We start from the raw sequence: 55,870 nt of genomic DNA on the forward strand, positions 1-55,870 counted from the left end.
ATCTGGGGACCGGGCGAGACAGGCTTTGATGCCGCCAAGTTGCGCGCCGTGAACAAGGTGCTGGATGTGGCGCCCATGCGCGGGGAAATGGCGGATTTTCTGACCCGTGTGGGCGATTACACCATCACACCGATGAACCACATGCTGCGGCTGGCGACCCGTGCGCCGGGGCTGATGGATCCGCCCTCGATGCGCAAGGTGCTGCGCGCCACCGGGTTTCGCCCCAACCGTCTGACCGATGCGCGTGCCAAGGTGATTGCGGCGATGGATGACAATCCGGGGGCGGCGTTTACGCAAACCGAACTGGCGGGTCTGGCGGATGTGTCTGGCTCTGTGGTGAAGGGCTTGGTCAAACTGGGCGCGTTGCGCGAAGAGGACGCGCCGCGTGACATGCCCTACCCATTTCTGGACCCGCTGAAGCCGGGCAAAACCCTGACCGAAGATCAGGGTGTGGCGGCGCGACAGCTGACGGACGCGGTGAAATCGGGCCGCTACGGGACCACACTTTTGCGCGGCGTCACAGGATCTGGCAAAACCGAAGTCTATATGGAGGCGGTGGCGGCGTGCCTGCGCAAGGGGCGCCAAGCGCTGGTGCTGCTGCCTGAGATTGCGCTGACATCAGAGTTCCTGAAACGGGTCGAAGAACGTTTTGGCGCGCGGCCCGCCGAATGGCATTCCGGCGTGACCATGACGGAACGCCGCCGCTGTTGGCGCATGATCGGCGAGGGAGAGGCGCAGCTTGTGGTCGGCGCGCGCTCCGCCCTTTTTCTGCCATTCCGCGATCTGGGTCTGATCATCGTCGATGAGGAACATGACAATTCCTATAAACAGGAAGACGGCGTGCTCTATTCCGCCCGCGACATGGCCGTTTTGCGTGCCTCAATTGTGGATGCACAAGTGGTGCTGGCCTCTGCCACCCCGTCACTGGAAACATGGGCCAATTGCGAAGCCGGGAAATACAAACGCATCGAATTGACCAGCCGATATGGCCCCGCTGTGCTGCCCGATATGCGTGCAATTGACATGCGCACCGAGGATCTGCCGTCGAATTCCTGGATTTCGCCCACGCTGAAATCCGCCATCACTGCGCGGATTGCGAAGGGCGAACAATCGCTCTTGTTCATCAACCGGCGTGGCTATGCCCCGGTGACGATTTGCCGAGCCTGTGGGCACCAAGTGGGCTGTGATCATTGTGATGCGCGCATGGTGGAGCATCGGTTCCAAAAGCGTCTGGTCTGTCATCAATGCGGTGAAACCAAACCGATGCCAGAGGTCTGCCCAGACTGTGAGGTCGAGGGGAAAATGGCCCCGGTTGGCCCCGGTGTGGAACGTCTGGCCGAAGAGGTCACGACCAGTTTTCCCGACGCGCGCATCGCGGTGCTGTCGTCCGATCTGTTCGGCTCTGCCCGCGCGCTGAAGGCCGAGATTGAACGCATTGCGGCGGGGGAGGCTGACATTATCATCGGCACGCAGTTGGTCGCCAAAGGGCATAATTTTCCGCATCTGACGTTGGTCGGTGTGATCGACGCCGATTTGGGCCTGCAAGGGTCTGATTTGCGCGCGGCCGAACGCTCGTTTCAATTGATCCGCCAAGTGGCGGGACGGGCGGGGCGGTCTGAGGCGCGGGGCACGGCGCTTTTGCAGACCTTCCAGCCAGAACACCCGGTCATTCGCGCGATCCTGTCGGGCGATGAAGAGAAGTTTTGGCGCGCAGAAGCGGGCGAGCGTCACCATGCGGGCGTGCCGCCTTATGGTCGGCTCGCGGGGATCGTGATCTCAAGCCCTGACGTGCAAGCGGCATTTGATCTTGGGTCCGACATGGCGCGGCGCGATGGGCCGCTGCGTGACATTGGCGCGCAGGTCTTTGGGCCGGCCCCCGCCCCGATTGCGCGCGTGCGCGGCCGCCACCGGGTGCGTTTATTGATCAAAGCTGAGAAATCCGCGCCAATTCAGGCCGCCATTCGCAAATGGTTGACGCAATTTCCGGTCAAAGGCGATTTGCGCATTCAGGTCGATATTGATCCGCAGAGTTTTTATTGAGGGTCGATCATCAGGAAAAGGAGGGGCTTTGCCCCTCGCGAAGCAAGTTCGCTCACCCCAGGATATTTGTAGAAAGAGGAAAAAGGCGTGGGGTGTGCGTCTACGTGTGGGGTATTTGCCGGACCATCCGCCTTACTTCAGTCTCAGAGGTTTCAAATCGTCCGCCGGGTGGGTCGAAGTCTGAGAAGGCGTGATCTCCTGCGGCGGGGAGGTTGCAGGCGGCATGCGCCTCGTAAGCGCCGGTTTGGCGCATCACATCGGCGACGTTTTCGGCGGTCAACCCACAGCCGGGCATGACTGACAATGCGCCACCCGCGCGCGTCACCATCCGTTTGATCATCGCGGTGCCTTCGGGGGCAGTGGGCTTTGAGCCTGAGCTCAGCACGCGATCAAAACCCAATGAAACCGCCTGGTCCAGCGCCAACAAAGGGGCGGGCACCACGTCGATCACCCGGTGCAATGTCTTGCCAAGGGGGCCAGCGGCGCGGGTTAGTTTGCAGAGCAGCGGCAGGTTTAACGCGTCATCGTCGGCTTGGGCGCCAAGGACCACCCCTGCCAACCCGGCCGCGCGTGCGGTGGCAATATCGGCGAGCATGATCTCTGCCTCAGCGTCAGAGAAGTGAAACACCCCGCAGCGCGGACGGATCATCGCGTAACAGGGGATGGGCAAGGTGGCGGCGGCGTGCATCAATCCAGCCGAGGGGGTCAGCCCGCCTTCAGACAACGACGAACAGAGTTCTACCCGTCTGGCGCCACCATTCATCGCGGCCATAACCCCGGCCAATGTATCCACGCAAACCTCAAGCATCTTGATCCCCTTTGTGGGGGATGTGAGCGTGGATGGGATGCCAAGGCAAGAAATTCTTTGCGGTTGCTCTGGGGTTACTGCGCCGGTTGCGGGACGCCGCCACCTTTGGGTTGGTCGATCAGGTAATCGGTGGCCATTGCGCCGATCCACATGCACAGCAGGGCCAGCCAAGCGGTGGCAACAAAGATTGACCCGCCTGTCACGCCCGCGCCAATGGCACAGCCGCCCGCGAGCATCCCGCCAAAGCCCATCATAATGGCCCCGGTCATGGAGCGGCGCATGACGGCCTCGCCCTCATATCCCTGGAATTTGAACTCTCCCGCCAGGTAGCTGGCAGAAAAGGCGCCGATGACCACGCCGGGGATCAGGCCCACGTCAAAATCCAGGACGGGATCGGGGATCAGGAAAAACATCAATGTATTGGCTGACGGCCCGGTGAAGGTGGCGGATGTCACGGTGACCGGATCAAAGGCGGATTGCGACAGTTGAAAGGTCAGCACCCAACCCAAAGCCACGGCAAACCCCACGCCCGAGCCAAAGACCAACCGTTTGGCCCCCAGATTGGACCGCTTTGCAAGGTAAAGTGCCAGCACCGCAATCCCCAAACCCATCGCAAAGCCAAACCACTCTGGCAGGCCCAACAGCGTGAGCAGGTTCACATTGGTGCCGCCTTTTGTCATCCAAAGCGAGGCCAGATAGGTGCGGAAATCAGCGAGATACCCATGCAGGCTCATCTGCGCGACAATTGCCATCAACATGCCTGACATGACGGATCGCAGATTGCCGGTGGCGGCGAGCACCAGCAGCCGACCAGAGCAACCGCGGGCCAGCACCATGCCAACACCAAAGATCAACCCGCCAATGATCGCCCCAGACCAGCTTCCGGTTACGGCCATCATCCGTGCGTCTTCTGTGCGCAAAAGCCCCAACAGGGCCGCCCCCTGCACCCAGACAAGCGCGGTTGAGAAGGTCAAGAGCCAGATGGCGACGGAATTTGACATCGTTCGCCGGGCAAATTCCACTGTTGCCGCCCGCAGACAAAACCGCGAGCGCTGGGCGGCGATGCCAAAGACAATCCCGGTGATCAGACCAAAAAGCGCCCCGGTTGGGCTTTCGCCGATGCGTTCAATCAGAGGGACAATATCCATAAGGGCTCCTCGGGCGGGGTTGTGTGGTTTGCGGGGCACTATGGCTGCGTGCGTTAGGGCGCGCCTTGACCTATATCATATAGGTATTGTGTTAAGTGAATGTGTTTTCTGTTGGTGTTAAGTATTAAACAGGCGTAAGGCGAAAGGATGAGACATACGATCCTGACCCTTGATGAGGCGCGCGTGCTGCCGTTTTGGCGACGCCCGGTTTTTTTACTGTTGTTGATGACGGCGGCGATGCCGCTTGCGTTTTCAACCTGGCTTGCGCTGCTGAATAACTTTGTGATCGGCGAGGCGGGGTTTACCGGTGTGGAAATCGGTTGGCTGCATACGGTGCGTGAAATTCCCGGTTTTCTGGCCATTGGGGTAATCGCGCTGATTATGCTGATGCGTGAACAGACGCTGGCGGTCGGGGCCTTGGTGTTGCTGGGCGCCTCCACGGCGGTGACCGCATGGTTTCCATCGTTTTCGGGCATCCTGATTATCACGATGCTAAGTTCGGTTGGCTTTCACTATTATGAAACTGTGAACCAATCGCTGCAGCTGCAGTGGATCAAAAAGGGCCGCGCGCCGCAAATGCTGGGCTGGATCACAGCGGTTGGGTCGGGCGCTTCGCTGCTGGCTTACGGGCTGTTGGTGCTGACGTGGAAGACGTTAGAACTGAGCTATAACAGTGTTTATCTGGTATCCGGTGGGCTAACTGTGGCGATCGCGGTGTTTTGCTGGTTTGCTTACCCAAAGTTTGAAAGCCCGGAACCACAGCTGAAAACCTTTGTGCTGCGAAAACGCTACTGGCTTTACTATGCGCTGCAATTCATGGCCGGTGCCCGACGCCAGATTTTCACAGTCTTTGCCGCCTTTATGATGGTCGAACGCTTTGGGTTTGAGGTGCATGAAGTTACCGCGCTGTTCTTGATCAACTATGTGGCCAATATGATTTTTGCCCCTTTGATGGGCAAAGCGGTGGCGAAATGGGGGGAGCGGCGCGCGCTGACATTTGAATATATCGGGTTGATCGGCGTGTTCCTCGCCTATGGTGGGATCTACTTCTTTGGTTGGGGGGTGGTGCTCGCCGCGGCCCTTTATGTGATTGATCACCTGTTCTTTGCGCTGGCTTTTGCACTGAAAACATATTTTCAGAAAATCGCCGACCCACAAGACATCGCGCCCACAGCGGCGGTGGCCTTTACCATCAACCATATCGCGGCCGTGTTCCTGCCGGTTCTTCTGGGCTATCTTTGGGTGGTGTCACCCGGCGCGGTGTTTGGGTTTGCTGCCGCTATGGCCTGCGTCTCGCTTGCCCTTGCGCTGATGATCCCACGCCACCCGGAAAAAGGTCACGAGACCGTGTTTGCCCGCCCCCTTGCGCAGCTGGCCGAGTAACCCCAAATTCTTCCCAAATGGAGGCTCCGCGATGCTTTTTGGTAAATCGAAGAAATCAACCTTGGTGACACAAGAGGATGCGCTTGCCGGCCGCCAATCCTCTGTGCTGACACCGGCGGTGCACCATGTCTTTGGCAATGATCTGACAATGAACGTACCAGATGGGTTCGAAGTCGCCGTGTTTGGCATGGGCTGTTACTGGGGCGTGGAACGGATTTTCTGGCAACAGCCCGGCGTTTGGCTGACCATGGTCGGTAACGCAGGCGGATATTCCACCCACCCCACCTATGAAGAGGTCTGCACAGGCCAAACCGGCCATACCGAAGCGGTGCGCGTGGTCTATGACCCGTCGAAAACCAGCTTTGATGCGCTGCTGAAGGTATTTTGGGAAAACCATGACCCGACCCAAGGGATGCGTCAGGGCAATGACACGGGCACGCAATATCGCTCGGCCATCTACGCCACCGATCAGGCACAGCTTGACGCCGCCCGCGCCTCGGCCGCCGAATTCGGCCCGCGTCTGGCCGCGCAGGGGTTTGGCCCGATCACAACCGAGATTAAACTGGTGGACGAGTTTTACCCCGCAGAAGCCTATCACCAGCAATACCTGTCGAAAAATCCGACCGGTTATTGCGGGATTGGTGGCACGGGTGTGACCTGTCCGATCGGCACCGGCGCTTGACCCACAGCAAAACGGGCCCCCAAAGACCAACCCACGCGGTGGCTTTGGCCTTTGGGGGCGGTGGCCTCGCTTCGCTCGGCGAACCTCTTGCCTCCGGCGGGGATATTTTTAGAAAGAGGAAGGCAACGCGCGGCTCTTTTCCTCTTTCTATAAATATCCCCGCCGGAGGCACCTGATGATAGCCAAGGCACGCCCAAGTTGGTTGATTGCCAGATGCTCAGGAACGCTTGACCCTTTCCGCGTCGCCCGCTAGGCCCTTTTTAACCTCTGAAAGGACCGATCATGCCCACCTGGACCGCGCTTACCACCCTTAAAGGTCAATCCGCCGCTGAGGCCCTTGGCGAAGCGATGGAGACCCTGATCCCTGAACCAACTGGCGTTGGCGTGTTTGAGATCGAAGAGGATTGCGACCGGTGGGAGGTGAGCGGCTATTTCACCGAAGCGCCAGATCAGGCCGGCCTTGCGCTTTTGTCCGCGATGCATGGCGCAACCACGTTCACCATCGAAGAATTGCCCGAAACCGATTGGGTGGCCCATGTGCGTCGCGAATTGGCGCCGGTCGAGGCGGGGCAGTTTTTTGTCTATGGCTCACATGACGCCGATCAGCTGCCTGACGATAAAATCGGCCTGCTGATTGAGGCGGCGATGGCCTTTGGCACCGGGCATCACGGCACCACGCTGGGCTGTCTGCGCGCGCTTGACCGCTTGGCGAGCGAAGGGTTTGTGGGCGAAAAGGTTGCGGACATCGGCTGTGGCACGGCGGTGCTTGGCATGGCGGCGGCCAAGATTTGGCCCAACCCGGTGATTGTGTCTGACATCGACGACGTGGCGGTGGATGTGGCGCGTACAAATGTGGCGGCCAACGGGCTTGAAAATCGGGTGATCTGTGTGGAAGCGGCTGGTTTTGATGCCCCAACGCTCAGGGATGCGGCCCCGTTTGATCTGGTGTTTGCCAATATCCTTAAGGGGCCATTGATTGGATTGGCACCGGACATGGGGGCATCGATTCGCACTGGTGGCTATGCGATTCTGTCTGGAATCCTGAATCCACAAGCCGATGAGGTCATCGCCACTTATTCCGAAAATGGGTTTAATCTGGTCAATCGGGAAGAGATTGTTGACTGGACCACGCTGATTTTAACGAAATCTGACTAAACTAAGGCGGAAACAGTTCGTTTCCTCGCTGTAATTGCCATATTTTGATATACAGGTTCATAGATTTTGTTGGTGGGGGCCAACATGAGGGTACGAAGATGGCCGATGCCAACTACGTCAAATTCAGCAAGCGCATGCGCTTGATCGAAAAGCGCCACCGCAAAATGTCGCGCGGGTATGTGCAAATGGTGGAACGCGATGGTATTCTCGTCCCCAAGACGCGCCGCGTCGCGCGCCGGCAGTTTCCGCTCAGGGGCCTTGCGATTGTACTTGCGCTTTTTCTTGTCTTCAAAGCCGGCTTGATGATTCAGCTGGGGGCCGCCACCTATGATGACCGTGTGGCCAAGCTGGCCGCGGGATCGTCGGCGGAAAAGGTCGGTGCTTGGGTCATGACCGCAGATCCCATTTCGATCTGGATTTCAAAGCAAGTCAAAACGCTCTTTTAAGCATAGAGAAGAGGTCGTCCTTCTTCTGTTTTCTGAAACCCCGTTGGTCTTATCGGCCAAAGGGGTTTTGGCGTTTCTCAGCCTTGGTTTTCATAGATTGGCGGTGGCGCAAAGGCGACCAATCCAAGTTTTCGGGCGGTTTCTAGCGTCAGAATTTCACTGTTGAATGCAGGCAGCTGAAAGGCGCGAATGGCCGTGCGGGTTTGCCCATCCATCACGCCGGAGACTGGCCCGTCAAACGCCCCGCGGGCGGCAAGCGCGCGCTGGACCGAGGCCACAAATTCGGGCGTCATCGCATCCGGGCAGGGGACTTCGAAATAATAGACCTCTCCGCCCGCGGCGATCACCTGTTTGGTCACGGTTTCATACTGCGGTGGGGTGATGATTGTCGCGCCATCCGGGGCAAAAACCGCCGGGGTCACTTGTTTGCTTTCGGTGACGGTTTCAATCACGGCGGGGGTGACGTCTTTGCCGTAACACGCCCCGTCGCGCCCGCCATCAGGCCGGTCGCCGGGGGCCATCAAGGTCGCCCCTTCGGGCACCTTTGTCACATCGGCCTGCGGGGTGCAGGCCATAAGGCCAAGCCCAACAAGAGACCCAAGGAAGGATGGGATGAATACGCGTTTCATGTCTGCTCGTTTGTTGTCGTTGACCGGATTGCACCCGCAGGCGCCTTATGTGGTGTGTTTTGCGAAAGGTTACCCTGTTTACCCCAGCGGGCCTAGCCCCGGCCGATGGAAACTGGCGATAAGCCGCCAAACCCCGCGATTTCACTGAAATATGAGGTCTTTTGACCATGCCCCCTCGGTAGAAACCCCAGGAGGGGGTCGCAAAATCGCGCGCCACGGTTTATATGCGCCGTGAACCCTAGATCAGCCTATTTTTGTGTATCGGATCGCGGGGAAAACGCATTAGATATGCCTCAAGCAAATGGATGGAGAGAGCCAGATGGCAAAGATTACCTATATCGAGCATAACGGCACCGAGCACACCGTCGATGTGGCCAATGGGCTGACCGTGATGGAAGGCGCGCGCGACAACAACATTCCCGGGATCGAAGCCGATTGCGGCGGGGCCTGTGCCTGTTCCACCTGCCACGTTTATGTGGATGAGGCTTGGGTGGAAAAAATCCCGGCCAAAGATGCGATGGAAACCGACATGCTCGATTTCGCGTTTGAACCCGATGCGGCCCGCTCGCGTCTGACCTGTCAGGTGAAAGTCACCGACGCGCTGGACGGTCTTGTGGTGCATATGCCCGAAAAACAAATCTGATGACGGCGGTGGTGGGGCGTGTGCTGGGCGTGATCTGCGCCTGTGCCTTTGCGCTCTTGGCGCCCCCCGTCTCGGCAACCCCGCCCGATCAGATCACCAAGGCGGAGTTTTCTGAACCCACCACGCGGTACGCCCACGGTGTGTTGGGGGATAACGTGGAATGGGGCGCGCTTGAACTGACCATCGACGCATGCTTTGGCTGCGACAGCGCGGTGGTTGAAACGCGGTTGATCCGACTGCCGCAAACCCGCGTATTCGAAGACCTCGCCCCGCGGATTTTCCGTGATGAAGACGGCATGACGCTTGTTGCAGTGGTCGAAAGCGATGCCAAGCTGGGCGCGCGCCTGTCGGTTTATGACCAGGATGGGCTTTACGTGGCCACGCCCTTTATTGGCAGGGCGAACCGGTGGTTGGCCCCAATCGGCGCCGCAGATTTCGACGGCGATGGCTGGGTCGACCTTGCCTATATCGACCGGCCACATCTGGCGAAAACCCTGCGTGTCTGGCGTTTGGATCGTCACAAGGGCGCACCGCGCCTGTCTGAAATCGCCTCCAAATCTGGCTTGACCAATCACCGCATCGGGGATGGTTTCATCACCAGCGGCCTCCGCGATTGTGGGCAAGGCCCAGAGATCATCACCGTGGACGCAGCATGGCAAAACATCATGGCGACACGCCTGTCGGGAAACACCCTGACCAGCAAAGCAATTGCGCTCTTCAACGGCCCTCCCAGCCTGAACGCACATTTGGCTTGCGACAGCTGACGGCCCTTTTTTCTTGTCATAAATATCCCAGGGTGAGCGCAAAGCGCGAGGGGCAGCGCCCCTTACTTGCGATAAAATCCACCCAGAACGCAGTCGAACACCAGACCAAAACACAAAAAACCCACGCCAAAAGACGCGGGTTTCTGTGATTTAGCGAGCGTGATCTTACAGCGCGCGCCAGCCGATGTCTTTGCGGTAAAATCCGTCCGGCCAATTGATCCCATCCACCATCGCATAGGCACGTTCTTGTGCTTCAGCCAAAGTGTTCCCGCGCGCGGTCACGTTCAAAACCCGCCCGCCGGTTGCGGTGATCTTCCCGTCAACCGCTTTGGTGCCCGCGTGAAAGACCATGTTCTTGCTGTCTTCTTGTGTGCTGTCCAGCCCGCCAATCACGGTGCCCTTCTCATACGCCCCCGGATAGCCTTTCGCGGCGTAAACCACTGTAATTGCGTGATCATCGGCCCAGTTCACCTGTGCCTCGTCCAAACGTTCTTCCGCACAGGCCAACAAAAGATCCAGCGCTTGTGCACCCAGACGCATCATCAAGACCTGACATTCCGGGTCGCCAAAACGGACGTTGTATTCCACCAGACGCGGTTGCCCGTCTTTGATCATCAGACCCACATAAAGCACACCCTGATACGGCGTGCCGCGTTTGGCCATTTCGGCCACGGTTGGGTTCACGATCTCATCCATCGCCTTTTGCGCAATCTCATCGGTCAGAACGGGCGCCGGCGAATAGGCCCCCATGCCGCCCGTATTTGGCCCGGTGTCGCCTTCGCCCACGCGCTTGTGGTCCTGCGCTGTGCCGATCGGCAGAGCGGTTTTCCCGTCACACAGGACGAAATAAGACGCCTCTTCGCCTTCCATGAACTCTTCGATCACCACCTCGGCCCCGGCACCCCCAAAGGCCCCGCCGAACATATCGTCGATGGCGTCGAGCGCTTCGGCTTCTGTCATCGCAACAATCACGCCTTTGCCCGCGGCCAGCCCGTCGGCTTTAACCACAATCGGCGCACCATTTGCGCGGATATGTGCCTTGGCGGCATCCGCATCGGTGAAATGGCCGTAGCCCGCCGTGGGCGCGCCAGAGGCATCGCAAATCTCTTTGGTGAAGGATTTTGACGCTTCCAACCGGGCCGCCGCAGCCGAGGGCCCAAATACCTTGATGCCCGCCTCGCGCAGCCGATCCGCCACGCCATTTGCCAAGGGGGCCTCGGGACCTACGATGACAAAATCCACGCTGTTTTCCTGCGCAAACTCAACCACAGCCCCGCCGTTCTCAATATCAATCGACGCACATTCCGCAATCGCATCCATGCCCGCATTGCCCGGCGCACAGATCAACCGATCGCATTTCGGGTTCTGTTTAACCGCCCAAGCCAACGCATGTTCGCGCCCGCCGCTGCCGAGAATGAGAATGTTCATGTTGGTCCCCTGATATCCGGTCTGATATGGGGTGGGGCATAACGATCAAAGCCGTTGGAAACAAGTCTGTTGGCCGCCGAATGGTCGTAGAAATAATGCGCAATGTCTCGGCAAGGCCTTGGCCTTCTGCACGGCGCCGACTACAGTTTCCGAAACCTTCATAAGCACCGAGCGCCCCATGTCTGACCTGATCGACGACCCCAATCCCGGCCAGAACACGCCTGAATATTCCGTGGCCGAAATCTCGGGCGCGGTGAAGAAAACCATCGAGGGGGCCTTTGGGCGCATCCGGGTGCGCGGCGAGGTGGGGCGCGTGTTCAAAGCCCGCTCGGGTCATTTGTATTACGACGTGAAGGACGACGGAAACGTACTGGGTTGCACCACATGGAAAGGCCAGGCGGCGAAACTTTCCGTGCAACCAGAAGAGGGCATGGAGGTGATTGTCACCGGCAAGCTCACCGCCTTTGGCGCCCAATCAAAATACAACATGAATGTTGACGAGGTTGTGGTTGCCGGCGAAGGCGCGCTGATGGCCATGCTCGAAAAACGCAAGAAAAAACTGGCGGGTGAAGGCCTGTTTGACGAGGCGCGCAAACAGAAAATCCCGTTTTTGCCAGAGATCATCGGCGTGATCACCTCGCCTTCGGGGGCGGTAATCCGCGATATTCTGCACCGTCTGCGCGACCGCTTTCCGCGCAAGGTTTTGATCTGGCCAGTTGCCGTTCAGGGGGCCGCCTGCGCCCCCGAAGTCACCCGCGCGATCCAAGGGTTCAACGCGCTGACCCCCGGTGGGTCGATGCCACGCCCCGATCTGATTATTGTGGCGCGCGGCGGCGGTTCAATCGAAGACCTTTGGGGGTTTAATGAGGAAAACGTGGCCCGTGCGACAGCCGCGTCCCAGATCCCAATCATCTCGGCCGTGGGGCATGAAACCGACACCACGTTGATCGACTTTGTGTCTGATCTGCGCGCACCGACCCCAACCGCCGCCGCTGAACACGCCGTGCCTGTGCGGCTGGAACTGATGGCCTGGGTGGATGAGGCCGGCGCGCGCTTGTCACGCGCTGTGGGCCAAGGGGTCACGCAACGCGGCCAACGTCTGCGTGATCTGTCGCGGGCTTTGCCGCGCCCGGACACGCTGTTGGATGGGCCGCGTCAACGGTTTGATCGCTTGGGGGATCAATTGCCAAACGCGCTGCGCAATGTGACGCAAATTCGAAAAGTTCAATTGTCTCAGGCGTCTGCGGGGCTTCGGCCAAAGGTTTTGACCGGGACGTTGGCGCAGCGAAACAAAGAGCTGGCCACCCTTACGACCCGGCTTGGCCCCGCGTTGGGGCGTGGCACGGCTCAGGTGCGGCGTGATTTTGACAAGCTGGCGGGGCGGCTGTCTGCGGATCGGATCACCGCGGATATGGCCGGGCAAAGCCGTGACGTGGCCGAGCTGACCACGCGTTTGACGCGCGCCTATGAGGGCAATGTGTCCCGGCACCGCGACCGGCTGAGCGGGCTGGAGCGGATGCGCCAAACCTTGGGTTATACCGAGACATTGAAACGCGGTTATGCGGTGGTGCGTGGTGATGGGAACGTGGTGACAGGTCGGGCCGACGCCCGTGCCGCCGCTGTGCTTGAGATCGAGTTTTCGGATGGCCGCATGATGGTGGACGGAGGCCCCGTTGACGCGCGCTCTGCGGATGTGCCCGCTGATAAAAATGCGGAAAAGACCGCGGTCAAATCGCCGAAAAAGCCCGCCCATAAACCCGCCCAAAAACCCGCAAAGAAAAAGGCGCCAAAACCCGGACCTGAACAGGGGTCGCTGTTTTAGAGCGTTTCCTGAAGAATTGAGTTCTTCAGGATCACTTAATGCGTTGAAATATTTGATTTCAGGCAGCGTTAGGTGATTCAGATTTCTCAGGAAACGCGGCCGCGCCTTGATTTCATTCGATCAATGGGTGCTATCGCTTTGGCTTATGTCCACCAGCCGCGCCGCCACCCGAACGGCCACCGCCACCCGAACCACGCCCAGATGGTTTCCCGCGAGAGGGCGGCTTGCCACGAGATGTGGGTTTGCCGCGCCCGGTTGGCGCATCCCATTCGTCGATCAACGGCCCCTTGCGGGCGCGTGGTTTCGATGCGGGTTTCGAGGCCGCTTTTGCGCCAGATTTCCCACCGGGTTTCTGACCCGCTGCGGGATCGGCTTTGCCGCCAGCACGCCCGGAGAGGGGACCACCAAGCTTACCACCCGCTTTGCCGCGCCCTGTAACGGGCCGGGGGGCATCTGCGGTTTTTCCGCCGGGGGTGTCTGGCCCACCGGCCCGCTTGCGCACGGGCATTTTGCGGTCCAGATCCAAACCAAGCTGGTCGCGCAATACGCGCGGGCGCAATTCTTCAACTTCGCCAGCGGCCAAGGTGCCCAATTGGAACGGGCCATAGCTGATGCGCATCAGGCGGTTCACGGACAGGCCCACCGCCTCCATCGCGCGGCGAATTTCGCGGTTCTTGCCCTCTTTCAGCGCCACGGTCAGCCAGGCGTTGGCGCCCTGTTGACGGTCAATGGACACGGACATCGGTTGAAACCGCTCGCCGTCGATGGTGATGCCTTTGCGCACCGGCGCCATCATTTCATCATGGGGTTTGCCGTTCACACGCACGCGGTATTTGCGGGTCCACCCGGTTGAGGGCAGCTCCAGCTTGCGCTTAAGCTCGCCATCATTGGTCAGCAACAGCAGCCCTTCGGAGTTCAGATCCAGGCGCCCCACGCTCATCACCCGCGGAAGATCCTCTGGCAGCGCGTCAAAAACCGTGTCGCGGCCCTTTTCGTCGCGGGCCGATGTCACCAAACCGGTGGGCTTGTGATAAAGCCACAGGCGCGGGGGTTCGGGGTCGGCAAGCGGCACGTCGTCGACCAAAATCTCGTCTTTATTGGTCACATTCAGCGCCGGGCTGGTGATCACCGCGCCATTCACCGCCACGCGGCCCGCCTCGATCATCCGTTCCGCATCCCGACGACTGGCCACACCCGCACGCGCCAGAACCTTGGCGATGCGATCCCCTTTTGCGGGGTCTTTTGTGTTTTCCGTCTGGCTCGGGTTTGGGCGCTGCGATGCGCGCTTGGCAGGTGGCCGAGCAGGGCGGGCGGATTTGCGTGTATCTTTGGTCATACCCCGCCATAGCGCGCGCGGGGCAAAAGGGAAAGGCTTGGCATTCACCCAATTGCAGGTCATCAAGGCGATATGAACACTGCGTCACCCTATATGAAGGCCGCCATGGCCCAAGCACGCGCGGCAGCTTTGCGCGGCGAAGTGCCTGTGGGCGCGGTGGTTGTGGCCCCGGATGGGCAGATCCTGGCCGCGGCGGGCAACCGCACCCGCGAGCTGAATGATCCAACGGCCCATGCCGAGGTATTGGCGATCCGGGCGGCCTGTGCCGCAGTTGGCTCAGAGCGCCTGCGAAACCACGATCTTTATGTGACGTTGGAGCCTTGCCCGATGTGCGCCACGGTGATTTCCGCCGCGCGCATTCGGCGGCTTTATTACGGTGCTGCGGATCCCAAATCTGGCGGTGTGGCCCAGGGGCCGCGTATCTTTGCCCACCCGCAATGCCACCATGTGCCAGAGGTGTATGACGGCATTGGCGAGGATGAGGCGGCGGCGTTGCTCAGTGATTTTTTCAAAGCGATGCGGGGGTAAGGCATGGATTTGGCGCTGGCAATTCTGCCGATCTTACTGACGTTGCTGACCGGCTATGTGCTGGTGGCGGCCAATATGATTCCAAAGGCCGATTGGCCGGCGATTGAAACCCTGTCGTTTCGGTTGCTGATCCCGGTGATCTTGTTGCGCCTGATCTCAAAGGTGGATTTTGCGGGGGCTGGGGTCGGCCCATTTGTGTTGACCTTGGTTGCGACGGTGGCGGGCATTTCGGCGGTTGCTTTTGCGCTGCGCTTGTTGCCAAAACATGTGCTGCCCAACCCGCCGTTCACCACGTTGTTTCAGTCCACCAGCCGGTGGAATGGGTTTGTTGGTTTGGCCGCAGCGGAGCTGTTTTTAGGGCCGGAAGGCACCGCGTTGATCGCCTTGGCGATGGCGGTTTTGGTGGCGCCGTTGAATATCGTAAACGTGTCAATCCTGTCCGCCTTTGGTCCGAGTGAGGCCTCGGTCAAGAAGGTTCTGCTGGGGATTGTGAAAAACCCGCTGGTGCAGGGCGGGGTGCTGGGGCTTGTGATCAATTTCACCGGCAGTGAGATCCCGAAACCCATTGATGACACGCTGGAACTTATTGGCCGTGCGGCGCTTGGCGTGGGCATTCTGGCGATTGGCGCGGGGATTTCCCTGCGGCGTTTGCTTTTGCCACATTGGCGCACCGTGCTGGGGCTGGTTTTGCGCCCCGGTCTTTCGAGCGGGCTTTTGTTGCTGATGGCGCCGATCTTTGGCCTGACGCCCGAACAGACCCTTGCCGGGATCTTTGTCTTTGGCGTGCCCGCCGCCACCAATGGCTATGTGGTGGCGCGGCAAATGGGGGGGGACGCGGATCTTTATGCGGATGTGATGACCTGGCAAACGCTGTTGGCTTTGATCTGGTTGCCCATGGCCGCGATCTGGCTGTTGCCTTAAAGTTCGGTTAGATTTCAATCGCCTCTAACACGTCTGGCTCCACCACATCCACGCCCGGCAACCCATCGCGCAGCACCTCGGCGCTTTGTTCCAGCACGGGGAAGGTGCGATAATGACAGGGGATCACGGTCTTGAAGTTGAAATACCGTTTGGCCGCATAAGCCGCCCGCGCCATGTCCATGGTGAAATGTCCACCCGCACAGAGGATGCCAATGTCGGGCTGATGCACATCGCCCATCCAATCCATATCCGCCATAATGTCGGTGTCGCCGGACAGGTAAATCACATGGCCTTCGCCTGCGATCATAAACCCAACCTCACCGCCCGCATACATTGGGCCGTTTGCCCCGGCGATGGACGAGCTGTGCGCGGCGTTGACCATTGTCACTTTTGCTGCGCCCAAAGACACCGTGCCGCCCTTGTTAAAGCCCGCGGTGGCGATCTCATGTTTGGTTTCCCAATAGCTCATCAGGTCGTAAATCCCGATGCAGGGGATGTCCAATTCACGGCAAACCTCAACCGCGTCGCCCGCGTGATCGCCATGCCCGTGGGTCAACAGCACATGGGTGGCACCCGCGATGGCCTCGGCCCGTTTGTGTTCAGGAAACATCGGATTGCCCGTCAGCCACGGATCCACCAGCAAGATCACATCCTCAATTTCCACCCGAAACCCGGAATGCCCCAGCCAAATGATCTTCATTTTCGCCTCCCTTTGGTTGTCACCGAACCAGAGTATCAGTGAAACCCGCCATGTCACCCCGCGAAACGCCCCCGTCCCCCGGCGAAATGCCCAGAGGTGCTTGCCCCTTGGCCCCCCAAGGGCTAAACGGGTCGGCAAATATTCCGGCGATCCATCGCACAATCCGCATACATCCAATGGGAGCATCCCCCATGTCGATCGACATCGAAACCGCGCGCAAGGTTGCGCATCTGGCCCGCATCAAAGTCGAAGACGACCGTCTTCCGGCGCTGGCCGAAAATTTCAACGCCATCCTCGGCTTTATTGAGCAACTCAATGAAGTGGATGTTGAGGGTGTTGAACCGATGACATCCGTATCGCCCCAGCGGCTTTTCCGTCGCGAAGATGTGGTCACGGATGGCAATATGCCGGAAAAAATCCTGTCCAATGCACCTGATGCGCGCGAAGGGTTTTTCGCCGTGCCAAAAGTTGTCGAATAAGGGGTGGTTGAACAATGACTGAACTGAACAAACTGACCATCGCAGATGCCCGCGACGCCATGCGCAAGGGCGATTTGACCTCGGCTGAGCTGACAGATGCGTGTCTTTCGGAAATCGAAGGCGCCGGTGCGCTGGGCGCATTTGTGCACAACACACCCGATCTGGCCCGCCAGCAGGCCGCAGCAGCAGATGTGCGTATCAAAGCAGGTGACGCGCCTGACATGTGCGGCATTCCGTTGGGCATCAAAGACCTCTTTTGCACCAAAGGTGTGCCATCCCAAGCGGCGTCAAAGATCCTTGAGGGGTTCACGCCGGAATACGAATCGACCGTGTCGCAGAACCTTTTGGACAATGGCACTGTGATGCTCGGCAAGCTGAACATGGATGAATTTGCCATGGGCTCGTCAAATGAAACATCCTGTTATGGCAATGCGGTGAACCCGTGGCGGCGCGGCAATGAAGACACGGCGCTGACACCGGGCGGCTCGTCCGGCGGATCGGCCTCTGCCGTGGCCGCTGACCTGTGCCTTGGCGCGACCGGCACCGACACCGGCGGATCCATTCGCCAACCGGCTGCTTTCACCGGCATCACCGGCATCAAACCCACCTATGGGCGCTGTTCGCGTTGGGGTGTGGTGGCCTTTGCAAGCTCGCTTGACCAGGCCGGCCCAATGACCAAATCGGTGCGCGATGCGGCGATTATGCTTGAGGCAATGTGCGGCTTTGACGCCAAAGACAGCACCTCGGCCAATCTTGCTGTGCCAAACTTTGAGGCGATGCTGACCGGCGACATCAAGGGCAAGAAAATCGGTATTCCCAAGGAATATCATATGGATGGCATCCCGGCAGAGATCGAAGCGCTTTGGACCAAAGGGACAGAGATGTTGCGCGATGCGGGGGCGGAGATTGTGGATATCTCGCTGCCACACACCAAATACGCGCTGCCAGCTTACTACGTGATTGCACCGGCTGAAGCATCAAGCAACCTTGCCCGCTACGACGGTGTGAAATACGGGCACCGCGCCAAATTGGAAGCGGGTGACGGCATTGACGAGATGTACGCCAAGACCCGCGCCGAAGGCTTTGGCGACGAGGTGCAAACCCGCGTGATGGTCGGTACATATGTACTGTCCGCCGGCTTTTACGACGCCTATTACAACCGCGCCCGCCGCGTGCGTGCGTTGATCAAGAAAGACTTTGACGACGTGTTCGCCGCGGGCGTTGACGCGATCCTGACGCCTGCGACGCCCTCTGCGGCCTTTGGGCTGGGGGAAATGGCGGATGCGGACCCGGTGAAAATGTACCTTAATGACGTCTTCACCGTGACGGTGAACTTGGCTGGCTTGCCCGGCATTTCGATCCCTGCGGGTCAGGATGCCAACGGCTTACCGCTGGGGCTTCAGCTCATTGGGCGTCCGTGGGAAGAGGGCGATCTGCTGAATATCGCCCATGAGGTCGAGGCCCGCGCGGGCTTTGTGGCGAAACCCACCAAATGGTGGTAATCCTCATCTGAACAAGACAAAGAGACGGGGCGGAATATGCGTAGATTTGTTGGTTTGATTGCAATTGCGGGCCTTTCGGCCTGTGTCGACACCTCGCTGCCGGACAGTGCGGCCCATCTGCCGACGAAACCGGTGGATCAATCCGCGCCCCTCTCTGCAATGATCGAAGGAAGCGCCGTCAGCGCGCAACCTTTGGACGCCCCCGCGACACCAATTGCCACCGCATCTGGTGGGGTTGGGATTTCTGATGAGCAGGATTTTCAGGCGGTGTCGTCCCGCGAGACAATTGAAAGTGATGCTGCCCGAATCGCCGCAAATAAGGCGCAATATCAACAGGTTGAGCCGACCGCTTTGCCCTCTCGTCCGGGCGGCGCGCACACATCCATCGTGAGCTATGCATTGAACACCAGCAATGTTGTTGGGCAGTCGCAATACAAACGCATAGGGCTTGGCGGCCAAAAACGGTTTGATCGAAATTGCCTGCGCTATGGCTCGCCCGATCTGGCGCAGCAGGCGTTTTTGAACGCCGGCGGGCCGAAGCGTGACAAATATGGCATTGACCCGGATGGGGATGGCTTTGCCTGTGCCTGGAACCCAGCGCCGTTTCGCAATGCGCGTGTCGTTGCTGCCCCGCCGCCTGCGGCAGATGGCGTGACCGCAGCGGATCTTCAGGCGATTGGCATCACCGGTGCTGCACCCGCGACGGATCCGCTTCCGGGTGACGCGTTGAACATCTCGACCGAGTAATATGACGGCATCTGACGTCATTGCCCATCCGTCGCCCAATTTTGGGCCACGGCGGGATGGCCTTTTGCCCTCATTGATTGTGATCCATTACACTGCCATGGCGGATGCGCCCTCGGCGCTCGCGCGGCTCTGTTCTGAGGAATTCGAAGTCTCTGCCCATTATCTGATCTGCAAAAAAGGACAGGTGTATCAGATGGTTGAGGAAAGTGCGCGCGCGTGGCATGCGGGCGCCGGGATGTGGCGCGGGATGGCGGATATCAACTCGCGCTCGATCGGGATTGAGCTTGATAACGACGGGCAAACCCCGTTTTCAGAACCACAAATGACCGCGCTTGAGACGCTGTTGCCGGGCATTATGACCCGCTGGAATATCGCCCCCGAAGGCCTGATTGGCCACAGCGATATGGCCCCGACCCGCAAGGCCGATCCGGGCCGCAAGTTTGATTGGGCGCGGTTGGCGCTTCAGGGTTTGGCGATCTGGCCCGAGGGCACAAAGACGGCTGACCAGACGGAGTTTGCCACGCTGGCCACCCGATTTGGCTATGACATGACCCAGGGCGAGGGGGCGGTGCTGGACGCCCTGCGTCAACGCTTTGCGCCGTGGCGCGATGGCCCGGTCCAAGATGCCGACATGGCGACCCTTGCGGATCTCGCCGCGCGCTTTCCAGTTGAACCCCCACAGAACATCACCTAAGTCATGCGAACGCGGATGGCTGGATGGCCGCGGGTTACTGGGCGAGCATGCTTGCCTATGACGCGAGGAAAGTCCGGACTCCATAAGGCAACGGTGCCGGGTAACGCCCGGCTGGGGAAACCCAAGGGACAGCGCCACAGAGAAGAGACAGCCCCCGCATGTCAGGGGCAATGGTGAAACGGTGGGGTTAAAGCCCACCGCGCGTTTGGCAACAAATGCGGCACGGCAAGCCCCACCGGGAGCAATGCCAAATAGGAATCGCTAGGAACGCAAGTTCCGGGGCTGCCTTGGCCCCTGCAGATTCGGGTTGGCAGCTTGAGGTGTCTGGTAACAGGCATCCTAGAGGAATGGTCATCGAGGGTGGTAACACCCAGACAAAATCCGGCTTATAGGCCGTCCGCGTTATTCTTTTTGATTCTTTTATGCCGTGATTTGTCGCGAAAAGGGCGCTGCCCCTCGCACTTCGTGCTCACCCCGAGATATTTTTGGCAAGAAAAAGAGGGGTGGTGGTGAAAACACGGGCTTTGCGGTTGACTCGGCAGGCAGGACCGCTACAAGGCGGGTTCAAGATTGACCCGGGCCATGTTGTGCCCGATGAGGAGCTAGCAACATGGCGAAACCGACCACAATTAAAATCCGCCTGAACTCGACCGCGGATACCGGCCACTTCTACGTGACCAAGAAAAACGCACGCACCATGACCGAGAAAATGGTTGTGCGTAAGTATGACCCGGTTGTGCGCAAGCACGTCGAATATAAAGAAGGCAAGATCAAGTAAGATCTGCTGACTTTGCGAAAAAAGGCCGTCCCATTTGGGGCGGCTTTTTTTGTTTCGGCGTGGCGGGGCCACGATCAATTGTGCAGGATTTGCTGTGCGATGCGCTGACCCATCAGGTAATAGGTGTTGGGGCCGGGGTGAAAGCCATCAGAAGCCATCATTTCAGGCGACAGGGGCACATCAAAGGGCATGTAATCGACATTCAGCTCTTGCGCTTGTTGATACAGCGCGCGGTCATATCGGTGGGCCTGAAGGCTGAGCACCCAGCGCAGCGGGTTGGGCAGCAGTGGGAATTTTTCAATTGGCGGAATGCCGGTTGCGATCACGCGTTTGACGCCCCATTCGTGGCGCAGATGCGCGTAAAGGGCGGCGCGCAGGCGCAACAGACGCTCTAGCGGGATCTGGCTGGTGATGTCATTCACCCCCAACACCACAAGGGCCACATCCATTTGTGATGGGGTTTGTGCGCGTAGCAAAGGGCAGGCAGAGCGTGTTGTTGCCCCGGTTTTGGCAATTAACCGCCATTCGACACGGTGTGAAGACGCGAGTGCCCCCACCAGCTGGCCGGAGAGGGCTTCGGACTGGCGTTTGGCCCCAACACCTGCCGCAGAGCTGTCACCGACGATAAGCAGGCGCAGGGTGGAGCCATTGCCCGACAGGCCCGACCGGTGGCCAATCGGTTCGGGCAATTCGGTGGCTGTTTTACGTGCGCGCAACGCCTGTGCCGTCAAAAGCGGCATCAGTAAGAGTTTTGCGAGCATTTCAAGAAGCATAGACACGGACCCACATCAGCATAAAAAAAGGCCGGTCGCAATGACCGGCCTTTTGAATTTTTTGTGTCCGTTCAGATCACTCGCGGTTGCCAAGGAACTGAAGCAGGAACATGAACAGGTTGATGAAATCGAGATAGAGGTTCAACGCCCCCATGATGGCCGATTTCGCCAGCCATTCGCTGTCCATAGCATGTGCATGCGCGATGTAATCGTTCTTGATCTTCTGCGTGTCATAGGCGGTGAGGCCGGCAAAAATCAGCACACCCAGCACAGAGATCGCAAAATGGATCATCGAGGACCCGATGAAGATATTCACAATCGACGCAATGATAATGCCGATCAGACCCATGATCAGGAAGGTGCCCAAAGGCCCCAGATCACGCTTGGTGGTGTAGCCATAAAGGCTAAGGCCCGCAAAAGCGATTGCGGTGATCAGGAAGGTCTGCACAATTGAGACGCCGGTGAACACCAGGAAGATCGAGCTGATCGACAGGCCCATCAGAACCGCAAAAGCGTAGAAAAACAGCTGTGCACCAGAGGCGGACAGGCGGCCGATCGCAGCGCCAAAGGCAAAAACCATCGCTAATGGCGCAAACATCACAACCCATTTCAGCGGCGAGGCGTAAAGCGCTTGCCCCAGGCCGGTCAGATATTGACCTTCGCGGATCATTGCGGTGGCGCCCGATGGGTCAGATGTGACCGCAAGGCCAGCAATCGCCCAGCTTGCCAAGGCGGTGATCAAAAGACCGACCGACATGGTGCCATATACTTTATTCATATGGGCGCGAAGACCCTCGTCAATCGCGGCGCGTGTGCCAGCACCTGCGCGGATCGTGTCAAATTGAGCCATATTCAGCCTCCTGCAAACCTGTTGCGGCGGCTTTCATGAAAAAGCCGCCCTTTGCACATATATTGGCAAGGACGGCTGGTTATTCAAGGGTTATACGCGGGATTTTGCGCTGTGCGCTCAGCACACCCAATGAGATGGAACATCCCAAATCGGTTTGGTGGCTTCTTGCTGGGCTTGGGCGTGGCTCAGGCCGATATCGTCAAGCTGTGCATCACTCAGGGCGCTCAGGGCCTTGCGTTCACGGCGGATGTCCAGCGCGTTCACGATCCAGTTGAGCGGCGAGAAGCTCATTTTGTGGGTCGGTGTATTGGTACAAATTACTGCAGTCATCTTCTCTCTCCTTTCTTGAAGCGGATCATTTGACCCGCTAGCATCACAATTCTTGATCTTTATGCAGGAATGCGATCAATAAAAAAAATGAATGTTTTTGAGCTGATTCATCACGGAGGGTGATATGCCAAGAAATTTGGACATGACAGCAATGCGCAGCTTTGCCACTGTCGCGGATGCGGGCGGGGTGACACGGGCCGCCGGTCTTTTGAACCTCACCCAATCGGCCGTGTCGATGCAACTGAAGCGGCTGGAGGAAAGCCTTGGCCGATCCCTGCTTGATCGCTCCGGGCGTGGGGTCAGTCTGACAGCGGATGGCGAGCAATTGCTGGGCTATGCGCGCCGGATGCTGCATCTGAATGACGAAGTGTTCTCGCGGCTGACCGATCATGCCTATGAGGGGGAGATCGTGGTGGGGGTGCCTGCCGATGTCGTGTATCCGGCGATCCCCAAGATCTTAAAAGCCTTCCATGCGGAATATCCGCGGATGAAGGTCCAGCTGATCTCGTCCTATACAAGCCGGTTGAAATCGATGTTCAAGCGCGGCGAATGCGACATCATCCTAACCACCGAGGATTCGGTGGATGGCGACGGCGAAACCCTGACACGTTTGCCCCTGGTCTGGGTCGGTGCGCCGGGCGGACAAGCCTATAAGGTGCGCCCCCTGCGGTTGGCCTTTGAACATGGCTGTATTTTCCGCGCCGGGGTGCAACAGGCCTTGGACGCGGCCAATATCCCGTGGGAAATGGCGGTTGAAAGTGATTCGACCCGCACAATCGAGGCCTCCCTGTCGGCCGACCTCGCCGTCCATGCGGTGATCGATGGCACCACCTCGAGCCAGCTTGAAGTGGTGGACCATGGCGGTAGCTTGCCAGAGCTGAAAACAACCAGCGTGAATCTTTATGTTGCCAAAAGCGTGTCTGATCAGGCGTCCAACGACCTGCTGACCATGATTCGCACCGCCTATGTGGATTTGTAACGGCGCGCGTCTTAGCCCATCGTCACCACAACCTTGCCGGTGGATTTCCGACTGCGCAAAAGATCAAGCGCATCCAGCGCCTGATCCAGCGGCAGGGTGTGGCTGACATGGGGTTTCAGCTTTCCGGCCGCATACCAAGCAAACAATTGACGCATGCTGTCGGTGACCACTTCGGGGCGGAAATTTAAATATGCCCCCCAATAAAGCCCAATCACCGAGATGTTTTTGACCAGCATATGGTTGGGTTTGATTTGTGGCAGCTTGCCGCTGGCGAAGCCAATCAGCAATGCCCGCGCGTCTGGATTGCAGGCGCGAAAGGCCGCCTCAAACTGATCGCCCCCCACGGCGTCATAGACAACATCCGCCCCGCCCAGCGATTTTACAACCTCTCGTATATCTTGCGTTTCGCTGTCGATCACATGGTCGGCGCCGGCCTCTTTGCAAATTGCCAATTTTTCCGCGCCGCGCGCACAGGCAATCACCGTGGCGCCCATCAGTTTGCCGATCTCAACCGCCGTCAGGCCAACCCCCCCGGCGGCCCCCAGAACCAACAGGGTTTCCCCGGGTTGCAGGCGGGCTTTATAGTCCAGCGCGACATGGCTGGTGCCATAAGCGATTTGAAAGGCGGCGGCGTCGATAAAATCCATGTTGTCCGGCAAAGGAACACAGCGATTGGCCGCAAAGACACCGTAATCCGCCAGCCCGTTTTGGCCTGAAAACACGGCGATCCGATCCCCCGGCCTCAGCGATTCGACATCGGCACCAAGCGCCTCAATCCGCCCCGCAGGCTCCATCCCCAAAACCGTCGGCAATGCCGGGCGTTCTTGATATTTTCCCTGTGACATCAAAAGGTCAGCGAAATTCAGCCCGCAGGCCGCAATGTTAACTAACACCTCTCCCGATTGTGGCGTTGGTCTGTCAATCTGTGCCAACTTGGGTGTGCCGGAATGATCGGTGATCTGAACTGCGCGCATAATGCCCCCTATTTTCGAGAGATATTACCGGGATTGGCGCTGTGGTGCGAGGGGGATCGGCGGATCTCTGCCAAATTTGATCACATTTGAGCGTACAACCGCAGGCACGTAAGATTCGCAAAATGCAAAACACGCTTAGATTGCATTCCACAATGGGCATTTATCGCAGAAAAATCCGGTACTTGATGCCGTATTCCTAAGAAAACATAGACAGTCACAACGCCGTGAGTTGTTCTCACTACCCAAAAAGACAGGTTGTGGTTGTGGCGTCGGCCGTGGTTTGTGGGGATCACGCAATCTTAGTAACGAGGAGCACGCTGATGAAACATCCCGTGGATGTACACGTCGGGAAGCGTATCCGCCATCGTCGTTGGATGGTTGGTATGACCCAACAACAGCTGGCTGAAAAAGTTGGTATCAAGTTTCAGCAAATTCAAAAATACGAAACCGGTATGAATCGGGTTTCAGCATCGCGCCTTTGGGACATCTCGTCCGCATTGTCCGTGCCGATCGGGTTCTACTTCGAAGGTTTGGAACATTCGAATTCGGACCAGAACGAACAGAACCTGCCCAGTGACATCCTTGCAGATAAGGAAGCATTGGAACTGGTGCGCAGCTATTACTCAATTCCCGAGAACCAGCGCCGTCGTCTGTTTGAACTTGCCCGCGTCCTTTCTGACGCTGCATGATCTTGACGCCGCTTGTCTGGCCTCTTATCGCGAAGGCACCTTAGCATTTCGCGGAAAGAGCCGGATATGAGCACGCTTGATAAAACGACCGAAGATGAGCTTAAGCGTGTCGCAGAAGCCTTGGCCGATGCGGCGCGACAGGCCATTTTACCCTATTTCCGCACCGACGATCTTGATGCGGACAATAAACTAAAAGCCGGATTTGATCCGGTGACAGAAGGGGACCGCGCGGCAGAAAAAGCCATGCGGTCCCTTCTGGCCAAATGGCGCCCGGATGACGGGATATTTGGCGAAGAATTCGGCCAGTCCGAAGGCACCTCTGGGCTGACTTGGGTGCTTGATCCCATCGACGGCACGCGGGCGTTTATTTCAGGCGCACCAACATGGGGCGTGTTGATTGCCGTTGGTGGCCCCGACGGACCCACGCTTGGCATCATCGACCAACCCTATATTAAAGAACGCTTTTTTGGCGGCTTTGGCGCGGCTTGGGTGGATGGCCCAATGGGGCGCCGCCCCTTGAAAACCCATGCGCCGCGACCTTTGTCAGAGGCGACAATCATGACCACCTTTCCAGAAGTGGGCAGCGAAGCCGAAGGCCGCGCCTTTCATGACCTCGCCGCAAAAACCCGCCTGACGCGGTACGGAATGGATTGTTACGGCTATGCTTTGGTGGCCTCGGGACAGGTCGATTTGGTGGTCGAAGCGGGCCTGCAAGCGTACGATATCCAAGGTCCAATGGCCGTGGTTCAGGCCGCAGGCGGGGTCGTGACCGATTGGCAGGGCGGCCCGGCGCACAACGGCGGACGGGTGGTTGCCGCCGCCAACGCCCAGATCCACCAAGCCGCCCTCGAGGTCCTGTCCAAAGCGTAACCCCTTGCGATCTGCGCTGAAGATGTGGCAATCTCTCACGGCGCGAGTCCTTTGCCCTTTCTGTCGCGCCTTTTCGTTGTCTCCGAAATGGGCTGCAGGAGGCACCGCATGTTAAAAACCCATCTCGACCCCTCATTTCTCATTCGCAATGCGCAGGTGGCGCTGACCATGAATGATGCCGAAGAAGAGCTGCAAGGCGTTGATATTCGGCTGGAAAATGGCGTGATTGCCGAAATTGGAACTGGCTTGGAAACGGGCCGCTCCGAACTGGTGCTTGCGGATCAGGCGGTGGTGACCCCCGGCCTCGTGAACACCCACCACCACCTTTACCAAACCCTCACCCGCGCGGTGCCCGGTGGGCAGGATGCGCTGTTGTTTGGCTGGCTGAAAACGCTCTATCCGATTTGGTCGCGGTTTGGCCCCGAAGAAATGCGCGTCTCGGCGATGGTTGGATTGGCCGAACTTGCGCTGTCGGGCTGCACGCTCAGCTCAGACCACCTGTATCTCTATCCCAACGGCGCGCGTCTTGAGGACACAATTGACGGCGCGAAAGAGGTCGGGCTGCGTTTTCATCCCACACGCGGGGCGATGTCAATTGGCGAAAGCGGCGGTGGGTTGCCGCCAGATCTACTGGTACAAAACGAACCTGCCATTTTAGAAGATTGCATCCGTGTGATTGATGCCTTCCATGACCCCAGCGAAGGGTCGATGTGCCGGGTTGGCGTCGCCCCCTGTTCGCCCTTTTCCGTGACCCGCGATCTAATGCGGGATGCCGCCCTTTTGGCGCGTGATAAGGGCGTGATGATGCACACACATCTGGCGGAAAATGATGAGGACATTGCCTATTCTCAGGCGCAGTTTGGCTGTCGCCCCGGTGAATACGCCGAAGAACTGGGATGGGTTGGTGATGACGTCTGGCACGCCCATTGCGTAAAACTGGACAGCCGTGAAATCAACCTGTTTTCAAATACTTCAACGGGTGTGGCCCATTGCCCTTGTTCAAACTGTCGCCTTGGGTCGGGCATCGCACCTGTGCGTCAAATGCGGGACGCCGGGGTGAAGGTTGGGCTTGGCGTGGACGGATCGGCCTCTAACGATCAGGGCAATCTGATGGATGAGGCGCGCCAGGCGATGTTGTTGCAGCGTGTTGCGCATGGCGCGGACAAAATGTCGGCCCGTGAGGCGTTAAAGATTGCCACGCGCGGCGGGGCTGAGGTGCTGGGTCGGTCTGATCTGGGCCAGCTCGCGGTTGGCAAGCGCGCGGATATTGCAATCTGGGACATTTCGACCATTGAAAGTGCTGGGTCCTGGGATCCTGCAGCACTAGTTTTGGCCGGGCCGCGCCGGGTGCGGGATCTGTTTGTCGAAGGGCGTCAGATTGTGCGTGACGGACAGGTGACAACGGTGGATATGGGCGCGCTTGTGGCCCATCAAAACCGGCTGGCGCTGGGATTGATGGGCTAAAGTCGGGGCTTTAAAACAGCTTTTTGCCGCCCGCCCACACCGATGTAATCGCCCGGTCGTCGCCCATCATGATGGTGGGAAACAGCGCCTGCCACAGATCTTCTGCGCGCGCGGATCGCTGGGCAATCGCGGGGGTCGAGGACAGGTCAATCACCGCAATATCCGCGTCATAGCCCGGCGCCAAGGTTCCGATGGTGTCGCCCAGATGCAGCGCATTTGCCGATCCTGCGGTGGCGAGCCACCAAAGCTGTGCGGGATGTAATGCGGTGCCGGACAGTTGACCAACTTCGTAAGCGGCGGCCATGGTGCGCAGCATCGAAAAGCTCGACCCGCCGCCGGTGTCTGTGGCCAGACCAATGCGGTGGCCCACCTCCATCAACCCGGCCATGTCAAACAGGCCAGAGCCGATGAACATATTTGAGGTGGGGCAGTGGATCAGGCTTGCGTCCATGTCTTTAATCTTATCGCGTTCCCGTTCGGTCAGATGGATTGCATGGCCAAACAGCGCGCCTTTTCCGGCCAAGCCAAAGCGTTCATAAACATCCAGATAATCGCGGCTTTCGGGGAACAGATCCTGCACCCAAGCGATCTCTTCATGCTGTTCAGAGATGTGGGTTTGCATCAACACCTCGGGGTGTTCACGCCACAGGGCGCCAAGGGCCTCTAGCTGTTCAGGGGTGGATGTCGGGGCGAAACGCGGTGTGATCACATAAGAGATCCGGTCCACGCCGTGCCATTTTTCCAACAGGCGTTTGCTGTCGTCATAGGCGGAAGTTGCGGTGTCGATCAATGTGTCGGGTGCGTTGCGATCCATGCAGGTTTTGCCGCCCAAAACACGCAGCCCCCGCGCTTGGGCCGCCCCAAAATAGGCGTCCACGCTTGCGGGGTGAATGGTACAATAGCTGACCGTAGTGGTGGTGCCCGCCGCCGTCACAAGGTCAAAATAGCTGTTTGCGATCTGATCGGCATAAGCCGGATCAACAAAGCGGCTTTCTTCGGGAAACGTATAGGAATTCAACCAATCAATCAGCCGTTTGCCCCAGGATGCGATCATCGCGGTTTGCGGGTAATGTACATGGGCGTCGACAAAGCCCGGTGAAATCAACGCCTTGCCATAATCCGTCACCTCTGCGTCGGGATAAGCGGCGCGAATGTCTTGGGCCGCGCCAACGGCGATGATCGTGCCGCCGTCAATGGCCACGGCCCCCGTGCTGTGATGGGTGGCGGCCTCGGCCGGGGCGGATTTAAACGGATCCGATGTAAAGGACAGGGTCTGACCCAACAGGATGTGCATGACGCTCTCATTGTTAACAATTTCCAAGGGGTAGACTACGCGCGGAAAATTAACGCTGCAATCACTTTGTCCGGTTCACTTGGCGGCAGGCTTGTCCTATGGTCGCGTTGAACCAACAGGAGGGCCGCGCCATGCTGGATGACCAAGAACACGACGACGCGCTGCCCGAAGACGGCGATTACGAGCTGGATCGCGATACATTTCGCCCGATCAAAGCCGCGCTTGAGGCCGAAGATCCCGTTGCCTTGGCTGAGCTTCTCGATCCAATGCACCCGGCCGATATCGCCGACCTTATGGAACAGTTGCACGACGACGAGCGGACCATGTTGGTGCAGCTGTATGGGCGTGAATTCGATGGCGACATCCTGTCCGAACTGGCCGAAGGGCTGCGCGAAGATGTCGTGGATGCGATGGCGCCAGAGGTTCTGGCCGAAGCGGTGCGCGAGCTGGAAACGGATGACGTTGTTGACCTGATCGAAGACCTTGATCAGCCGCAGACCGAAGCCGTTTTGGACGCGCTCGATGATGACGATCGGGTCGTGGTTGAACAATCGCTGACCTATCCCGAAGAATCCGCGGGCCGGTTGATGCAGCGCGAACTTGTGGTGGCGCCCGAGCATTGGAATGTCGGGCAAACCATTGATTTTCTGCGCAATCAAGACGACCTGCCCGAACAGTTTTACCATGTAATTCTGGTCGACCCGCGCATGCGCCCGATTGGCTATGTCACCCTTGGCCGGCTGATGGGCAGCCCGCGCGAACTGGCGATGACCGCGATTGTCGAAGAAAGCTTTCGCACCATTCCCGTGCTTCAGGACGAGGCCGAGGTGGCCTATGCGTTCAACCAATATCACCTGATTTCCGCCCCTGTTGTGGATGCGAGCGATCGGTTGGTGGGGGTGATCACCATTGATGATGCGATGGTCATTCTGGATGAGGAACACGAAGAAGACATTCTGCGTCTGGCCGGTGTCGGCGAAAGCAACCTGTCGGACCGGGTGGTGGATACCACCAAACGCCGTTTTCCGTGGCTTGCGGTCAACCTTGTGACCTCGATCCTTGCGTCTTTGGTGATTGCGCAATTTGATGCGGTGATCACCCAATTTGTCGCCCTTGCGGTGCTGATGCCCATCGTGGCGTCGATGGGGGGCAATGCGGGCACGCAAAGCCTGACCGTGGCGGTGCGCGCGCTGGCGACAAAGGATTTGACCTCGGCCAACGTCTGGCGGGTGATCCGCCGCGAGGCGGCCGTGGGATTGATCAATGGGGTGATATTTGCCGGGGTTATGGGGGTGATTGGCATCCTCTGGTTTGGCACGCCGATCCTGGGTGTCGTCATTGGTGTGGCGATGGTCGTGAACCTTGTGGTCGCGGGTTTGGCCGGGATTATAATCCCCGTAACGCTGGAGCGGTTGGACGTTGACCCCGCGCTGGCATCCGGCGCATTTGTGACCACGGTCACGGATGTGGTCGGGTTTTTTGCATTCCTTGGATTGGCGGCGGTGATGCTCTTATGACGGATCTGACATTTCAAAAAGCACAGGCGCGCAAGGCGGCTTTTGCCCGGCGCAAAGAGGCGCATTCCGAGGTGCGGTCCGCCCTTGGTGTGGCGCATTTGCTGGGTGTTTTGACCGAGCATAAATCGGTGCCAATGGCGGGCTATATGCCGATCCGAACCGAGATTAATCCGCTGCCTGCTATGGCGGCGATGGCGGCGTGGTCGACGATTGGTGTGCCATATATTGAGGCCGCCGGTCAGCCGCTGAAATTTGCCAAGTGGCGCCCTGATAGCCAGTTGGTTGATGGACCGTTCGGTGCGCAAGTCCCTGCGGAATTAGAGTTTTTCGAGCCAGAAGTGCTGGTGGTGCCTTTGGTCAGCTTTGACCGAAACGGCGGGCGATTGGGCTATGGCGGTGGGTTTTACGACCGCACGCTGGAACGGCTGCGCGCCAAACGCCCGACGCTGGCGATTGGCTATGCGTATGGTGCGCAAGAGGCTGAGGGGTTGCCATTGGAACCCACAGACCAGCCGCTTGACATGATCGTGACGGATGAGGGCGTGATCCGGTTCTAACGGAGCGTGTCCTTGATTTTGTGCCTTCGGCGAAGGTATTTTAAGCAAGAAAAAGATCTGCGTTCGGCGTCCTCGGCGCCCCTTGCTCTTTTATGGCAATCGTCCTAGGGCTATGGGCATGAAAATACTCTTTCTTGGCGATGTAATGGGGCGGGCCGGACGGCGCGCGGTGACGGAGCGGCTTGCGAAATTGCGCGAGGCGTGGAAGTTGGATTTTGTGGTTGTGAACGGCGAGAATGCCACCTCGGGGCACGGGCTTTCAGGCTCGCATGCAAAGGGGTTGTTTGACGCGGGCGCGGATGTGGTCACCTTGGGCGATCACGCGTTTGATCAAAAAGACATGCTGACCTTTTGCGAGCAGGACAAGCGCATTATTCGTCCGCTGAATTTTGCCAAAGGCGCGCCGGGCACGGGGGCACAGGTGTTCACCGACGGGCGCGGGCGCAAGATTTTGGTGGCACAGGTTCTGGGGCAGGTCTTTATGAAGCGCGCCTTTGATGATCCGTTCTCGGCCGTCGATACGGTATTGCGCAAATACCCCCTTGGCGGTGCGGTTCAGGCGGCGCTGATTGATGTGCATTGCGAGGCGACATCTGAGAAGATGGCGATGGGTCATTGGTGCGACGGGCGGGCCTCGGTCGTGGTCGGCACCCACACGCATGTGCCCACGGGGGATGCGCAGATCTTGCAAAAAGGTACGGCGTTTCAATCGGATGCGGGTATGTGCGGGGATTATAACTCGGTCATTGGCATGCACAAAGAAGAGCCGATGCGCCGCTTTATCACGGGCATGGTCAAGGGCCGGTTTGAGCCTGCAAATGGCGATGCCACCCTGTCGGGCCTTTATGTGGAAACCGACGATCGCACGGGGCTTGCCACCAAGGTTCAGATGGTGCGTGAAGGTGGTCGCTTGATGCAATCCACCCCCTTAGACGGCCTATGACCCAGATCCGCCTGCTCGGCCTTTTGGTGCTGATGGGCGCCGGTTGGGGGCTGAGCGGCGTGATCGCCAAACCTATTGTCGACGCAGGGTACCGCCCGTTTGGGATTATCCTCTGGCAGATGGTGATCGGCGCAATTGTCCCTGGAACACTGACCTATGCGCGCGGCAAACCGCTGCGCTTTGCGCCGCGACACATTGCGCTTTACCTCTTTATTGCGCTCACCGGGACGCTGCTGCCGAATGTCGCCAGTTACACCGCGCTTTTGCATCTGCCTGCGGGGATTATGTCGATCATTATCGCATCGGTGTCGATGTTCGCCTTTCCCATCGCGCTGCTTCTTGGCAACGAGAGGTTCGAGGGCAAGCGGGTCTTGGGCCTTTTGGCGGGGCTGATTGGCGTGGTGATCCTTGCTGGACCACAGGCGCACTTGCCGGCTGGGGCTTGGGTGTGGATCGCCGTCGCGCTGATTGCGCCGTTTCTTTATGGGGTCGAGGGCAATGTCGTCGCGAAATGGGGCACGGCGGGGTTGGACCCGATCCAAACCCTCGCGGGTGCGTCGCTGATCGGTGCATGCTTGGCTATAGGCATGACGCTTGCCACAGACGCCTGGATTGATCCGTTCACCGCGTGGGATTTGCCCAAGGTTTTGATCATCGCAAACTCCACCCTGCATGCCTGTGTCTATTCCGCATATGTCTGGCTGGTCGGGCGCGCAGGCGCCACATTTGCCGCCCAAGTCAGCTATCTGGTGACCGGGTTTGGCGTGCTTTGGGCGATGATCTTGCTGGGGGAAAGCTATGGCGGCTGGGTCTGGGTTGCGCTTGGCGTCATGTTCATCGGGCTGTTCTTGGTACAGCCACACGATTCCGCAGAAAACACCGCATCCGAGGCCGCATAAGGCCCTTGCGCCCCATTTGCACGCTTGCCCCGCGCGCTCGCAATTGGCAAAACTACTGAAAAGACAGGTGGTAAGATTATATGATGGGCGTTTTTGAGTTGAGCCAGACCGCGCAGGCGGCGGTGTCCCTTTTGGTTGTTGTTGGCATGTTTTCGCTGTTTGTCCGCGAAACGTTTCCGACCGAAGTGGTGGCGATTGCGGGGGTGGCGGTGATGTTGGTCACTGGGATCTTGCCGTATGACAAAGCGCTGGCGGTGCTGTCCAACCCGGCGCCCTGGACCATCGCGGGAATGTTCATTGTGATGGGCGCCTTGGTGCGCACAGGCGCGCTTCAATGGTTCACCCAAATTGCCGAACGACAAGCTGAGACAAACCCGATGCTGGCGCTGGCGTCTTTGATGGGGTTTGTGGTGGTGTCTTCTGCCTTTGTGTCCAATACCCCGGTGGTTGTTGTGATGATTCCGGTCTTTGTGCAATTGGCCAAAAAGATCGGGAAGTCGGCATCTAAGTTATTGATACCATTGTCTTATGGTGCAATTCTTGGCGGCACGCTCACCCTGATCGGTACCTCAACCAACCTGCTGGTCGATGGGGTGGCCCGCGCCAATGGGCTTGAGCCGTTTTCGATCTTTGAGGTGACCCCTCTGGGGATCATTCTGGTCGCTTGGGGCATGGTGTATCTTTACTTCATTGCGCCCAATATCCTGCCCGATCGTACGTCAATGGCGTCCCTTCTGGGGGGGGATAAATCGCGCAAAAAGTTCTTTACAGAGGCGGTGATCCCGCCCGACAGCAACCTCATCGGTCGCGAAGTTACGGGCGTGCAACTCTTTAAACGCGAAGGTGTGCGTCTGGTGGATGTGGTGCGGGGCGATCTGTCGCTGCGCCGTGATTTGACCGGAGTGACATTGCAGGTCGGTGACCGGGTGGTGTTGCGCACCGCGATGACCGAACTGTTGTCTTTGCAACGCAACAAAAGCCTGAAACGCGTGGATCAGGTGTCGGCGGTGGAAACCACCACGGTCGAAGTGTTGATCACGCCGGGCTGTAAAATGGTCGGCAAAGCGCTGGGCAAAATGCGTCTGCGTCGCCGGTTTGGGGTCTATCCCTTGGCCGTTCACCGCAAGAACCAAAACATTGGCCGCCAGTTGGACGACCTGGTGGTGAAAGTTGGTGATACCCTGCTGCTTGAAGGCGCGCCCGAAGACCTCAGCCGCCTTGCGCAAGAGATGGAGCTGATCGATGTCTCGCACCCCTCTGAACGCGAATTCCGCCGGGGTCACGCCCCCGTAGCTGTCGCGGGCCTGTTCGGCCTTGTGGTTCTCGCGGGCCTTGGCGTTGCGCCGATTTTCCTGCTCGCGGTGCTGGCTGTGGCGCTGGTTTTGGTCACGCGTTGTATTGATGCGGACGAGGCTTTCGGCGCGGTGGATGGGCGACTTCTCGTCTTGATCTTTTCCATGCTGGGGATAGGGGCGGCATTGGAGCATTCGGGCGCGGTGGCGATGATTGCAAATGCTCTCGCCCCAGTGATGGGAAAACTGCCGCCGTTTCTGATCATCTGGGCAATTTACCTGCTGACCTCCGTGCTGACCGAACTGGTGTCCAACAACGCGGTGGCGGTGGTTGTGACACCCATTGCGATTGGCTTGGCGCAAGCGTTGGGCCTTGATCCGCGCCCGCTGGTGGTTGCGGTGATGGTGGCCGCATCGGCCAGTTTTGCGACCCCGATCGGCTATCAGACCAACACGCTGGTGTACGGCCCGGGGGGCTATAAATTCTCAGACTTCCTGCGGGTCGGCATTCCGCTCAATATCTCTATCGGGATTTTGGCATCCGCCATCATTCCGTTCATCTGGCCGTTATAAAGGTCATTATTAAGAAGGGGCGCTGCCCCTCGCGCGGTGCGCTCACCCTGGGATATTTTTAGAAAGAGGAAGGCAGGCGCGCTTTTCCTCTTTCCCTAAAGCGTTTCGAGAAAAACCAGAATCACCGGTTTTGGGCGAAACGCTTTAAATATCCCCGCCGGAGGCAAGAAAACTGGAGATGTTTCAAAGCGGCCAAAAGACCAGAATGGCGGGGATGGACACGGCGACAACCAGCAGTTCGAGCGGCAGTCCCATGCGCCAGTAATCGCCAAATTTGTATCCGCCCGGCCCCAGGATCAACGTGTTGTTCTTGTGGCCAATCGGGGTGAGGAACGCACAGCTCGCCGCCACGGCAACCGCCATCAGAAAAGGGTCAGGGTTCTTACCCAAAGCCTGCGCCATCTGGATGCCCACGGGGGCGGCGACAATGGTGGTGGCGGTGTTGTTCAAGACATCTGACAAGGTCATGGTCACGATCATCAACACGGTCAGAACCGCCCAAGCGGGCATGCCTTCGGTCAAGGTCACCAAGGTCCCCGCGATCAATTCGGTGCCGCCCGAGGTTTCAAGGGCGGCCCCCAGCGGGATCATTGACCCCAAGAGCACCACAACCGGCCATTCGATATGGGTGTACATCTCGGACAGGGGGATGATTTTGGTCAGCACATAGCCGATCACCACAAGGCCCAAAGCCACGGGCAAATAGATCAGGCCAAAGCTGGCGGCGGCCACGGCACCCGCGAACATTGAGATCGCCAACCAGACCTTTTCATCTTGCGTGACGGTCAACCCACGTTCGGCCAGCGGCAGACAACCGAGCCATTCGGCCACGTCCGCTTCTTTGCCTGCAGGGACCAGAAGCAGAAGAATGTCACCGGGGCGGACCTCGGTTTTGCGCACTTGCTGGGTGACGCGTTTCCCCGCGCGCGAGATGCCCATCAGCACCGTATTCCGCCGCCAATTCAGCCCAATCGCCTGAGCGGTCTTGCCGGAGATGCGGGAATTATCCGGCACCACGACTTCGATTTTTGACAGGCCTGCGCCCTCTGCGGTCAGGTTGTCCTGACGTTTCTCTTCGGCAAAAGCCAGTGACAGGGCGGCGCGAAACTCGTCCAAAGCTTCGGGTCGGGCCTCAAGCACCAATGTGTCGCCTGCGACCAGTTTGGTGTTGCGCTGGGTGCCGTAACGGCGTGCCCCATTGCGGATTAAGCCTAGGATCGCCACGTCGTTTTTCTCGGCCGTTTCCACGAGGTCTTTCAGGCGTTTGCCGATGTGTTTGCTATCCTCTGGTACGGTCAGTTCGGCGACATAAAGCCCGGCGTCTTCCATCACGCTCGCGCCGTCTTTTCCAGCCTCGGGTTGCGGGATCAGGCGCCAGCCGATGAGCGCCACAAAGATCAGGCCCGCCAGCGCCGTGACCCCGCCCACGGGGGCAAAGTCGAACATATGAAACGGCTCGCCCAAGGCGTCACCACGGATCGAGGCGATGATGATATTGGGCGGTGTGCCGATCAGCGTGACCATGCCGCCAAGGATGGTCGCAAAGGACAGCGGCATCAGCGACAGCCCCGGTGCGCGCCCCGCTTTGCGTGCGGTTTGCATGTCCACTGGCATCAAAAGGGCCAGCGCCGCGACGTTGTTCATAAACGCCGATAGAATGCCGCCAATGGCCCCCATCAGGGCGATATGTGCGCCCAAGGATCGCGACGCATCAACCAATGTGCGGGTGATCAGAAAAACCGCGCCAGATCGCACCAAACCGGCTGACACCACCAGCACCAGCGCCACCACCAAAGTGGCCGGGTGGCCAAAGCCGGAAAACGCGTCCTTGGTGGGCACAACCCCCAACACGACGCCCAGCATCAGCGCGGAAAACGCAACAAGGTCATAGCGGTATTTGCCCCAAAGCAGCATGGCAAAGACGGCACCGAAAAGCGAAAAGAGAATGATTTGATCTGTGGTCATGTCACAGGGATAGCGCGCCGGACGGGGTGTGGAAACCGCCAGTTTGCGAAAACCTGCGGGGAATTTGCGTGACCGCGCGCCCCTTTAGCCGGTGATCACAGGAAAAAGCGACGCGATCAGCAAGAGCGCCATCGTTACATTAAAGACGCGAAGCCGGGTGGGGTTGGTCAGGATCACGCGGATTTTCTGACCTAAAATGGTCCAAGTGGAGACCGACGGCAGGTTCACCAGCCCAAAGATCAGCGCGACAACCAACACCGCCTGCATCGACCTGCCCGGCGCATAAACCGAGATCGCCGTCAGCGCCATCGCCCAGGCTTTTGGGTTCACCCACTGAAAGGCCGCAGCTTGCAGAAAGCTCATTGGGGTGGCGCCAGAAGACCCGGTTCCCGGCTCGCCCGCGCGGGCAATTTTCCACGCAAGCCACGTCAGATACATCACCGACACGACCTTAAGTGCCGTGTAACTCACGGGAAATGCGTCGAAAATCTGCATCAACCCGGCGCCGACCAGCACAATCATAAACGTAAACCCCAGCCCAATGCCCAACATATGCGGCACCGAACGGCGAAAGCCAAAATTCGCACCAGAGGCCATGAGCATCAGGTTGTTCGGCCCCGGCGTGATCGAGGAGACAAAGGCAAAGGCCACAAAAGCGGTGAACAGGTCGTGTGGCATCAGGGTCGGCATGGGCGTGTCCAAGAGTTGTGTGAAATCAGCATTAGCTCGGTTATTCTTGTGCAAAATCCACGCTGCGCGGTTGCAAACTTGCGCGGTGTGGGCCTAATTTTGCAACTGATGACGAAGATTGACCAAATAAACCGCAATATATTGCGAGAATTGTCCCGTGACGGTCGCCTGCCCAACACAGAGCTTGCGGATCGTGTGGGCCTGTCGCCCTCGGCCTGTCTGCGGCGGGTGCAGGAATTGGAACGCGCGGGCGTGATCAAAGGTTATCGTGCGGTGCTGGATCCCACCGCGATGGGGCAGGGGTTTGCGGCCTACGTGACCGTTGGGCTGAACGATCATACCAAAGCGGCGCAAGAAGGGTTCGAACGCGCGGTTGGCCGGTTTGACGAGGTGCGCGAGTGCCACAATATCACCGGCACGGTGGAATATCTGCTGCGCATCGAGACCGAGGATCTGCTGTCCTATAAGCTTTTTCACACCGACAAATTGGGCACGCTGCCACAGGTACATCAGATCGTGACCCATGTGGTGATGGGCTCGCCCAAGGATGAGCGGGCTTAACCTGGAGCTTGAAGTATCGTTCTGGCTCCGCCTTCGCGTACTATTTTTCTAGCTTGTTGAGCGCCGGGGCTAGTTATCAAAACCCATGTGGAAAAAGCAACTTTATCATACCGTTCTGCGCTCTTTAGTGCGTGGATCGCAACATCAGCTAGCTCAATAAAGAAATGAGCTTCTTCCAATGTTGGACGGTATGTTGGATCGTAGTCGGCCCGCTTTCTTGCATCTTGGAGCTGGATGAAAATATCGGCGAATCCGGCGAGGCAGTCAGGAAAAGAAACCTTAGCGGCGTCTTCGCAAGCTTTCTTGCATGGGCCATGAGCCAAGCCGCGATACGCTTCGATCCAAGCATTTTTGGGGCGGCCTTTTGCTCCAACCAGACAATCAGCGGTTACTCTAGCTAAGGCATGGAACGACGCAAAATAAGCAGTGCTGATAGCACGCCTCAAGTTCGCTTGATTGGCACGTTTTGCGTGCTTAGGTGCTAATTTCCAACACGTCTTTAATAAAGATCGGGCGAGTGATTTGTCAGGCATGAACCTCGTGGCCAAATGTTGGCGAGATAATTGGGAACAAACTCCCCAAACCGCTGTCTTCTTTTGCCAATGATTTGCGTACTAAGTTAGTCAGACCAAAATAGCCACGCGCCATTTTGGCCGGATCTACAGCGGTGCTCACGTTAATAATAATGCGCAACTCAGATGCAAGTTCATCAACTTCAATTGATTCAATTTTGATATCTTGGACGATTTCTTCGGAAAGTTTTTGTCTTATTGTCTCTTCCAGAAGTATCCGAATGTTGTTCGGAATTTCCATAGTGCTCTCCCTTTGAAGATCACATTGCATGAAGTATTGATTTAATGAAAGAATTAAATCGGGATTTCCTCTAACCTCTCTCACTTGAGTTAACAATACTTTATTTAGCGTGCGTTGCCATTGATTCAATCTTGACTAGAACAACTCTTCGTGTTTTTTGCAACTCAGATGCCCGTCATCACTTCTAACGCTCCTGAGACTTCGATGGCGAAGACGTATGGTGCGTTTTCGGGGAGTAGAGCCTGTCTCTGCAAGCTGATTAAAGGAGTTGTCTAATGACTGTCTGCAGCTACCCGAAACCGGTGAGCGTTTGCTCATATGTCCGGTTTCGGTACGGACGGTGGGAAACTGTAATTTCTCACTGCCGGTCTTATCCTTCGTAACGCGTAAGCGTTTGTGAAGCTTGCTAATGATAAGATGACGGGCATCTACCCAAAGTTGCTACTCTAATCAAGATATAATTTAAATTTTGTTGCGGAGGTTCCCTCCAATTGATGGGACCTTGAACCTCGCCCCTGCCTTGCGGTATTGAACACAGCAACCGATAGATAGAACGTAAAGCAGATGGAGGTCGCCATGGCGGGCCACTCAAAATGGGCAAATATTCAGCACCGCAAAGGTCGTCAGGATAAATTGCGCTCTAAGCTCTTTTCAAAATTGGCAAAAGAGATCACCGTGGCCGCGAAAATGGGCGACCCGGACCCGGATAAAAACCCGCGTCTGCGCATGGCCGTGAAAGAGGGCAAAAGCCAATCTTTGCCCAAAGACGTGATTGATCGCGCGATCAAAAAGGCCATCGGTGGCGATGCCGAAAACTATGACGAAATCCGTTACGAAGGATACGGCCCGAATGGTGTCGCCGTCATCGTTGAAACCATGACCGACAATAAAAACCGCACCGCAAGCACCGTGCGCTCGACGTTCTCAAAGAACGGCGGCAATCTGGGCGAAACCGGGTCCGTGGGCTTTATGTTCGACCGCAAGGGCGAGGTGATTTACCCCGCCTCCGTGGGCGACGCCGACACCGTGATGGAAGCCGCGATTGAGGCCGGTGCCGAGGATTGCGAAACCACCGAAGACGGCCACCGCATCACCTGCGCCGACACCGATCTGAACGACGTGTCCACCGCGCTTGAGGCAGCTTTGGGCGAAACAGAATCCACCAAATTGATCTGGCAACCCAACATGTCGACCGAGCTGGATCTGGACGGCATGGAAAAGCTGATGAAACTGGTGGATGCGCTGGAAGACGACGATGACGTACAGCGCGTGACCACCAATTTCGAAGCCTCGGACGAGGTGCTGGCACAGCTTTAAGCCGCCGTATGGTGGACCGCAGATAGAAATGGGCCCCGGCAAACGCTGGGGCCTCTTGTTTTTGGATCCAATTTAGGATCATGTCGCCCAATGACATTTTCCGCCCCCCCCACACATCGCCCGCTTTTTGGCGTGGCTTGGATGCTCTCCGCAGGCCTTTTGTTTGTCGCGATGAATGCGATTGTAAAACATGTGGGGCAGGGGCTTCCCTCGGCTGAGGCGGCGTTTTTGCGGTTTCTGTTTGGCTTGATTTTCGTGGCCCCCGCGCTGGGGCAATTGATGCGCGCGCGCTTTGACCGCACCACTTGGATGCTGTTTGTCGGGCGCGGTGTGGTGCACACCATTGCGGTGCTGTGCTGGTTCTACGCGATGACACAGATCACCGTGGCAGAGGTCACGGCGATGAACTACCTCAACCCGATTTACGTCATGCTTGGGGCCGCGGTGTTTCTGGGCGAGACATTCTCTTACCGTCGCATGGCCGCCGTTGCCGTCGCGTTTCTTGGCGTGCTGGTGATCCTGCGCCCGGGCCTGCGCGAGCTTGGCACCGGCCATTTGGCGATGGTCTTCACCGCCATCGGTCTGGGCGGATCTTACCTGATTGCCAAACGCCTGTCCGCGGATCTGTCCGCTGCCGTGGTGGTGGCGATGATGTCGATCACCGTGACCATTGGGCTGATCCCCTTTGCCTACGCAGTCTGGGTCTGGCCCTCGCCGCTGCAATACGCGTGGCTTTTTGTCGTCGCGGGCTTTGCCACCAGCGGGCATTACGCCATGTCGCGCGCCTTTGCTGAGGCACCGGTGTCCGTCACCCAGCCAGTCGCGTTTTTACAGATCGTCTGGGCGGTGATCATGGGCTGGACATTGTTTGGCGAGGCCGTGGATATCTGGGTGATCCTGGGCGCCGCGCTGATCATGTCAGCGGTCAGTTACATCACCTGGCGCGAGGCAATGTTGAAACGGCGTGCCGCGCTTGTGGCGGCTAAAGCCCTATAAACTCTGGCCGTTGATCGCGTGGCCCCGGTGTGTTGCCTCCGGCGGGGATATTTATCACAAGAAAAAGCGGCACGTTCTTTTTCTTGCTGAAAATACCGCGGGGTGAGCGAGCTTGCCTCGCGAGGGGCAGCGCCCCTAAGTGGTTGTTCAGGATGGAAAAGCCGGGCGATGATTGTCCCGACTTTTCCATTTTCTCTGCCTGGCTTACTCGGCCCAGCTGACCCCTGTCAGGTCATTGGCTTGGGTCGGTGCATTTTCCCACAGCCCTTGGATTTTTGCATTGGCGACGCCAGTTTTGGCGAGTTGAAACAGATAGCCATTCACGTAATCCTGCGCGATCATCTTTTGCATGGTGCCCAAAAGTTCTGTGCGCGCCGCAGGATCAGATGTGGTTTCCAGCGTCGCATTCAGATCCTGAAATTCCGCATTGTCATACTGAAAATAATATGCGGGACGCGCATAGATGCCGATGTCGGCCGGTTCGGTGTGGCTGACGATGGTCAGGTCAAAATCCTTGCCTTTGAACACCTGTTCAATCCACTGCGCCCATTCCAGATTGCTGATTTCGGTCTCGATCCCAACGGCGCGAAGCTGGGCGGCTATGATCTCGCCACCGCGGCGCGCATAGGCAGGCGGGGGCAGCATCAGGCGCAGTTTCAACCCGTCTGGGGCCGCCTCGGCCAACAGCGCTTTGGACATCTCGGGGTCATAAGCGGAGGTCCCGGTCAGATCCACATAGGCCGGTTGATGCGGCGCGTAATGGGTGCCGATTGGTGTGCCGTAGCCAAACATTGCGCCATCAATAATGTCCTGACGGTTGATCGCATGGGAAATGGCTTTGCGGATGCGCACATCGCTCAGCATCGGGGCCTTATTGTTCATCGACAGGATCGTCTCGCCTTCGGTCGACCCGACGATCACGCGAAAGCGTGGATCGGCCTCAAACTGCCCAAGGGTTTCGGGCGCAGGGAAATTCGGAAAGGCGTCAACGTCACCCGCCATCACGGCGGCAAAAGCGGCGTTGGGGTCTGAGATGAACTTGAATGTCGCGCTGGCAAGCGCCGGTGCCTCGCCCCAATAGGCGTCGTTGCGCGTCATGGTCACATGATCGCCCTTGGCCCATTCTTTAAACGTAAACGGCCCGGTGCCGACGGGATGGGTCGCGGCGTCTTGGATGCTTTCGGGTGCAACAATCACCGCATCGCCCCACGCCATGTTAAAGGCGAAATTGCCATTGGGCGCATCGAGCGTGATCTCGACGGTCAGTGGATCCACCGCCCGAACGCTTTCGATGCCCTTAAACAGCGCCTTTTGCGCATTGGTGCTGTCTTCAGCCCGCGCGCGGTCCAGTGAAAACACCACGTCATCGGCGTTCATATCTGTGCCATCGTGGAACTTAACGCCCCCCCGCAAAGTGAAGGTATAGGTCAGCCCGTCATCAGAAACAGTCCACGCGCTGGCCAGCCCCGGCATCACGGTGCCATCGGGGCCAAAACGGGTTAAACCCTCGTAAATATTGGCATAAACCACCTCATCAATCGCGGCAGCGGCCCCCCCGGTTGGGCCAAGGTTTGGCGGCTCAAGCTGCATGCCCAGCGTGATCGCATCATTGCCCGCAAGCGCGGTTCCCGCCATCAGCGCAAAGGCGCAGGCGGTGAGTTTGAGATGTGTCATATAATCCTCCTCTTGCCCTGTTGGGTCTGGCCCAGCGTCCGGCCCAGGGTCTGACGGTATGAAACGCGAGGGGCGCGCGCAAAGCAAGAGGCAGCTGGGGGGCAGGCGCGGGGAACGCTTTGTGCGTTACGTCACAATCAAGCGGCGGGCCGTGTGGCGGGGGGTGCAAAGCTGACCAAAAGGGCGGCGGTCGTGATGGCGCAAATGCCGATCCACCCCATCATGCCGGGCAAATGCCCAAAGAACAGCGCATCAAACCCAAGCGCCCAGATAAGGCCGGTGAATTCAAACGGGGCCAGCACGGCGACCGGCGTGCGGGCCATCGCTTCGGTCGCCAAAATATGCCCAATGCCGCCGACAATTCCGGCCAGCGCAAGCCACGCAACCATGCTCCAGTTCAGCGTGACCCAGCCAAACGGTAGGGTCATTGCCCCGCCAAGGGCTGAAATCGCCGCAAAGGAAAACGCGATGGTGGAGGGGCGCTCGGTGAAGGTCATGCGCCGCACATGCACCCGCATAAACGCCATCGTCAGGGCAAATCCCAACCCCGCCGCCATGCCGATCAACGCGCCTTCGCCGGGCAGGGAAAATGCCTCCCACAACATGGCGAGCATGCCCGCACATGAGATGCCGATGGCGATTAAAACAGCGCGAGTCAGGGTCTCGCCCAGTAAGATCACCGCCAAGGGAAGCGCCAGAACCGGCGCGAGATAGGCCAGCGCCTGGGCATTTGCGACCGGAAGGTAAGCGAGTGACAAAAACGACAACGCCATTGAAATCGCGCCGAAAATCCCCCGAGTCAGGTGCAACATCGGGCGGCGAGTGGTCAGTGCGTGGGGAAATTCGTGGCGGATCACCATATAGATCACAATCGGCAAAATCGCGAAAAGCGCGCGCCAAAACATGATCTGCCCCACCGGCACCTTACCGGCCACCGCATGAATGGCCGCCGACATGCCGGTCATTAAAAAGACCGCTGACAGGCGCAGTAAAATACCGTTCCTCTGCAGGCGCCGCGCGGTTTGTGCGGTGCTTTCTGTCGGCTGGGGAGGGGGGTGTGTCGCGCTACGCATGATAGCGCTATCGCAGTTTGACCCTTGCCTGTCAAACACCACCCCAATCCAACAGGCCGCAACGTGACCTTTGATTTTCTGCAACGCAGCATCTATATTGCGCCCGCGAACAGGATCATGGGTCCGCATAAGACCATAAGCCCGACGGGAGGGGTACCAATGTCTGCAACAGCCAAGCAGGTGGCGCTGACGCCATCAAATATACGCGACATGAAAACCGGCGATCCGATTGTGACGCTGACCGCTTATACCACGCCTATGGCGCAGATGATGAATGACCACGTTGATGTGGTGCTGGTCGGCGACAGCGTCGGCATGGTGCTGCACGGGTTGCCCGATACGCTGGGCGTGACGATGGACATGATGTGCCTGCACGGGGCGGCCGTGCGCCGGGGGCTGACGCGGCCAATGATGGTCATCGACATGCCATTTGGCAGCTATGAAGAAAGCCCCGCTGAGGCGTTTCGCAATGCCGCCCGTTTGATGCGGGAAACCGGCGCGGATGCGGTGAAACTTGAGGGTGGCGTCACAATGGCCGACACCATCCGCTTTCTCACCGCGCGGTCCATTCCCGTCATGGCGCATATCGGGCTGACCCCACAGGCGATCAACACGCTGGGCGGATACAAAGTGCAAGGCCGCGGCGAGGATCGGGCCCGCGTGATGGCAGACGCCAAAGCGGTGGAAGAGGCCGGGGCGTTTTCAGTTGTGCTTGAGAAAACACCCGAGGGTCTGTCGGACGAGATTACCAAGGCGCTGTCGATCCCAACCATCGGCATCGGGGCCTCCGCCGGATGTGACGGTCAGGTCTTGGTCGTCGACGATATGCTGGGGCTGTTCACCGCGTTCAAACCGAAATTTGTCAAACGATTTGGGACATTAGGTGTGGACGGCGAAGGTGCGATCAAGGCATATGCAAATGAGGTTCGGGCCCGCAGTTTCCCCGGCCCGGAACATGTTTTTGCTGATGAGGTACCCAAAAAGTGAGCCTCAATGAAAGCCCAGAAATGACCCGTGAAATGAGCCATGACATGAAAATCGTTCGCACCAAAGATGACCTGCGCACCCTGCGCCGCCGTTGGATTTTCAAGGGTGAAAAAGTCGCTGTGGTGCCCACCATGGGCGCGCTTCATGCGGGGCATTTGTCTTTGGTTGAGGCGGCGAAAGCGTCCGCCGATCGGGTGATTGTGACGATTTTTGTGAACCCAAAACAGTTCAACAATCCCGACGATCTGACCGGCTATCCGCGCACCGAGGATGAGGATGCCGCCAAGCTGGCACCTTACGGAATTGACGCGCTTTACGTGCCGACGCCAGATCAGATTTACCCCGATGGCTTTGCCACCAATGTACGCGTGTCTGGCCTGACCGAAGACCTTGAGGGCGCGCATCGCCCCGGTCATTTCGATGGGGTGGCAACGGTGGTGTCAAAACTGTTTTTGCAATCGCGCGCCGACGTCGCCTATTTCGGGCAGAAAGACTATCAACAGCTTTTGCTGGTCAGCCGTCTGTCGCGGGATCTGGACATTGAGACCGAGGTGGTTGGCTGCCCCACGGTGCGCGAAGCCGACGGTCTTGCCATGTCCTCGCGCAACGTGCGCCTGTCGGCCACTCAGCGCGCCATTGCACCGGTGCTTAAGGCGGAAATGGACCGCGCGGCGGAGGCCATTCGACGTGGGGCTGACAGGCGCGTGGTGCTGGACACCGCAAAGCAGCAGATCGAAAATGCGGGTTATGATACGGTGGAATATCTTGAATTGCGCGATGCGGAAACGCTCGCCCCTGTCACCGATCTGTCCCGCCCCACGCGGTTGCTTGCGGCGGCGATGTTGGGGGATGTGCGGTTGATTGATAATATCGCGGTGTGAGGACGTGAAGGAAGGGGCGCTGCCCCTCGACCTGCGGTCTCACCCCGGGATATTGGCAACAAGAAAAAAGGGGGGGCTGTTTTTGCCCCGGATTTCACCCTGCGCAAAACATTAAACAGTTTAAACTTTGCGATTTTGACCCTGTAAACAGTTTAAAGTTTCGGGTTTCAAATCTTTAAACTGTTTACAGTTTTCAAAGCAGTTCTTCCAGGACCAAGGCCATCACGCCCGCACTGTCGATCATGTCTTGGACCCCCACCCATTCATCCGGCTGATGTGCCAAATCCAAGATGCCCGGCCCGTAAGCGATACAGTTTTTAAGCTTGCCGATCCGGTCGATATGTTTCTGATCATAGGTGCCCGGGCTGACCACATATGAGGGTTGCTGACCGAGCACTTTTTCGATGGCGGCGGCGGTGGTTTTGACCACGGGCGCGTGTTGGTCGGTCATGCTTGGGATCACCTCATGCATGTCGGTAATCTCGTACTCAAAACTCGGCCGTTCCGCTTTGATCTTCGCCAGCATTCGGTGGACTTCGCCCTTCACTTCCGCCAGATCTTCTTCGATCAAAAACCGCCGGTCGATCACGATGCGACAGCGATCGGCGACGCAGGGGGCGGGCAGGCCGGTAAAGCCTTTGGGCTGTTCTGCTTCGCCGCCGTGGATGGAATTGACGTTGAGTGTGGATTGTTTGGCCCCATCCGGCACAACCGGCATTTCCGTTTGTTTTGAGGCCAGTAGCGGATAAAGATAGGTCTCCATCTCTTCCAGAACCGCGCCCATATGTCGGATCGCGCTGTCGCCCAGAAACGGCATGGAACCATGGGCGATGCGCCCTTTTGTTTCAATTTCCGCCCACCAGACACCGCGATGCCCAAGGCAAATCCGGTCTTTGTTCAGGGGTTCTGGGATGATCACATGCTGCACGCGGTCGGGGTCGAAATATCCCTTTTCGGCCAAGTAAGCAACGCCGCCATAGCCGCCACTTTCCTCGTCCGCTGTGGCCGAGATTTCAACGGCCCCTTTGTGGTTTGGGTAGAGGTGGATGAACGCTTCGGCGGCAATAATTGATGCCGCCAATCCGCCTTTCATATCGCACGCCCCACGGCCGTAAATTTTGCCGTCTTCCAGTTCGCCGCCAAAGGGATCTTTGGTCCAGCCGTGGCCGACCTCAACCACATCATGATGCGAATTGAAATGCACGCAGTCGCCCGGCGCACCGCCTTCGTGACGGGCGACCACATTCCAGCGGGGGAATTCGGCGCAGTCGCCGGGGGTGCCTTCAGCCCGGATCAAATCCACCTTAAATCCTTGTTTTCCCAAGCGTTCTGCGACAAATGAACAGACCCGACGATAGTCCCGACCCGGTGGGTTCAGGGTCGGGATGCGGATCAGTTCCTGTGTCAATGCAACAAGGTCATCGCGACGTGCGGCAATTTCAGTCAACAGCGGGTGGGGTGTTTGATCAGTCATGAGGGGACGTTAGGCGGGAATTTCGAAACAGACAATGGGCGGTGTGATCGGGCGCGCGGCCCATCGGCCGTTGCCGAAATTCCGAAACATCTGCCCCCTTTTGCCTAGGCCCCCTCTTGAAATCGCGCTACACTCGCGCCAACTTAATGTTATTAGGATTAACTTTCGCGTTGCAGGGTGAATATGCGGAGCGAAACAGAGGAGGTTTTATGTCGAAATTCGAGACACAGTTGCGTGAAAGTCAAACTCAGGTTGCTGAGGCGCAATCCAAGATTTCAGAGCTGACCACGCGCATCGAAACCGCGCGATCCAAGATGAAATCCGGCGAGGATGTGTCGATCGACATTGAGAACGCATCCCTTGAGGATGTGCATGCGCACACCGAGGCGATGAACGCAAATATCGCCGAGCTGATTATGGGTTTGGATGATGTGACCGCCGGATTTAGTTCGGAATTTGAACAGCTTAGATCAAAGACGGGCTGGGAAGCTTTCATCGGGATTTTTGCCAGCGGCAAGTCGGAAATGATGCGGCAGGAGCGTCTGCGCTCTGCGTCAATCGACGACAAATTGCAGGAATTGATCGGCCAGTCGGACACAATTGTGCGCCTTTTAGAAGGCCAGTTGAATGTGTTGAATGAGCAGAAAGACAAAGTGTCTGCCAATCTGGCAGAGACCTTGGACGACCGCGAATTTACCGTGAAAGATCTGGAGGCGATCCGGGCTGAGATATTGGCTTTGGACCCAAAGATCATCACGCTTGAGGGCAAAATCGCCAATGAAACCGATGCCGCGGCACGGACGGCGCTGGAGACGGAACTGGCGGATTTGAACAAGCAATACAATGGCTTGGTTCAAGATGAGCAGGTGAAGCTGGCGAAATCGCAAACGCTGGAACGCTATATTGAAAAGGGCAAAACCTGGGTGGATTCACTGCAAAACCAAGCGGCGACCCAGATGGTGCTGATCAACAAGTTGCAGACCGATACCAAGCAACGTGTGGTGCTGTATGATGCGCTGACCAAATCGTTGAAAACCGCGCAACAACAAGATGTTGCGCACCGGATCAATGAAATTGGTGTTGAAACCGACAAAGAAGCACAGGCGGCGATGGCGGCGATTGGCACGGCGACGAACCAGCGCATGGCCGACATGATGGAAGCGCACGAAGACCAGATGGTGTTTGCGCGTGATGTGCTCGAAGCCAAGGCCAAAGCGGATGAGCGTTTTGCCCGCCGGTTTGCGGCGATTGTCGAGAAACATGATAAGAATGCGTATGGCTCGTAAACGCAAAGCGCCGCTTATTGATGGCCACCGTGCCCTTGGTCTTCTTGGAATTTTCTCTGTGACGTCAATGCTTTGCGGTCTTGGGTTTGAGATCGAAATGTTGATGCACATCGGCGCTTTGGGGGCGGTTGGCTGTGCATTGCTTTACGGCCAGTTGAACCCGAGCGGTCGCGGGTCACGCTACAATCCAGAGGCGGGATCATCAGATGGTGGGGCCGGGGATTGTGGGGGCGGTGATGGTGATTGACGCTGTTTTCACACCGACATTTGGTTGAAGGGGAACCATGTCTGACGATATCAAATCCACCGAACAGGCCAGCGCGGGGTTTGCGCAGAAAACCCTTAGCAGCGACCATGCGGAGCTGACGGATACGGACATCACGCGCCGGTATTTTTCAAAGTTCGACGCCATCACCGGGCACCTCACACGGGTCGCGGGGCAGATGGAGGCCGAGGGGCGCATGGGTCGGGATGAGGTCACGGTGCTGGCCGGATACCTCGTTAAACTGGGGTTCACCTTTCGCGCGCTGGCGAACAAATACCATTTTTCTGGCGGCTCATACGGGCTGACGGCACAAACGCTGAGTTTTGATCGGGTTGAGAGCGGGTTTCCGGTCGCGGCTGAGCTTTTGCAGATGGCGTCGGATGCGGCCCAAGCCGAGGGGCGGCTGGCGCAGATGCCGTCGGTGGACAAGTTGAAATCAGAAATGGTCAGCCAGATTGTCGGCGATCTGACCAAGCCGGTGAAGCTGCAATACAGCCTGTCACAGCGGTTGTATTATGAGGAATTGGTGAAAGGTCAGCTCTTTTGGCCGCAAATGCACCCAGATGTGGTTTGGCGCCGCAATGAAGGTGAGGGGCGCCATGCGCGGCGTCATTATTTGCTGCATTGGGCGGTCTATGACAGCGAGGTGAACCTGCCGACGATTTACCTGATGGAGGTCGAGGACACCGGGAAATACCCGCTGCCGAAAGATGATGAACGCTGGCCGCAAGTGGGCGCGCATCTGATGGCGCAATCGATGGCGGGGCTGAAGCTTGTGACCATTGCCACCGGGTTTGATCGTGACTTTGACAAGCTGCACCCTAAACGGCTGCGGCGGTTTCATATTGGCCCAATGTACAGCCATACGTTCACGCGCCAAACTGGCCCCTTGCGCGAGGTTCTGGACGAGGCGAAATCGCCCCCCGGCGAAGATTGGGCGCTGGCGTGGACGCTGGAAGAGCTGGAAAGCCGCGAGGTGAAAGAAGAGCGCACCGGATGGTTTGGATCGGTGGAACGCGAGGTGTTTCAGCTGGATCCTTTTGCCGGGCGTGGGGCTGATCTGGGGGCCACGCGGATGGAACGATCCATCATCCTGCCGGAACGTCCCTTTCAGGTGTTGGCGGAGAAGAACCCGCCGGGCTTTCGCGATGTGCGTAAATTTGTGGTGCGCCCGGGTGGGCAGGTGTTGAGTTATCGGTGAGGAAGAGGGGCTCTGCCCCCGGCTAATCGCCTCCCCCGAGGTATTTTGAGCAAGAAAAAGAGGCGCAGCCTTTTCGTTTGTAGGAGAGTTTTATGTCGATGCCAGCTGATGTGATGGAGTTGCGGGAAGAGGAAATCCGGGCGCATTATGATGCTGCCGCCGGGTTGCTTGAGGGATTTGATCACACGCCGCGCATTGCCAAACCAAAAGTTGCGGCAGCGGCGCCTGAACGGTCGGCTGGAATTGGCACGCGGCGGCGATTTCGCTCCACCACACCGGGGTTGGTGACACGTTCGACCGCGCGGCCTGAAGGTGTGCATTTGGTGGCGCGTATTGAGGGTGCGGATGGGGATGACCCGTTGGTGTCCCCGCTTCAAGCCACGGTGTTGCACAGCTTGCGCCGGGCGGTTTCCATTGCCTTGGCGGTGGGCGAGGGGTTTTCTGAGGCGACGGAATTGGCGGCCCTGCGGCGCGCCAATTTGGAAGGTGCTTTGGGGGCGGATAAAGCGACAGTGTTTGCTGAGCTTTTGGCCGCTGAAAGCCTTGTGGTGCTTTATGTGTTTGGCAATGCAACCTCGTATCTTTTGGCCTCGCACGCGGGGGAGGTTTCTGTGGATGTGGGTGCTGTGGAAGAGGTGCTGACGGACAATGCCCCCTTGGCCCTGAATGGTGTATTATGGGAGCTGGATCAAGAGCTTGCCGCCTTTGCGACCAGCGAAGACAAGCTGGTGCCCACCGTTTTGGCCTATGCGGAACAGGTGATGGAAAAGGTGGCCTTGCGTGCGCAAACCGCGCCGCAGCTGGCCGCGTTCACGGGTGCAAATTACCGGGTTGAGGCGGATGAGCTGACGATTTCTGGCTTCACCCCGGCGCGCTCTGCCAAGGGCACGAAACTGACCATGTCGTTCAAGAAACCGAACGAAGTGGTGGGCAACCATATCGCCAAATACCAGTCGATGAAGCTGGCCAAAATGCTGATGGCCTATGACTTTGAACGCAAGCTGAACCCCTTTGCGGAACTTGGCGGGTTCATCTTTACCTTCATGGGCGACGGGATGCCGGGCACCGGGAAAACCACTCTGATTCAGATGATGGCCGGGTTGATCAACGATTATTGCCAAGTGGCGGGCTATGCGTTTCGCTATCAGAACTTTGGCATCGACAATATCGACAGTTATCAAGGCAAATCCGGGCAGAATGCCAAGGCGTTCATCACGGGTGTGATGGACCAGAATGTGATCGGCTTTGGCACGGTGGATGACATTGACCAGATCGCCGGGAAACGCGGGGATCGCCAATCCAGCGCGGGGCAACAAGAGGTCACGGCGGTGTTGATGGAGGCGTTTGCCGGGGCAAACACCGTCGTGCGCGGCAATTGCACCTTTGGGATGTTCTCAAACTATCCCGAGAATGTGGACGACGCCCTGCGCCAACGGGCGGGCGCACGGTTCTTGGTCGACGGGCCAAAGACGCGCGACGATTACATCGACATTCTGAACCTTTTGATGGGCAAAAACCACGCGATCCCGCTGGGCGATCACGAAGCTTACGCCGCGCAAGAGATCAAGAAAGCGGTCGCCGCGAGCTATGATGGTTACAGCCGCCCGCAAGAACCGGGGCTGATTGCGGTGTTTGACCGGGTGCAGGATCAAATCGGCGATTTGGACACGATTGCCAAAATGGGCACGTACCTAAAAGCAATTCAAGAGGCCGACTCGCGCTTTACCGGCCGCGCGATCAAGAACATCACCGACGCGGTGAAAGTCCGCGCGATGGATTTTGAACTGCCGGATGAGTGGATGGAAAACCCAGAGCTGTTCCTGTTCAAAGGGTATGACGACAAGAAGGCGATGATTGCTGACCTGCGCGTGCCGATCACCGTGGAGATGGTCATTCAGGAAATCAACCGCTACGCCGACAGCGAATTCCGCTACGCCGACAAATCGGATGAGGTGGCGATTGACAATATGGTGCGCGACTTTGGCCGGCAAGAAGAGGCCAAGCGGCGGTATTTGGAGGGGAAGGGGTGAGCATCTTGCGATGTCCTTCTGGGCTGCAAGCCCGGTTCACGCCCGACCCCGCCCCCGTTTCGCCGGAGGCGAACCTGCGGTTCGACGGCGGGCGTGAAATTGCTGAGGTTATTACTGGGTGTATCGTTTTGGGTGAAGCTACACAGTCGCCAAGATTTACCCCGCCCTCGGGGTCGGGCGTGAACCTTGGTTTCAGTGTGCATTCGTGGGTGAAAGCATGAGTGAAACAGAGAAAATCAAACGCCCGTTTTGGAAGAACCCAATCGTTTGGGCGATTATTGCAACAGGATTGGTTGCAGCGTTTGGTTTCTGGGCGGGTGGATTGGAAGCGTGTGGCGTTGACTTCTGGGGAAATCATAGTTGTTCAGGAACCAAGTGGTCTGCGTTTCTGCAAGCCTCTCCAAATGAAGTCGGGGATACGCTCGCTGGTTTTGCTGGGGCGCTCGCCTTTGTTTGGTTGATTGCAACGGTTGTGTTGCAGGGGCAGGAACTGCGCGAGCAGCGTCTAGAATTTGAGAAGATGGCTGATGCGCAAGTGGCGCAGCTAGCTGTTCTAGAAAAGCAAGGGCAGATATTTGAAGACGAGCAAAGGCAACGATCTGAAGCTCAGTTAGCTGAGGTGTATTCGGAAAAGCTTAAGTCATTAAGCTGGATGCTGGCAGATATGGGAAAGAAAGTTCTTTGGACCTTTTCAAGATCTGAGGAGGAGTATGAGAATGGAGATGCTTATCCTTTGTGCCTCTCACCTTTACGTGGAGAAGGGGAAGCGTTTGAGAGATGGCTTTCCCGTCACGCAGAATACCTAGAGGAATTCCCATCTTACCTTAATGATTGGTCGGCAAGGTCTGGCTTCCAAATTAACGCAATCATGGATGTTTCGATTGAGACCGTGGAACAGAAACTTCGTGAGTTGGTTCAATTAGAAGAGCGATTAGGGGCCGCACAAAAAGAGAGCTTGGAGCGCTTAAACATCAATCGTATTTTAACTGGCTTTGAACGTCTCAAAAAAATAGATGATATTTGGCGTGATGATGGAGAGATACGTAATGAAACGCCTCATTAAACGCGGACTGATGTTTGGGAATATGGTGCGGGTGGACAGTCCGGCGCTGATCACGCGCTACAACCGCGCGCTTATGAAACTGGCTGGGCGGACCACCGAACTAACGGAATTTCACATCGACATTTCCGGCTTCTCTCCTGAGATTGGCGAGGCGTTTGGCGATGAGGCTTACCTTAATCCCGGTGGCTGTAATCGGCAGTTTATCATCCTCACCGTGGATCAGAAAAAGGCGCCGTTGTTGAACGCGAGCTTTTCGACCTCGCGGGGCATCCTCAAACAATTCATGGCTGACAATGAAGCAAAGCTTTTTGCGCTGACGGCCCATGACGCCATCGCGGGCGAGCTGGAAAACTCGGTTTATAGCATCACTAGCCTGCGCGACCTGCTGGCCATTCGCAAAATCACGGTGGCGGCTGACACCACCCAAAGTCACGTCGCCAATGCGCGCAAATTGGCCGAGAAAATTGAGCATTTTCAAACCGGTGAGCGCGCTTGGTATGATGATGCGTTGATTGATGAGATGATTGATCTGGCGCGTGAAACCGGTGATGTGACCCGCGTGCCGGTGGACCTTGGCGCGCCTACCTATGAGCAGGGCAATTTCTGGACCGCGCATTTCGGCGGGCTTTATGTGTTTCGCGATGTGGACGACCCGGCGGTGATTGCTTTGGGCGAGGATACGGCCCTGAAAGATGCGCCCTTTGATCGGCGTTATGGGCCGGAGGACGTAAACGGGATCGCGTCCTTCCTAAAGAAAAACGATCTGGTTGAACCGGTGATCAAGGCGCGCGGCGTGGATGGTGCGCGGATCCTGCGGCAGAAGATGCAGTTTATGTTGGTCGAGGCGGCGACCAGTTTGGGCATGGATCTCGGTGACATGGGGGATCGCGCGTTGCGCCGCGTGGCGACCCGGTTGGGGGATCGTTTGCCGATGGAATTCCAAGGGCTGGCGGCGATGGTGCGCTGGGCCGAGGCAGGGGGCAAATGGCCCAAGATCAACAGCCGTCATCCGGCCTATTTCTACACCCTGCGTGCGCGGCCTGATCACCCGGATCGGGACTTGATCAATCAGCTGTTGTCGGAACTGGCACCGATGGACGTGCGCCAGCTGTTTATCTGTCACAAACAAGCGTTTTATGATGCATATGCCACATGGCCCGATGAAAAACGGGAATATGTGGCGGAGTTCCTGCATCGTGATTATATGGCAAATAAGGCCGGTGCGCGGGCGCGGTTGTTTGGTGGGGATGAGGGGGATAAGCCGCCCCCCTCGCGGCGTCCTGCGCGAAACAACCCCTGGGTGAGGCCCGCAAAACAGGCCAAACAGCGCGATGATCTGATCGATGTGGTTGGACCATGGGGCGCTGTGACAAGGAGGCGATGATGGGATTTGTTCGGTTTGTCTTTTTCGGCTATCTGGGCCTGACGGTGATCTATTGGCTGATCAACATCTATTCACGATCCGTACGACTGGAGCGGCTGGAAAATGAATGGGCCGAGGGGCATCCCGATGACGAGGGCAGCGATGCGCGTCAATCGTTTTTGGATGATGGCATGGCCGCCTATCACGCATCATTTCGCCCCAAGCTGATTGGGCTTGTATATATCATTCCGACCATTTTGGTCATCGTCGCACTGGTTGTGCGCAATTCGAACTGAGGGACTTATGGATACTGTCAAACGGGTGTTCCGCATCATTATTTTCGTCATCTTGGCGTTGTTCTTTTCCTATGTGTTGCCGCAGCATGACGTGGTGCGTGTAACCTCGACCGAGATCATTCGGCAGGATTTTTCATCCGTGAACCGGATCTTTTATGCGCAGGCGGACAGCGGGAATGTGGAAAACCCAACCCGCGATATTCGTCTGATCAATACCGTAAAACGCAAGACGTTCCTGTTGGGGTTCATCCCGCGTGAGGCGGAAAAAGTGATGGTGTATCGCAATGAGGATACAGGTTGGATCTGGCCGCCATACTTCAAGTTCGACAGCTCGGATTTACAGGCGCAAGCGGCGTCCATTGCGTCCAAAGGTGATGGCAACAACTGGGCGATTATGACCCATTATGGCTGGCGAAACCGGTTCTTTACGATCTTTCCCAACGCGGTGGGGCTGAAACCGATTGATGGCCCGGATGTGAAAATCATCCCGTGGTTCAACATCTTTTTCTTTGCGTTCCTGATCATCGGGTGGCTGTTTTTGCGGGCGTTGTGGCGCCAGTTCCGCCAGCGTTCGATTGACCCGGTGATTGAGGATGCGTCAGAGACGTGGGAGCTGTTGGATGACAAGGCGGATGAGGCCAAAGGACGCTTCATGGGGTGGTTCAAACGCAAATAAACCCTTGCTTATGCTGAGAAAATAACAACGCCGCGCTGTTGAGGCGCGGCGTTGTTTGTTTTTTTGCCTTCGGCGAGGATATTTATGGAAAGAGGAAAAGGGGCGCCCTTTTGCCTTACTCGCCGTAGGGCACCCAGACGGTTTTAACCTCGGTTGCGTGCATCAGGAACTCTTTGCTCTCGGACGCTGTCCAATCGCGCGACTGGGCGTTGTTGACCCAAGTGCGTTTCAGGTTGCCTGCGCTTTCACGTTCAACCAAAGCCGAGATATCCGCGCCGGAATGCGCCCAAACCGCGTCCACGTTCAAATGGCCTGCCATTGGCGATGCGAGGTCGGCATGAGGGCCGGTCACAATGTTCACCACGCCTGCTGGCAGGTCGGAGGTGTCGAGGATTTGATAGAAATCCGTGGCCGCCAGCGGGTAAGCCTCGCTTGCCACAAGCACCACGCGGTTGCCCATCGCAATGGCGGGTGCCATCAGCGAGATGAGGCCCAAGAGTGGGGCCTCGTCCGGGCAGAACCCGCCAATCACGCCCACCGCTTCATGCATGGCCAAGGCCACGCCGCGCATCGGCACGGGTTTGGCGGCGCCGTCATATTTGTCGGCCCAGGCGGCGTAGGT

Annotated in this window: 56 protein-coding genes and 1 other RNA gene (2 of these 57 only partly in view); 38 read left to right on the top strand and 19 right to left on the bottom strand. The window is 57.9% G+C overall.

Annotation, left to right across the window (positions count from 1 at the left end; genetic code table 11):
- Positions 1-2,040, top strand: the 3' portion of a protein-coding gene (locus KKW20_RS00630; protein WP_214566000.1) for a primosomal protein N'. Its footprint begins 171 nt before the window's first position; only the last 2,040 of its 2,211 coding nucleotides appear in the window; the start codon falls outside the window, past its left edge; its stop codon occupies positions 2,038-2,040.
- A 100-nt stretch (positions 2,041-2,140) separates the two neighbouring features.
- On the opposite strand, the gene KKW20_RS00635 is transcribed toward KKW20_RS00630, so the two are convergent.
- Together KKW20_RS00635 and KKW20_RS00640 are read right to left on the bottom strand one after the other, a co-directional pair.
- The gene (locus tag KKW20_RS00635) at positions 2,141-2,848 is read right to left on the bottom strand and encodes a copper homeostasis protein CutC (RefSeq protein WP_214565220.1); all 708 of its coding nucleotides are present in this window, start codon (positions 2,846-2,848) and stop codon (positions 2,141-2,143) included.
- Between the two features lie 74 nt (positions 2,849-2,922).
- Positions 2,923-3,996 (bottom strand): YeeE/YedE family protein, encoded by a 1,074-nt coding sequence (locus KKW20_RS00640; protein ID WP_214565223.1) that lies wholly within the window; start codon positions 3,994-3,996, stop codon positions 2,923-2,925.
- 147 nt (positions 3,997-4,143) lie between these two features.
- On the opposite strand from KKW20_RS00640, the gene KKW20_RS00645 reads away from it, so the two are divergent.
- From KKW20_RS00645 to KKW20_RS00660, 4 genes are all read left to right on the top strand, one after another.
- Positions 4,144-5,379: an MFS transporter gene (locus KKW20_RS00645; protein ID WP_214565225.1), complete on the top strand. Its 1,236-nt coding sequence runs from the start codon at positions 4,144-4,146 to the stop codon at positions 5,377-5,379.
- 31 nt (positions 5,380-5,410) lie between these two features.
- Positions 5,411-6,061, top strand: a complete 651-nt coding sequence (msrA, locus tag KKW20_RS00650) for a peptide-methionine (S)-S-oxide reductase MsrA (RefSeq protein WP_214565227.1) — start codon at positions 5,411-5,413, stop codon at positions 6,059-6,061.
- 282 nt (positions 6,062-6,343) lie between these two features.
- The gene (locus KKW20_RS00655; RefSeq protein ID WP_214565229.1) at positions 6,344-7,216 is read left to right on the top strand and encodes a 50S ribosomal protein L11 methyltransferase; all 873 of its coding nucleotides are present in this window, start codon (positions 6,344-6,346) and stop codon (positions 7,214-7,216) included.
- Between the two features lie 98 nt (positions 7,217-7,314).
- The gene (locus KKW20_RS00660) at positions 7,315-7,662 is read left to right on the top strand and encodes a hypothetical protein (protein ID WP_214565231.1); all 348 of its coding nucleotides are present in this window, start codon (positions 7,315-7,317) and stop codon (positions 7,660-7,662) included.
- A gap of 77 nt (positions 7,663-7,739) precedes the next feature.
- On the opposite strand, the gene KKW20_RS00665 is transcribed toward KKW20_RS00660, so the two are convergent.
- On the bottom strand, positions 7,740-8,291 hold the full coding sequence (locus tag KKW20_RS00665; protein ID WP_214565233.1) for a peptidoglycan-binding domain-containing protein: 552 nt from the start codon (positions 8,289-8,291) through the stop codon (positions 7,740-7,742).
- A 319-nt stretch (positions 8,292-8,610) separates the two neighbouring features.
- Here KKW20_RS00665 and KKW20_RS00670 point away from each other — a divergent pair, with 319 nt between their 5' ends.
- Positions 8,611-8,934 (top strand): 2Fe-2S iron-sulfur cluster-binding protein, encoded by a 324-nt coding sequence (locus KKW20_RS00670; protein WP_214565235.1) that lies wholly within the window; start codon positions 8,611-8,613, stop codon positions 8,932-8,934.
- The gene (locus KKW20_RS00675; protein ID WP_246534372.1) at positions 8,934-9,698 is read left to right on the top strand and encodes an FG-GAP repeat domain-containing protein; all 765 of its coding nucleotides are present in this window, start codon (positions 8,934-8,936) and stop codon (positions 9,696-9,698) included. The genes KKW20_RS00670 and KKW20_RS00675 overlap by 1 nt, the downstream gene beginning before the upstream one ends.
- 165 nt (positions 9,699-9,863) lie before the next feature.
- Here the strand turns inward: KKW20_RS00675 and purD are convergent, their stop codons facing one another.
- A complete protein-coding gene (gene purD / locus KKW20_RS00680; protein WP_214565237.1) occupies positions 9,864-11,126 on the bottom strand; it encodes a phosphoribosylamine--glycine ligase in 1,263 nt (420 codons plus the stop codon).
- Between the two features lie 178 nt (positions 11,127-11,304).
- Here purD and xseA point away from each other — a divergent pair, with 178 nt between their 5' ends.
- The gene (xseA, locus tag KKW20_RS00685; RefSeq protein ID WP_214565239.1) at positions 11,305-12,948 is read left to right on the top strand and encodes an exodeoxyribonuclease VII large subunit; all 1,644 of its coding nucleotides are present in this window, start codon (positions 11,305-11,307) and stop codon (positions 12,946-12,948) included.
- A gap of 130 nt (positions 12,949-13,078) precedes the next feature.
- Here xseA and KKW20_RS00690 read toward each other — a convergent pair whose 3' ends face one another.
- Positions 13,079-14,284, bottom strand: a complete 1,206-nt coding sequence (locus KKW20_RS00690; protein WP_214565241.1) for a pseudouridine synthase — start codon at positions 14,282-14,284, stop codon at positions 13,079-13,081.
- A gap of 72 nt (positions 14,285-14,356) precedes the next feature.
- Here KKW20_RS00690 and KKW20_RS00695 point away from each other — a divergent pair, with 72 nt between their 5' ends.
- A complete protein-coding gene (locus KKW20_RS00695) occupies positions 14,357-14,812 on the top strand; it encodes a nucleoside deaminase (protein WP_214565243.1) in 456 nt (151 codons plus the stop codon).
- A gap of 3 nt (positions 14,813-14,815) precedes the next feature.
- Entirely contained in the window at positions 14,816-15,733 is a 918-nt protein-coding gene (locus KKW20_RS00700; protein ID WP_214565244.1) for an AEC family transporter, read from the top strand.
- A 7-nt stretch (positions 15,734-15,740) separates the two neighbouring features.
- Here KKW20_RS00700 and KKW20_RS00705 read toward each other — a convergent pair whose 3' ends face one another.
- Positions 15,741-16,433, bottom strand: a complete 693-nt coding sequence (locus KKW20_RS00705) for a metal-dependent hydrolase (protein WP_214565246.1) — start codon at positions 16,431-16,433, stop codon at positions 15,741-15,743.
- 191 nt (positions 16,434-16,624) lie between these two features.
- Between KKW20_RS00705 and gatC the strand changes: the two genes are divergently transcribed.
- The 6 genes from gatC (at position 16,625) to rpmG (ending at position 20,633) form a co-directional block, all read left to right on the top strand.
- Positions 16,625-16,912 (top strand): Asp-tRNA(Asn)/Glu-tRNA(Gln) amidotransferase subunit GatC, encoded by a 288-nt coding sequence (gene gatC, locus KKW20_RS00710; RefSeq protein ID WP_214565248.1) that lies wholly within the window; start codon positions 16,625-16,627, stop codon positions 16,910-16,912.
- A 14-nt stretch (positions 16,913-16,926) separates the two neighbouring features.
- Positions 16,927-18,414 carry an Asp-tRNA(Asn)/Glu-tRNA(Gln) amidotransferase subunit GatA gene (gene gatA / locus KKW20_RS00715; protein ID WP_214565250.1) on the top strand — a complete coding sequence of 496 codons (1,488 nt, stop codon included), beginning with the start codon at positions 16,927-16,929 and terminating at the stop codon, positions 18,412-18,414.
- 36 nt (positions 18,415-18,450) lie between these two features.
- Positions 18,451-19,161, top strand: coding sequence for a hypothetical protein (locus KKW20_RS00720; protein WP_214565252.1), 711 nt, complete (start codon positions 18,451-18,453; stop codon positions 19,159-19,161).
- Between the two features lies 1 nt (position 19,162).
- Positions 19,163-19,855: an N-acetylmuramoyl-L-alanine amidase gene (locus KKW20_RS00725; RefSeq protein ID WP_214565255.1), complete on the top strand. Its 693-nt coding sequence runs from the start codon at positions 19,163-19,165 to the stop codon at positions 19,853-19,855.
- 11 nt (positions 19,856-19,866) lie between these two features.
- An RNA gene (gene rnpB / locus KKW20_RS00730) (RNase P RNA component class A) lies at positions 19,867-20,260 on the top strand.
- Between the two features lie 205 nt (positions 20,261-20,465).
- Positions 20,466-20,633, top strand: a complete 168-nt coding sequence (rpmG, locus tag KKW20_RS00735; RefSeq protein ID WP_058261865.1) for a 50S ribosomal protein L33 — start codon at positions 20,466-20,468, stop codon at positions 20,631-20,633.
- 74 nt (positions 20,634-20,707) lie between these two features.
- Here the strand turns inward: rpmG and KKW20_RS00740 are convergent, their stop codons facing one another.
- From KKW20_RS00740 to KKW20_RS00750, 3 genes are all read right to left on the bottom strand, one after another.
- Positions 20,708-21,406, bottom strand: a complete 699-nt coding sequence (locus KKW20_RS00740; protein WP_246534412.1) for an SGNH/GDSL hydrolase family protein — start codon at positions 21,404-21,406, stop codon at positions 20,708-20,710.
- A 76-nt stretch (positions 21,407-21,482) separates the two neighbouring features.
- Entirely contained in the window at positions 21,483-22,256 is a 774-nt protein-coding gene (locus KKW20_RS00745; protein WP_214565259.1) for a Bax inhibitor-1/YccA family protein, read from the bottom strand.
- A gap of 117 nt (positions 22,257-22,373) precedes the next feature.
- Positions 22,374-22,586, bottom strand: coding sequence for a DUF1127 domain-containing protein (locus tag KKW20_RS00750; protein WP_246534373.1), 213 nt, complete (start codon positions 22,584-22,586; stop codon positions 22,374-22,376).
- A gap of 124 nt (positions 22,587-22,710) precedes the next feature.
- On the opposite strand from KKW20_RS00750, the gene KKW20_RS00755 reads away from it, so the two are divergent.
- Positions 22,711-23,565 (top strand): LysR family transcriptional regulator, encoded by an 855-nt coding sequence (locus tag KKW20_RS00755; protein ID WP_214565260.1) that lies wholly within the window; start codon positions 22,711-22,713, stop codon positions 23,563-23,565.
- An 11-nt stretch (positions 23,566-23,576) separates the two neighbouring features.
- On the opposite strand, the gene KKW20_RS00760 is transcribed toward KKW20_RS00755, so the two are convergent.
- Positions 23,577-24,539 carry an NADPH:quinone oxidoreductase family protein gene (locus tag KKW20_RS00760; RefSeq protein WP_214565261.1) on the bottom strand — a complete coding sequence of 321 codons (963 nt, stop codon included), beginning with the start codon at positions 24,537-24,539 and terminating at the stop codon, positions 23,577-23,579.
- A gap of 320 nt (positions 24,540-24,859) precedes the next feature.
- Between KKW20_RS00760 and KKW20_RS00765 the strand changes: the two genes are divergently transcribed.
- The 3 genes from KKW20_RS00765 to KKW20_RS00775 all read left to right on the top strand — a co-directional run bounded on the left by KKW20_RS00765 (position 24,860) and on the right by KKW20_RS00775 (position 27,562).
- Complete coding sequence (locus KKW20_RS00765) at positions 24,860-25,228, top strand: helix-turn-helix domain-containing protein (RefSeq protein WP_214565262.1); 369 nt, start codon at positions 24,860-24,862, stop codon at positions 25,226-25,228.
- 66 nt (positions 25,229-25,294) lie between these two features.
- Positions 25,295-26,098 carry a histidinol-phosphatase gene (gene hisN / locus KKW20_RS00770; RefSeq protein WP_214565263.1) on the top strand — a complete coding sequence of 268 codons (804 nt, stop codon included), beginning with the start codon at positions 25,295-25,297 and terminating at the stop codon, positions 26,096-26,098.
- A 108-nt stretch (positions 26,099-26,206) separates the two neighbouring features.
- The gene (locus KKW20_RS00775) at positions 26,207-27,562 is read left to right on the top strand and encodes an 8-oxoguanine deaminase (RefSeq protein WP_214565265.1); all 1,356 of its coding nucleotides are present in this window, start codon (positions 26,207-26,209) and stop codon (positions 27,560-27,562) included.
- 10 nt (positions 27,563-27,572) lie between these two features.
- Here KKW20_RS00775 and guaD read toward each other — a convergent pair whose 3' ends face one another.
- Entirely contained in the window at positions 27,573-28,856 is a 1,284-nt protein-coding gene (gene guaD / locus KKW20_RS00780; RefSeq protein ID WP_214565267.1) for a guanine deaminase, read from the bottom strand.
- 131 nt (positions 28,857-28,987) lie between these two features.
- Here guaD and mgtE point away from each other — a divergent pair, with 131 nt between their 5' ends.
- The 5 genes from mgtE to KKW20_RS00805 all read left to right on the top strand — a co-directional run bounded on the left by mgtE (position 28,988) and on the right by KKW20_RS00805 (position 34,637).
- Positions 28,988-30,373, top strand: coding sequence for a magnesium transporter (gene mgtE / locus KKW20_RS00785; RefSeq protein ID WP_214565269.1), 1,386 nt, complete (start codon positions 28,988-28,990; stop codon positions 30,371-30,373).
- Positions 30,370-30,930: a 5-formyltetrahydrofolate cyclo-ligase gene (locus KKW20_RS00790; RefSeq protein WP_214565270.1), complete on the top strand. Its 561-nt coding sequence runs from the start codon at positions 30,370-30,372 to the stop codon at positions 30,928-30,930. Before mgtE ends, KKW20_RS00790 begins: the two co-directional genes overlap by 4 nt.
- Positions 30,931-31,048: 118 nt before the next feature.
- Entirely contained in the window at positions 31,049-31,873 is an 825-nt protein-coding gene (locus tag KKW20_RS00795; protein ID WP_214565271.1) for a TIGR00282 family metallophosphoesterase, read from the top strand.
- A complete protein-coding gene (locus tag KKW20_RS00800; RefSeq protein WP_214565272.1) occupies positions 31,870-32,772 on the top strand; it encodes a DMT family transporter in 903 nt (300 codons plus the stop codon). Before KKW20_RS00795 ends, KKW20_RS00800 begins: the two co-directional genes overlap by 4 nt.
- 83 nt (positions 32,773-32,855) lie before the next feature.
- Complete coding sequence (locus KKW20_RS00805) at positions 32,856-34,637, top strand: SLC13 family permease (RefSeq protein WP_214566005.1); 1,782 nt, start codon at positions 32,856-32,858, stop codon at positions 34,635-34,637.
- A gap of 183 nt (positions 34,638-34,820) precedes the next feature.
- Here KKW20_RS00805 and KKW20_RS00810 read toward each other — a convergent pair whose 3' ends face one another.
- A complete protein-coding gene (locus KKW20_RS00810) occupies positions 34,821-36,602 on the bottom strand; it encodes an SLC13 family permease (RefSeq protein ID WP_214565274.1) in 1,782 nt (593 codons plus the stop codon).
- Between the two features lie 84 nt (positions 36,603-36,686).
- Positions 36,687-37,292 (bottom strand): LysE family translocator, encoded by a 606-nt coding sequence (locus KKW20_RS00815; RefSeq protein ID WP_425514244.1) that lies wholly within the window; start codon positions 37,290-37,292, stop codon positions 36,687-36,689.
- Positions 37,293-37,400: 108 nt separating this feature from the next.
- On the opposite strand from KKW20_RS00815, the gene KKW20_RS00820 reads away from it, so the two are divergent.
- Entirely contained in the window at positions 37,401-37,853 is a 453-nt protein-coding gene (locus KKW20_RS00820) for an Lrp/AsnC family transcriptional regulator (protein WP_214565276.1), read from the top strand.
- On the opposite strand, the gene KKW20_RS00825 is transcribed toward KKW20_RS00820, so the two are convergent.
- Together KKW20_RS00825 and KKW20_RS00830 are read right to left on the bottom strand one after the other, a co-directional pair.
- Positions 37,850-38,386: a hypothetical protein gene (locus tag KKW20_RS00825; protein WP_214565277.1), complete on the bottom strand. Its 537-nt coding sequence runs from the start codon at positions 38,384-38,386 to the stop codon at positions 37,850-37,852. The genes KKW20_RS00820 and KKW20_RS00825 overlap by 4 nt on opposite strands.
- A complete protein-coding gene (locus KKW20_RS00830; protein ID WP_214565278.1) occupies positions 38,379-38,666 on the bottom strand; it encodes a hypothetical protein in 288 nt (95 codons plus the stop codon). The genes KKW20_RS00825 and KKW20_RS00830 overlap by 8 nt, the downstream gene beginning before the upstream one ends.
- Before the next feature lie 576 nt (positions 38,667-39,242).
- Between KKW20_RS00830 and KKW20_RS00835 the strand changes: the two genes are divergently transcribed.
- Positions 39,243-39,983 carry a YebC/PmpR family DNA-binding transcriptional regulator gene (locus KKW20_RS00835; protein ID WP_214566009.1) on the top strand — a complete coding sequence of 247 codons (741 nt, stop codon included), beginning with the start codon at positions 39,243-39,245 and terminating at the stop codon, positions 39,981-39,983.
- A gap of 90 nt (positions 39,984-40,073) precedes the next feature.
- Positions 40,074-40,979, top strand: coding sequence for a DMT family transporter (locus tag KKW20_RS00840; RefSeq protein WP_214565279.1), 906 nt, complete (start codon positions 40,074-40,076; stop codon positions 40,977-40,979).
- Positions 40,980-41,183: 204 nt separating this feature from the next.
- Here KKW20_RS00840 and KKW20_RS00845 read toward each other — a convergent pair whose 3' ends face one another.
- A complete protein-coding gene (locus KKW20_RS00845; RefSeq protein ID WP_214565280.1) occupies positions 41,184-42,653 on the bottom strand; it encodes an ABC transporter substrate-binding protein in 1,470 nt (489 codons plus the stop codon).
- Positions 42,654-42,790: 137 nt separating this feature from the next.
- Positions 42,791-43,726, bottom strand: a complete 936-nt coding sequence (locus KKW20_RS00850) for a DMT family transporter (protein ID WP_214565281.1) — start codon at positions 43,724-43,726, stop codon at positions 42,791-42,793.
- Between the two features lie 159 nt (positions 43,727-43,885).
- Here KKW20_RS00850 and panB point away from each other — a divergent pair, with 159 nt between their 5' ends.
- Together panB and panC are read left to right on the top strand one after the other, a co-directional pair.
- On the top strand, positions 43,886-44,713 hold the full coding sequence (gene panB / locus KKW20_RS00855; protein ID WP_214565282.1) for a 3-methyl-2-oxobutanoate hydroxymethyltransferase: 828 nt from the start codon (positions 43,886-43,888) through the stop codon (positions 44,711-44,713).
- A gap of 44 nt (positions 44,714-44,757) precedes the next feature.
- Positions 44,758-45,594, top strand: coding sequence for a pantoate--beta-alanine ligase (panC, locus tag KKW20_RS00860; RefSeq protein WP_214565284.1), 837 nt, complete (start codon positions 44,758-44,760; stop codon positions 45,592-45,594).
- Between the two features lie 193 nt (positions 45,595-45,787).
- Here the strand turns inward: panC and KKW20_RS00865 are convergent, their stop codons facing one another.
- The gene (locus KKW20_RS00865) at positions 45,788-47,068 is read right to left on the bottom strand and encodes an acetylornithine deacetylase/succinyl-diaminopimelate desuccinylase family protein (RefSeq protein ID WP_214565285.1); all 1,281 of its coding nucleotides are present in this window, start codon (positions 47,066-47,068) and stop codon (positions 45,788-45,790) included.
- Positions 47,069-47,277: 209 nt separating this feature from the next.
- On the opposite strand from KKW20_RS00865, the gene KKW20_RS00870 reads away from it, so the two are divergent.
- The 8 genes from KKW20_RS00870 (at position 47,278) to KKW20_RS00905 (ending at position 55,248) form a co-directional block, all read left to right on the top strand.
- Positions 47,278-48,354 carry a hypothetical protein gene (locus KKW20_RS00870; RefSeq protein WP_214565286.1) on the top strand — a complete coding sequence of 359 codons (1,077 nt, stop codon included), beginning with the start codon at positions 47,278-47,280 and terminating at the stop codon, positions 48,352-48,354.
- Positions 48,344-48,601 carry a hypothetical protein gene (locus KKW20_RS00875; protein WP_214565287.1) on the top strand — a complete coding sequence of 86 codons (258 nt, stop codon included), beginning with the start codon at positions 48,344-48,346 and terminating at the stop codon, positions 48,599-48,601. Before KKW20_RS00870 ends, KKW20_RS00875 begins: the two co-directional genes overlap by 11 nt.
- 37 nt (positions 48,602-48,638) lie before the next feature.
- Positions 48,639-49,820: a hypothetical protein gene (locus tag KKW20_RS00880; protein ID WP_214565288.1), complete on the top strand. Its 1,182-nt coding sequence runs from the start codon at positions 48,639-48,641 to the stop codon at positions 49,818-49,820.
- A gap of 92 nt (positions 49,821-49,912) precedes the next feature.
- Complete coding sequence (locus KKW20_RS00885; protein ID WP_214565289.1) at positions 49,913-51,850, top strand: ATP-binding protein; 1,938 nt, start codon at positions 49,913-49,915, stop codon at positions 51,848-51,850.
- Between the two features lie 217 nt (positions 51,851-52,067).
- On the top strand, positions 52,068-52,913 hold the full coding sequence (locus KKW20_RS00890) for a hypothetical protein (RefSeq protein ID WP_214565290.1): 846 nt from the start codon (positions 52,068-52,070) through the stop codon (positions 52,911-52,913).
- On the top strand, positions 52,897-54,297 hold the full coding sequence (locus tag KKW20_RS00895) for a DUF6638 family protein (protein ID WP_214565292.1): 1,401 nt from the start codon (positions 52,897-52,899) through the stop codon (positions 54,295-54,297). The genes KKW20_RS00890 and KKW20_RS00895 overlap by 17 nt, the downstream gene beginning before the upstream one ends.
- Positions 54,297-54,572, top strand: coding sequence for a hypothetical protein (locus KKW20_RS00900; protein ID WP_214565294.1), 276 nt, complete (start codon positions 54,297-54,299; stop codon positions 54,570-54,572). The genes KKW20_RS00895 and KKW20_RS00900 overlap by 1 nt, the downstream gene beginning before the upstream one ends.
- Positions 54,573-54,579: 7 nt before the next feature.
- A complete protein-coding gene (locus tag KKW20_RS00905; RefSeq protein ID WP_214565296.1) occupies positions 54,580-55,248 on the top strand; it encodes a DUF1523 family protein in 669 nt (222 codons plus the stop codon).
- Between the two features lie 115 nt (positions 55,249-55,363).
- On the opposite strand, the gene KKW20_RS00910 is transcribed toward KKW20_RS00905, so the two are convergent.
- Positions 55,364-55,870, bottom strand: partial view of an aldehyde dehydrogenase family protein gene (locus KKW20_RS00910; RefSeq protein WP_214565298.1) — the end only. Its footprint extends 1,836 nt past the window's final position; only the last 507 of its 2,343 coding nucleotides appear in the window; its start codon lies beyond the right edge, outside the window; it ends in the stop codon at positions 55,364-55,366.

The organism is Aliiroseovarius lamellibrachiae, assembly GCF_018599245.1.
In the GTDB taxonomy this organism is placed as follows: domain Bacteria; phylum Pseudomonadota; class Alphaproteobacteria; order Rhodobacterales; family Rhodobacteraceae; genus Aliiroseovarius; species Aliiroseovarius lamellibrachiae.

Bases quoted from the DNA above. Each gene is read 5' to 3' on its own strand.
- KKW20_RS00635 (WP_214565220.1), bottom strand. From the start codon at position 2,848: ATGCTTGAGGTTTGCGTGGATACATTGGCCGGGGTTATGGCCGCGATG.
- KKW20_RS00640 (WP_214565223.1), bottom strand. From the start codon at position 3,996: ATGGATATTGTCCCTCTGATTGAACGCATCGGCGAAAGCCCAACCGGG.
- KKW20_RS00645 (WP_214565225.1), top strand. From the start codon at position 4,144: ATGAGACATACGATCCTGACCCTTGATGAGGCGCGCGTGCTGCCGTTT.
- msrA (WP_214565227.1), top strand. From the start codon at position 5,411: ATGCTTTTTGGTAAATCGAAGAAATCAACCTTGGTGACACAAGAGGAT.
- KKW20_RS00655 (WP_214565229.1), top strand. From the start codon at position 6,344: ATGCCCACCTGGACCGCGCTTACCACCCTTAAAGGTCAATCCGCCGCT.
- KKW20_RS00660 (WP_214565231.1), top strand. From the start codon at position 7,315: ATGGCCGATGCCAACTACGTCAAATTCAGCAAGCGCATGCGCTTGATC.
- KKW20_RS00665 (WP_214565233.1), bottom strand. From the start codon at position 8,291: ATGAAACGCGTATTCATCCCATCCTTCCTTGGGTCTCTTGTTGGGCTT.
- KKW20_RS00670 (WP_214565235.1), top strand. From the start codon at position 8,611: ATGGCAAAGATTACCTATATCGAGCATAACGGCACCGAGCACACCGTC.
- KKW20_RS00675 (WP_246534372.1), top strand. From the start codon at position 8,934: ATGACGGCGGTGGTGGGGCGTGTGCTGGGCGTGATCTGCGCCTGTGCC.
- purD (WP_214565237.1), bottom strand. From the start codon at position 11,126: ATGAACATTCTCATTCTCGGCAGCGGCGGGCGCGAACATGCGTTGGCT.
- xseA (WP_214565239.1), top strand. From the start codon at position 11,305: ATGTCTGACCTGATCGACGACCCCAATCCCGGCCAGAACACGCCTGAA.
- KKW20_RS00690 (WP_214565241.1), bottom strand. From the start codon at position 14,284: ATGACCAAAGATACACGCAAATCCGCCCGCCCTGCTCGGCCACCTGCC.
- KKW20_RS00695 (WP_214565243.1), top strand. From the start codon at position 14,357: ATGAACACTGCGTCACCCTATATGAAGGCCGCCATGGCCCAAGCACGC.
- KKW20_RS00700 (WP_214565244.1), top strand. From the start codon at position 14,816: ATGGATTTGGCGCTGGCAATTCTGCCGATCTTACTGACGTTGCTGACC.
- KKW20_RS00705 (WP_214565246.1), bottom strand. From the start codon at position 16,433: ATGAAGATCATTTGGCTGGGGCATTCCGGGTTTCGGGTGGAAATTGAG.
- gatC (WP_214565248.1), top strand. From the start codon at position 16,625: ATGTCGATCGACATCGAAACCGCGCGCAAGGTTGCGCATCTGGCCCGC.
- gatA (WP_214565250.1), top strand. From the start codon at position 16,927: ATGACTGAACTGAACAAACTGACCATCGCAGATGCCCGCGACGCCATG.
- KKW20_RS00720 (WP_214565252.1), top strand. From the start codon at position 18,451: ATGCGTAGATTTGTTGGTTTGATTGCAATTGCGGGCCTTTCGGCCTGT.
- KKW20_RS00725 (WP_214565255.1), top strand. From the start codon at position 19,163: ATGACGGCATCTGACGTCATTGCCCATCCGTCGCCCAATTTTGGGCCA.
- rpmG (WP_058261865.1), top strand. From the start codon at position 20,466: ATGGCGAAACCGACCACAATTAAAATCCGCCTGAACTCGACCGCGGAT.
- KKW20_RS00740 (WP_246534412.1), bottom strand. From the start codon at position 21,406: ATGCTTCTTGAAATGCTCGCAAAACTCTTACTGATGCCGCTTTTGACG.
- KKW20_RS00745 (WP_214565259.1), bottom strand. From the start codon at position 22,256: ATGGCTCAATTTGACACGATCCGCGCAGGTGCTGGCACACGCGCCGCG.
- KKW20_RS00750 (WP_246534373.1), bottom strand. From the start codon at position 22,586: ATGACTGCAGTAATTTGTACCAATACACCGACCCACAAAATGAGCTTC.
- KKW20_RS00755 (WP_214565260.1), top strand. From the start codon at position 22,711: ATGCCAAGAAATTTGGACATGACAGCAATGCGCAGCTTTGCCACTGTC.
- KKW20_RS00760 (WP_214565261.1), bottom strand. From the start codon at position 24,539: ATGCGCGCAGTTCAGATCACCGATCATTCCGGCACACCCAAGTTGGCA.
- KKW20_RS00765 (WP_214565262.1), top strand. From the start codon at position 24,860: ATGAAACATCCCGTGGATGTACACGTCGGGAAGCGTATCCGCCATCGT.
- hisN (WP_214565263.1), top strand. From the start codon at position 25,295: ATGAGCACGCTTGATAAAACGACCGAAGATGAGCTTAAGCGTGTCGCA.
- KKW20_RS00775 (WP_214565265.1), top strand. From the start codon at position 26,207: ATGTTAAAAACCCATCTCGACCCCTCATTTCTCATTCGCAATGCGCAG.
- guaD (WP_214565267.1), bottom strand. From the start codon at position 28,856: ATGCACATCCTGTTGGGTCAGACCCTGTCCTTTACATCGGATCCGTTT.
- mgtE (WP_214565269.1), top strand. From the start codon at position 28,988: ATGCTGGATGACCAAGAACACGACGACGCGCTGCCCGAAGACGGCGAT.
- KKW20_RS00790 (WP_214565270.1), top strand. From the start codon at position 30,370: ATGACGGATCTGACATTTCAAAAAGCACAGGCGCGCAAGGCGGCTTTT.
- KKW20_RS00795 (WP_214565271.1), top strand. From the start codon at position 31,049: ATGAAAATACTCTTTCTTGGCGATGTAATGGGGCGGGCCGGACGGCGC.
- KKW20_RS00800 (WP_214565272.1), top strand. From the start codon at position 31,870: ATGACCCAGATCCGCCTGCTCGGCCTTTTGGTGCTGATGGGCGCCGGT.
- KKW20_RS00805 (WP_214566005.1), top strand. From the start codon at position 32,856: ATGGGCGTTTTTGAGTTGAGCCAGACCGCGCAGGCGGCGGTGTCCCTT.
- KKW20_RS00810 (WP_214565274.1), bottom strand. From the start codon at position 36,602: ATGACCACAGATCAAATCATTCTCTTTTCGCTTTTCGGTGCCGTCTTT.
- KKW20_RS00815 (WP_425514244.1), bottom strand. From the start codon at position 37,292: ATGCCGACCCTGATGCCACACGACCTGTTCACCGCTTTTGTGGCCTTT.
- KKW20_RS00820 (WP_214565276.1), top strand. From the start codon at position 37,401: ATGACGAAGATTGACCAAATAAACCGCAATATATTGCGAGAATTGTCC.
- KKW20_RS00825 (WP_214565277.1), bottom strand. From the start codon at position 38,386: ATGCCTGACAAATCACTCGCCCGATCTTTATTAAAGACGTGTTGGAAA.
- KKW20_RS00830 (WP_214565278.1), bottom strand. From the start codon at position 38,666: ATGGAAATTCCGAACAACATTCGGATACTTCTGGAAGAGACAATAAGA.
- KKW20_RS00835 (WP_214566009.1), top strand. From the start codon at position 39,243: ATGGCGGGCCACTCAAAATGGGCAAATATTCAGCACCGCAAAGGTCGT.
- KKW20_RS00840 (WP_214565279.1), top strand. From the start codon at position 40,074: ATGACATTTTCCGCCCCCCCCACACATCGCCCGCTTTTTGGCGTGGCT.
- KKW20_RS00845 (WP_214565280.1), bottom strand. From the start codon at position 42,653: ATGACACATCTCAAACTCACCGCCTGCGCCTTTGCGCTGATGGCGGGA.
- KKW20_RS00850 (WP_214565281.1), bottom strand. From the start codon at position 43,726: ATGCGTAGCGCGACACACCCCCCTCCCCAGCCGACAGAAAGCACCGCA.
- panB (WP_214565282.1), top strand. From the start codon at position 43,886: ATGTCTGCAACAGCCAAGCAGGTGGCGCTGACGCCATCAAATATACGC.
- panC (WP_214565284.1), top strand. From the start codon at position 44,758: ATGAAAATCGTTCGCACCAAAGATGACCTGCGCACCCTGCGCCGCCGT.
- KKW20_RS00865 (WP_214565285.1), bottom strand. From the start codon at position 47,068: ATGACTGATCAAACACCCCACCCGCTGTTGACTGAAATTGCCGCACGT.
- KKW20_RS00870 (WP_214565286.1), top strand. From the start codon at position 47,278: ATGTCGAAATTCGAGACACAGTTGCGTGAAAGTCAAACTCAGGTTGCT.
- KKW20_RS00875 (WP_214565287.1), top strand. From the start codon at position 48,344: ATGGCTCGTAAACGCAAAGCGCCGCTTATTGATGGCCACCGTGCCCTT.
- KKW20_RS00880 (WP_214565288.1), top strand. From the start codon at position 48,639: ATGTCTGACGATATCAAATCCACCGAACAGGCCAGCGCGGGGTTTGCG.
- KKW20_RS00885 (WP_214565289.1), top strand. From the start codon at position 49,913: ATGTCGATGCCAGCTGATGTGATGGAGTTGCGGGAAGAGGAAATCCGG.
- KKW20_RS00890 (WP_214565290.1), top strand. From the start codon at position 52,068: ATGAGTGAAACAGAGAAAATCAAACGCCCGTTTTGGAAGAACCCAATC.
- KKW20_RS00895 (WP_214565292.1), top strand. From the start codon at position 52,897: ATGAAACGCCTCATTAAACGCGGACTGATGTTTGGGAATATGGTGCGG.
- KKW20_RS00900 (WP_214565294.1), top strand. From the start codon at position 54,297: ATGGGATTTGTTCGGTTTGTCTTTTTCGGCTATCTGGGCCTGACGGTG.
- KKW20_RS00905 (WP_214565296.1), top strand. From the start codon at position 54,580: ATGGATACTGTCAAACGGGTGTTCCGCATCATTATTTTCGTCATCTTG.